This window comes from Nonomuraea mesophila (genome assembly GCF_004352805.1).
GTDB classification, from domain to species: domain Bacteria; phylum Actinomycetota; class Actinomycetes; order Streptosporangiales; family Streptosporangiaceae; genus Nonomuraea; species Nonomuraea longispora.
The window spans coordinates 1-49,013 of the sequence record NZ_SMLD01000061.1 but is presented as its reverse complement, the minus strand read 5'-3'; the positions used below and the strand labels follow the sequence as shown (position 1 = coordinate 49,013).

Sequence of the window (49,013 nt, the reverse complement as noted above, 5' to 3'; positions counted from 1 at the left end):
GAGCCAGGCCTCGCTGAGGTGCGCGGCCTGGGCGAGGATGTCCTGCTCCAGCCGCCGCAGCTCCGGGCCTGGGTCGACGCCGAGCTCCTCGGCCAGGTGGGCGCGGGCCCTGCGCAACGCGCCGAGCGCCTCACCCTGCCGCCCGCACCGGTAGAGGGCCCTGGCCAGCAGCGCCCACGCCCCCTCGCGCAGCGGGTGCTCCCCCGCCAGCCGCTCCAGGTCGGGTACGGCCGCCGCCGCACGGCCCAGCCGGATGACGGCGTCGGCGTGGCGCTCGACGGCGGACGACCGCAGCTCCTCCAGCCGCGCCGCCTCCGCGTCGGCCCAGTGGGCACCGGCGAACTCCTGGTAGGCGGGGCCCTGCCAGAGCGCGAGAGCCTCGGCGAGCCGCTCGTGGCCGGCCGCCGGGTCGCTCACGATGCTCTCGAACCTCCACGCGTCCACCGCCCCCGCCTCCAGGCGCAGCGCGTAACCGGGCGGCTGGGTGACGAGCACGCCGGCGGGCGCGCGCGGCGACCTGCCCGGCTCCAGGGCCCGGCGCAGGTTGGACACGTACGACTGGACGGCCGCGAGCGCCTTGGGCGGCACCTCGTGGGCGTAGAGGTCGTCGATGAGGCGGTCGACCGGCACCGCCCGGCCACCGGCGGCCAGCAGGCGGGCGAGCACGGAACGCTGGCGGGGCCTGCCCAGCGCGACCGGCTCGCCGTCGAGGTGTGCGGCGAGCGGGCCGAGCACGCGGAAGGTCAGCACGATGCTGACACGGTACGACAGCGCCGCGCACGATCGAACCGGCCATCGCCCGCCATTGCGGTCCGTAATTGGCCGCATTGCCCTCTACCGTGGGGCCATGCATCCCGTCCTCAGCCGCAGGGCGCTCAACCGGGCCACCCTGGACAGGCAGTACCTGCTGCGCCGTACCACCCGCTCCGTGACCGAGGTGGTGGAGCACCTGGGCGGCCTCCAGGCCCAGACGCCGCACACCTGGTACACCGGCCTGTGGAGCCGCATCGAGGGGTTCAAGCCCGACGACGCGGCCGGCCTGCTGTCCTCGCGCCGGCTGGTCCGCATCGCGTTGCAGCGCTCGACCATCCACCTCGTCACCGCCCGCGACTGCCTGTCCATGCGGCCCCTGCTGCAGGTCGTGGGCGAACGCAGCGCCCTCGGCGCGTTCGGCGGGCGGCTGCGGGGGGTGGACCTGGACGAGCTGGCGGGCGCGGGCCGGGCGCTGCTGGAGGCGCGGCCCATGACGTTCGCCGACCTGGGGCGGGCGCTGGCCGAACGGTGGCCGTCGCACGATCCCCACGCGCTGGGCCAGGCCGTGCGCTGGCTGCTGCCGCTGGTGCAGGTGCCGCCGCGCGGGCTCTGGGGCAGGAGCGGGCCCGCCGCCCACACGACCGCAGAGTCCTGGCTGGGCTTCGAGGCGCCGCCGATGACGCCCGCGGAGCTGGTGCTGCGCTATCTGGCGGCGTTCGGCCCCGCGTCGATGATGGACGTGCAGACCTGGTCGGGGCTGACCCGGCTCGGCGAGGTGGCCGAGTCGCTGGACCTGGCGCGCTTCACCGGCGAGAACGGCAGGACCCTGTACGACCTGCCCGGAGCTCCCCGCCCCGACGAGGACACCCCCGCGCCGGTCCGGCTGATGTACGACTTCGACAACCTGTTCCTGTCGCACGCCGACCGGTCCAGGGTCCTGACGGAACGCGCGTCCGCCACGCTGAAGAGCTTCATGGGCAAGAACGCCTCCCTCCCGCGCATCATCCTCGTGGACGGCCTCGCGGCCGGCGACTGGACGGTCACCCGGGCCAGAGGCACCTCCACGCTCACCCTGCACCGGTGGGAGCCGATCCCCGTCATGGACGAGGCAGAGGAGGAGGGCCGGCGGCTGCTGGAGTTCCTGGCCCCGGGCGACAAGCACACGATCGCCGTCGCGGACGGCCCCTCCCGCTCGTGAACGATTCTGCAGTGCAGAACGATGTGCTGCAAAAGCGGCCAGGGTCGGTATGGTGGCCCACGTGCCAGAACGTAACCAGTCCGCCTCGCTCAGACGTGCGCTGGCCGTGCTGGAGCACGTCCGCGAGCACTCCGGCCTGTCACTGACGGAGCTGGCCGAGGCGGCTGGACTGCCCAAGAGCACGGTGCTGCGGCTGACCACGCCGCTCATCGAGGCCAGGCTGCTCGACCGCGACCGCAGGACGGGCGCCTACCGGCTGGGCCACGGCACGCTGCGGCTCGGCCAGTCCTACCTGGCCACACTCGACCTGCGGGCGGTCGCGGCCGAGGAGTCGCACCGGCTGATGAACGACGTGCGCGAGACCGTCCACCTCGTCGTCTACGACCCGCCGCACGTCGTCTACATCGACAAGGTGGAGAACGACGCCAACGTCCGCATGGGCTCGCGCATCGGCAGCCGCGGCCCCGCCCACTCCACGGCGGTCGGCAAGGCCATCCTCGCCTGGCAGCCCGAGGACGCCCTCGCCGACCTGATCCTGGAGCCGAGGACCAAGCACACGATCGTCGACCCCGAACGCCTGCGCGCCGACCTGGCCCACACCAGGCGCCGCGGCTACGCGGTCGACGACCGCGAGAACGAGCCCGAGGTGCGCTGCGTCGCGGCGCCGATCTTCAACCACCACGACGCGGTCGCCGCCGCCATCTCCGTCTCCGGCCTGTCCTCGCGGATCACCGCCGCGCGCGTACGGGAGCTGGGGCCGCTGGTGGCCGGGGCGGCGGCGCGGATCTCGAGAAAGCTGGGTAGCCAGTGCCGATGACGGGGCCGACCACCGGGCCGACGACAGGGCCGACGACAGGGCCGACGACAGGGCCCACCACCGGGCCGAGCACATCGACGACAGATCTCGTCACCTTCGGCGAGACCATGGCGCTGTTCGCCGCCCGCCGCACCGGGCCGATGCGCTTCGCCCGCGACTTCGACCTGGGCCTGGGCGGCGCCGAGTCCAACGTCGCGATCGGCGTCGCCCGGCTCGGCCACCGCGCGGCCTGGGTCGGCAGGGTCGGGGCCGACGAGTTCGGCGACCTGATCCGCCAGACCCTGCTGGGCGAGGGCGTGGACGTGCGGGCCATCGCCGACCCCGACGCGCCCACCGGACTGATGATCAAGGGCAGGCGTACGGCCGACCTCATCGACGTGCGCTACTACCGCAAGGACAGCGCGGGCTCGCGGTTGTGCGCCGACGACCTCGACCCCGAGCTGATCAGGTCGGCCCGCGTGCTGCACGTCTCCGCGATCACGCCCGCGCTCTCCGGCACGGCCCGTGAGGCCGTACGCCACGCGATCGCCGAGGCGCGGGCCGCGGGCGTGCTCGTCTCGCTCGACGTCAACTACCGCAGGGCGCTGTGGACGCCCGGCGAGGCGGGGGCGTGGCTGCGCCGGACGGTCGGCGACGTGGACGTGCTGTTCGCGACCGAGGCCGAGGGCCGGCTGATCGCCGACGTCGAAGGCGCCACCGAGCTGGCCGGGGCGCTGGCGAAGCTGGGGCCGCGGCACGTGCTCATCAAGTTCGGGGCCGAGGGCGCCATGGAGCTGTCCGACGGCGTCGAGCTGCGGGCGGACCCCTACGACGTGACGGAGGTCGACCCCGTGGGGGCCGGCGACGCGTTCGCGGCCGGCTGGCTGGCCGACTGGCTGGCGGGGGCCGAGCCCGCGCAGCGGCTCAGCACGGCGTGCGCGGCGGGGGCGTTCGCCGTGACCTCGCAGGGCGACTGGGAGAGCCTGCCCCGGCGGTCCGACCTGAGCCTGCTGCGCCGGCCCACCGACGGCGTGAGCAGGTGATCACCACGTCGGGTCGGCGGTTGCCGCCCGGTTGACCCGTACGGCAGCCGTAGCATGGCGTCCATGAAGCGCCCGCTGGGAGAGCTCGAGTCCACGATCATGGACAGGATGTGGTCCTACCGCCGGCCCGCCTCCGTCCGTGACGTCCTCGAAGACCTCCGTCAGGAGCGTGAGATCGCCTACACCACGGTCATGACCGTGATGGACAAGCTGCACACCAAGGGCCTGCTCAAGCGCGAGCCGGTCGGCCGGGCCTACGTCTACGAGCCGATCTTCACCAAAGAGGCCTACACCGCCGAGCTGATGCGGCACGCCCTGGCCACCAGCGGCAACCAGGCCGCCACCCTGGTCCACTTCCTCGAGCGGCTCACGCCCGAGGAGGCCACCGCCATGGAGGCCGCGCTGCGGGTCTGTCCCCCCAGGGGCCACCACGCCTGACGGCGCGCCCGTCCTGGCCGGGCGCCGCATTTCAGGGCCATACCTTTTCCTGTTTCCGCTCCGGCCTTGGGGGCAGGCGGGGAGGACTCGTCCGGGGGAAGGAACGATGATGACTGATGTTTCCGGTATGGGTTCCGGGCCGAACGACGAGCGCGAGGTGCTCACCAACCGGCAGGGACACCCGGTCTACGACAACCAGAACCAGCGCACGATCGGCCCGCGCGGCCCGGCGACGCTGGAGAACTACCAGTTCCTGGAGAAGATCAGCCACTTCGACCGGGAGCGCATTCCCGAGCGCGTGGTGCACGCCAGGGGCACGACCAGCTACGGCTTCTTCGAGGCGTACGGCAAGCTCGGCGACGAGCCGATCAGCCGCTTCACCAGAGCCAAGCTCTTCCAGGAGGCGGGCAAGCGCACCGACGTGGCCCTGCGCTTCTCCACCGTGATCGGCGGCCGGGACTCCGCCGAGACCGCCCGCGACCCGCGCGGTTTCGCGGTCAAGTTCTACACCGAGGACGGCAACTGGGACCTGGTCGGCAACAACCTGGCGGTCTTCTTCATCAGGGACGCCATCAAGTTCCCCGACGTGATCCACTCGCTGAAGCCCGACCCGGTCACGTTCCGGCAGGATCCCAACCGCATCTTCGACTTCATGTCGCAGACGCCCGAGAGCCTGCACATGCTGGTCAACCTGTTCAGCCCGCGCGGCATCCCCGCCGACTACCGGCACATGCAGGGGTTCGGCGTGAACACCTACAAGTGGGTCAACCGGGAAGGCGAGTCGTTCCTGGTGAAGTACCACTGGATGCCCAAGCAGGGCGTGCGCAGCATGACCGAGGCCGACGCCGCGGCCGTCCAGGCGAACGACCTGGGGCACGCCACCAAGGACCTGCACGACGCCATCGAGCGTGGCGACTACCCGGAATGGGAGCTGCTGGTCCAGCTGATGAGCGACGACGAGCATCCCGAGCTCGACTTCGACCCGCTGGACGACACCAAGGTGTGGCCGGAGAACGAGTTCCCCGCCCTGCCGGTCGGGCGGCTGGTGCTCGACAGGAACGTGGAGAACCAGTTCGCCGAGAACGAGCAGGCCGCGTTCGGCACCGGTGTGCTCGTGGACGGGCTGGACTTCTCCGACGACAAGATGCTCATCGGCCGTACGTTCTCCTACAGCGACACGCAGCGCTACCGCGTCGGGCCCAACTACCTGCAGCTGCCGGTCAACCAGGCCAGGAACGCCGCCATCCGCACCAACCAGCGCGACGGGCTGATGACGTACTTCGTCGACACCGGGGGCGAGAGCCCGCACATCAATTACGAGCCGTCGCTGCGCGGCGGCCTGCGCGAGGCCGAGTACCCGCATCCCGACGAGGTCGGGCCGGAGGTCAGGGGACGGCTCACCCGCAAGCGCATCCCGCGTACCAACGACTACACCCAGGCCGGGCAGCGCTACCTGCTGATGGAGCAGTGGGAGCGCGACGACCTCGTGCACAACTTCGTCTCGGCGCTGCGCCAGTGCGACCGGCGCATCCAGGAGCGCATGGTCTGGCACTTCCTGCTCGCCGAGGACGATCTCGGGCTGCGCGTCGGCGAAGGGCTGGGCATCGGCCCGGACGACGTGGCGCAGCTGGAGCCGCTGAAGAGCCAGGACCTCACCGAGGAGGACCGCAACAGGCTGGCCAAGCTCGGCAGGAACGGCCCCCGCGACGTCGAGGGCCTGAAGATGACGCACTGCGTGCCGAACGAGCGCGCCGCGCACGCCGAGCGCTGACCTGCCACTTTACGTCGGGCCTGCCTGGGGGCAGGCTCGGAGGAGGGGGAGGTGCCCACGATGGACGACAAGCAGTGGAACGTGCAGATCTGGATCCATGAGGACGACGAGGACGCCGTGACCACGGCCACGGCGGTCCTGTTCACCTCGGACGGCAAGCGGCACGAGAGCGTGGGCCGGGCCCGGCGCAACCCCGCCGACCGGCCCGTGCCGGGGATCGGGGACGAGCTGGCCGTCGGGCGGGCGTTGTCCGACCTGTCGGCGAAGCTCATCCAGGACGGCGCGGAGGACGTCGCCCAGCTCGCCAGCCCAGTGTGACCAGCCCAGGGTGACCGGCCCGATGTGACCGGCCCAGCTCGACCGGCCCGGTACGAGCGACCCGTCCGGCCGGCCGGTCGGCCGGGGGGTCAGAGCAGGCCGGCGGCGGCCAGGAGCTTGCCGATCCTGCCGGTCTCGTCGGCGTTGAGCGGGACCTGCGGCAGCGCGGTGATCGGGCAGTCGATGATCCCGCGCAGGTGCAGCGCGGCCTTGAACGCTCCAAGGCCGGACGAGCTGCCGCCCATGCGCGAGCCGCCGACGTGGACGATCTGGAACAACCTGACCAGGCGCTCCTGCTCGGTCCTGGCCGCCTCCCAGTCGCCGCGGGAGGCGCAACGGTAGAGCTCGACGTAGCCGTGCGGGTCGACGTTGCCGAGGCCGGGCACCACGCCGTCGGCGCCCATCCACAGGGCCGAGTCCACGGTCACCTCCGACCCGGTCAGCACGCTGAACGGCGGCGTACGGCCCATGATGACCTCGCGCAGGCCGCCGTCGTCGCCGCTGGAGTCCTTGACCCCGGCCAGTACGCCCTCGGCGGCCAGTTCGAGCACCAGCGCGGCGCTCAGCTTGGTGTGCACCGACACCGGCAGGTCGTAGGCGTAGACCGGCAGCCCGCCCCGCGCGGCGATCGTACGGAAATGGGTGCGGATCTCGTCGGGGTGGGTGCGCGTGTAGAAGGGCGCGGTCGCCACCAGCCCGGACACCCCGGCCTCACGGGCGACGCGGGCGTGTTCGAGCACCCGCGGCGTCGTCATGTCGATCACCCCGGCCAGCACCGGCACCTGACCGGCCACGTGCCCGACGACCGTGTCCAGCACGACCCGCCGCTGCGCGTCCGTCAGGTACGCCACCTCCGACGACGATCCCAGCACGAACAGCGCGTCCACTCCCCCGGCCAGCAGATGGCCGACCAGCCGGGTGAGCGACGCGGTGTCCACCTGGTGGTCGGGGGTCAAGGGGGTGCACACCGGGGGGATCACACCGGTCAGCCTCATGGGCGCTCCTGGATCAGTTCGAGGTCGGTCGCTCCTGCCGCCACCGGGTGGTGGCAGTGGAACAGGTGGTCGTCGTCCGTCCGCGCCGCGGGCATCTCCGCCGCGCAGGCGTCGTTGGCCCGCCAGCACCGCGTGCGGAACGGGCAGCCGCTGGGCGGCCTGGTGGCCGAGGGCACGGCGCCGACGAGCGGGATCGGGTTGATCGGCGAGATCAGCCCGGGGGTGGCGGAGAACAGCGCCCGCGTGTACGGGTGCCGGGCGTTGTGCGGTACGGCGTGGGCGGGGGTCTGCTCGACGATCCGGCCCAGGTACATGGTGACGACGCGGTCGCTCATCCTGCGTACGGTCTGGATGTCGTGCGAGACGAACACCAGCGCGAGCCCGAGCCGTTCCTTCAGGTCGAGCAGCAGGTTGAGGATCTGGGCGCGGACGGACACGTCGAGCGCGCTGGTGGGCTCGTCGGCGACGACGAGCTCGGGTTCGAGCGCGAGCGCCCTGGCCACGGCGACGCGCTGGCGCTGGCCGCCGGACAGCTGGCTGGGCAGCGCCTCGGCGGCGCTGGACGGCAGCCCGACCAGGTCGATCAGCTCGCGTACGCGGGCGTCGCGCTGGGCGGGGGTGCCGCGGCGGTGCACGTTGAGCGGGTCGCGCAGCACCTGCCGTACGGGCAGGCGCCGGTTGAGCGCCGTGGACGGGTCCTGGAAGATCATGCCGACGCTCGACCCGATGAGGGCGCGCCGTTCGGACTCCTTGAGCGACCACAGGTCCTCGCCGCGGTAGGTCACGGTGCCGGAGGTGGGCCGTTGCAGGCCGACCAGCACCTTGGCCAGCGTCGACTTGCCGCAGCCCGACTCGCCGACGATGCCGACGGTCTCGCCGGCGGCGACGGTGAGGTCGGCGCCGGTCAGCGCGTGGACGCGGTCCCGCGTGAAGAGGCCGCCCGAGCGGGCCTTGTGCACGACGTGCACGTCGTCGAGCTCAAGCACGCTGCTCACTCCTCGTCTCGCGGTTCGTGCCGGTCGCGGCGACCGCCGGGTGGTGGCAGGCCACCGCGTGCGTGGCGTCGCCGTTCACGGGGCCGTCCAGGACGGGCGCGTCGGTACGGCACACGTCGGTGGCCATCGGGCACCGGTCGGCGAACCGGCAGCCGTCGGGGAAGTCGGCCGGCGCGGGCACGACGCCGCGGATCTGCGTGAGCCGCTCGGCCCCCGACTCCAGCGACAACACCGAGCCGAGCAGGCCGCGGGCGTAGTGGTGGGCGGGCGCGCCGACGAGGGAGTGGGTGGCGCCGGTCTCGACGATCTGGCCGCCGTACATGACGACCACGCGGTCGGTGACGTCGGCGACGAGCGCGAGGTCGTGCGAGACGAGGATCAGCGCGAAGCCGAGTTCCTCGCGCAGCTTCAGCAGCAGCTCGATGACCTGCGCCTGGACGGTCACGTCGAGCGCGGTGGTGGGCTCGTCGGCGACGATCAGCTTGGGGTCGCGCGAGAGCGCCATCGCGATGAGCACCCGCTGCCGCTGCCCGCCCGACAGTTCGTGCGGGTAGGAGGACAGGGTGCGGCGGGCGTCGAGGCCGACGAGTTCGAGCAGTTCGGCGGGGGTGCGCCGGCCGCCGCGGCGGGTGAGCTGCTTGAGCTGGGCCTTGATGGTCATGGCGGGGTTGAGCGAGGACAGCGCGTCCTGGTAGATCATCGCCATCTCGTGCCCGAGCAGCCGGCGGCGGGCGCGGCGCGGCAGCGAGAGCAGCTCGCGCTGGTCGAAGCGCACGTGGCCGCTGACGCGGGCGTCGCGCGGTTGCAGGCCCATGATGGTGAGCGCGGTCAGCGACTTGCCGCAGCCCGACTCGCCGACCAGGCCGAGCACCTCGCCGGGGCGCACCTCGAAGCCGATGCCGTCGACGATGTCGACGCCCTCGGTGAACCCGATGCGCAGCCGCTCCACCGTGAGGATGGGCGGCCCTTGGGGCAGCGGGCGGGCGCGTTCGGCGAGCCGCTGCGCGGCCTCGGCCAGTCCGGGCAGCTCGACGACCTCGCCGGAGCCGGGCCGGGCCCGCTCGAAGGCGTCCTCGTCCTTCGTGACCGGCGCCTTGCGGGCGGCGGGCGCCGCCCAGGCGTCGGAGATGCCTTCGGACAGGATGTTCAGGGCGAGCACGGTCAGCAGGATCAGCAGGCCGGGGAAGACCGTGCCCCACCAGCCGCCGAGCAGCACGAGGTTCTTGCCGTCGGCGATGACGCTGCCCCACGACGGGTCCGGCGGGCGTACGCCGGCGCCGATGAACGACAGCGACGCCTCGAACACGATCGCGTCGGCCACCATCACCGTGCAGAACACCAGCACGGGCGCCGCGCAGTTGATCGCGACGTGCTTGACGACGATGTGCGGGGTGCGGGCGCCGATGATGCGCTCGGCCGCGACGTAGTCCTCGCCGTACTGGGCGAGGACGTTCGCCCGTACGACCCTGGCCACGGACGGCATGTAGAGGAAGGCGATGGCCATGACGAGGACGGGGATGCTGCCGCCGAACACGGCGACGAGCACGGCGGCCAGCGCGATGCCGGGAAACGCCATGATCACGTCGAGCAGGCGCATGATGGTCTCGTCCACGGCCTTGCGCGAGGTGGCGGCGACGGCGCCGATGACCGCGCCGGCCACCAGGGCGAGCCCGGTCGCGCCGAGGCCGATCACGAGGGACCAGCGGGCGCCGTACAGGAGCCTGGACAGGATGTCGCGGTTGGCGCTGTCGAGTCCCATCCAGTGCTCGGCCGACGGGCCGCCGCCGGACGCCTCCTGGAAGAACGGCGAGTGCGGCGCGATGAGCGGCGCCAGCACCGCCGCCAGCACGACGGCGGCGATGAGGCCGAGCGAGATCCACGACAGCGGCTTCAGCCTGCGGAACGTCACGCCGGGGCGGGCCAGGCGGTCGGTGAGTCCACGTCTCATGAGGCGCTCCTGAGGCGGGGGTTGACCAGCAGGTAGAGGACGTCGACGACCAGGTTGACGATCATGAAGCCGACGGCGATGGTCAGCACGACGCCCTGGACGACGGCGGGGTCGCCGTCGCGCACGGCGTTGATCATGAGCTGTCCCATGCCGGGCAGGCCGTAGATCGTCTCGATGACCACGGTGCCGCCGATCAGGTAGCCGATGCGCAGGCCGAGCACGGTCAGCGGGTTGATGAGGGCGTTGCGCAGCACGTTCCTACCGACGACCACGATCGGCGGCAGGCCGCTGCCGTACGCGGTGCGCACGTAGTCGCGGTCCAGTTCCTCCACCACCGACGTGCGGATGATGCGGGTGAGCTGGGCGGCGATCGGCAACGACAACGACAGGGCGGGCAGCGTCATCGACCGCAGCCAGCCGGCGAACGAGTCGGCCGGGTTGATGTAGCCGCCGGTGGGGAACAGCCCCTCCCCGACCGCCAGCCACTGGATCATCAGCAGCGCCAGCCAGAACGACGGCGCGGCCACCCCGATCAGCGACACCAGGCGGACGAGCTGGTCGGGCCAGCGGTCGCGGTAGAGCGCCGCGACCACGCCGAGCACGAACGCCAGCACCAGCCCTACGACCAGGCCGAGGAACGTCAGCTGCAACGTCAGCGGCAGGGCCGTCGTCACCGACTCGATGACCGGCTTCTTGGTGAGCACGCTGGTGCCCATGTCGCCCTGCGCCAGATCCATGACGAAGCGGACGTAGCGCAGCGGGAGCGGGTCCAGCAGCCCGTTCTCGAGCTGGAACTGGTGGATCTGCTCGGGGGTCGGGTTCGCGCCCTGGAAGTAGGCGTACTCCGGCTTGCTGTTGGAGAAGCGCATCACGATGAACACGAACGCGACCACGCCGAGCACGAGCGGGACGAGGATGAGGAGCCGCCGCAGCAGCATCCGGGCGACGAGCGTCATGTCCTCTTGGCCTGCAGGAGGTTGATGCCGGGGTACGGCTGGGCCTCGATGCCGGACACCTTCTTGGCGTCCCAGGCGGTCATGAGCTCGGTGTGGACGACCGGGTAGAGCACGGCCTGCTCAGCGATCATGTCCAGATATTTGTGGACCGTGGCCTGCTTCTTCTCCTTGTCCGGTTCCTTGGTGGCCTCGTCCATCAGGGCGAACAGCGCCTTGGCGTCCTTGCTGCCGTCGTAGTGGGCGTACTTCATCCACAGGCCGCCCTCGACGAAGTTGTAGCGGCAGATCAGGTCGGCGTCCATGCCGAACTGGTTGGGGTTCGAGGCGGCGGCGACCACCTGGTAGTCCTGGAACTGGTCCATCTTGGTGAACAACGCCGCCGTGTCCTGCGGCTCCAGCGTGGTCGTGATGCCGACCGCCTCCCAGGAGGCGGCGATGGTCGGCAGGCAGTCGGCGATCCAGCTCACGTTGACGGCCATCAGGTTGACCGTCAGGTTGCTGACGCCCGCCTCCTTCAGCAGCGCCTTGGCCTTGTCGGGGTCGTAGTCGTAGACGACGGAGGCCCGCTTGTGGTCGGGGTGGCCCTCGTTGAGGAAGGAACTGGAGGCCGTGCCGTGGCCCTTGAGCGCCACGTCGATCATCTTCTGCTTGTCGATCGCGTAGTGCAGCGCCTGGCGCACCCGTACGTCGTCGAACGGCTTGGTGGCCGTGTTGAACATCAGGAACATGTGGTTCATGCCCTTGCCGCCCTCGACCGTCAGCCCCTGCTGCTTGAGCTGGTCGACGTTGGCGTAAGGGATGTTGTCGGCGATCTGCGCCTCGGCGGACGAGCCGGAGATCTTGGCCACGCGGGCGGCGGCGTCGACGATGGTCAGCCAGTTCATCTTCTTGACCGTGGCCGGGCGCGGGCCGTTGTAGCCGTCGTGCGCCTCGAAGGAGGTGTTCGACTTGGGGTTGTGCGCGACCAGCTTGTACGGCCCCGAACCCACGGCCTTGCCGCCCTTGGCCTGGTCCCAGGCGCCGGGCTGGCCGAACACGTGCTTGGGCATGATCTTGGCGATGGTCAGCCGGGGCGCGGCGTCGGCGAAGGGGAACTTGAAGACCAGCTCGACACTGCGGTCATCGACCTTCTTCACCTCTTCCAGCCAGGATCTGAAGAAGTTGCCGATCAGCACGTTCGCCTCGGGGTCGAGGACACGTTCGAAGGTGAAGACGACGTCGTCGGCGGTGACCGGCTTCCCGTCGTGCCACGTGGCGCCCTCGCGGAGGGTGAACGTCCATGAGGTCGCGTCCAGGTCGGACGGCAGCTCGGTGGCGAGCGCGGCGTACGGCTCGCGGGTGATCGGGTCGGTGTCGAGCAGTCCTTCGTAGACGTGGTTGATCGCCGCCATCGAGAAGGCGGACGCGGTCTGCGTGGGGTCCCAGCTCTGGTCGTTGCCGTACCCGATGACGGCGGTGATCAGGTCCTTGTTGGATCCGGCGCCGACCGAGCCGGTCGATGCCGGGCCTCCGGAACAGGCGGCGACGGTGGCCGCGATGAACGCCGCCGCACCCGTCGCTCCGCTGTAACGCAGGAAGTCGCGGCGGCTGAAGTCAGAGCTCACGGATGCCTCCTGGGGGGGTAGAACATGGGACGTCCCATGTCCTATCTTTTGCGTAAGTGGGACGCTAGATGGCAATGCGGCCCGGGGTCAACCAAAGATTTCCGTAATGTTACGTAAGTGGCTATGAGAAGGTGACTGTTCATGACGACTGTCCCGCGCCCGGTACGCCCGAGCAGGGCCGTGGAGGCCCAGGAGGGCGTGAAGGACCTCATCGTGAGGCGCGGGCTGGTGGCGGGCGACCCCCTGCCCACCGAGTCGGAGCTGATGGAGGAGCTGCAGGTCAGCCGCAACTCGATCAGGGAGGCGCTGAAGGCCCTGCAGGCCGTCGGCATCGTCGACATCCGGCACGGCTTCGGCATGTTCGTCGGGCGGATGTCGCTGGCGGGGCTCGTCAACGAACTGACCTTCCACAGCCGCATCACGCTGCAGAACGGCAAGAACCACCTGGCCAACCTCATCGAGATCCGCGAGATCCTGGAGAGCGGCCTCGTGGAACGCCTCATCGAGCTCGGCCCCGCCGCCGACCTGACGCCGGTGGCCGACGTCATCGTCAGGATGGAGGCCGAGGCGCAGGCCGGGCCCGTCTCCCCGGAGACCGACCGCCTCTTCCACGACCTCCTCTACCGGCCGCTCGGCAACCCGCTCGTCGGCCAGCTGCTCGGCGCGTTCTGGGACGTCTACTACCAGCTGCGCGACCAGCTCGGGGCGCCCGACGAGTCGCCCGACGACGTGGTCACGCGGCACCGCGACATCTACACCGCCGTGCTCGCGGGCGACCGGGCCGGCGCGGTGTCCGCCGTGCACGCCCACTTCAAGGGCGTACGCAACCGCGTGGGCCGGATCACCTCATGAGGCAGCGGGCAAGGCCGTCAGCGGGCGGGCCAGCGCTCCACGCGCCGCCAGTGCTCGCGCCACTGCGCGAACCACGTCGCGAACCACGGATGCACCCCCGCCAGCGGCAGGATGTAGGCGACCGTCTCGAAGTAGTAGCTGCGCTGGAAGCGCCACGGCATGCGCTGCAGTTCCTGCACGTTGCTGGCCCGGTCGGCCAGCTTCACCAGCACGGCCTGCGGCGGAGCCTTGACCAGGGCGGCCAGATAGTCGGCCTTCACGCCGCCGCGCGGTCTGCTCACCCAGCGCACCAGGGCGGCCACGCGGGGCCCGAACCGGTTGGCGATCTCCGCCTCCGTGCACGCCGTGTCCTCCAGCACGTCGTGCAGCACGATCGCCACGAGCACGTCCCGCTCGTCCACCCCGGCGCCGGCGACGGCCACCTCCAGCGCCTCCAGCAGGTGATCGAGGTAGGGGCGCCCCGTGGGCCGCTGCTGGGCCCCGTGCCAGCGCCGCGCGAAGGCCACCGCGTCGCGCAGGGCGCCCACGGTCTCCGGCGGGAGCAGCTTGCCGACAGGCCCTTCCGCCTGCTCCCAGGACGTCCAGCTCGTGAAGGTCTGCATGCTTTCCTCCCGCTATGGCCGGGCCCCATAGTTGTCCTACGCTGAACACTATGGCCGAGATCGCCGTCCCCGACGGGTTGTGGACATTCAACGGAGAAGTGCTGCGCATCGTGCCGGGCAGCGACAAGGACGTCCACGAGCTGCGCAGGACGTTGGGCGAGGTGGTGGTCCCGCTGGCGGCGATCGCGGGGATGACGTACGAACCGGGCCGCAAGGGCGGCCACGTACGGCTGCGCCTGCGCAAGGGCGCAGACGCGCTGTCCGACATCGTCGCCGGCCTGCTGGCGCCGCCCGCCGACCCCTACCGGCTGGCGGTCCCGAAGAACCGCGCGGGAGCGGGCGAATACTTCGCCGACGAGGTCCGTGACACCCTGCTCGTCTACCAGACGCCGAGCGGCCCCTGCGAGGACTACCTGTTGCCGCCCCCGCCGGTGCCCATCTCCGCCACCGCCGGCGACGGCACCGCCCTGTTCGACGGCGATCGCGTGCGCCTGGAGTGGACCGGCTTCGCGAGCACCGACAAGGAGAAGGCGGGTTCGCAGGAGTTCCCGCTGTCCGACATCGCCGGGGTGGAGTGGAAACCCCAGTCCGGCATGGCCTACGGCACGCTGCGCTTCCGCATCAAGGGCGAACGGCCCGTCCAGCAGCCGCCGCAGAAGGACACGCGCTGCGTGGCCTGGGGCATCCAGCGTTTCGGGGGCGCGACGGCCCTGGTCGCCGCCGCCGTGCTCGCCCGGCTGCCGCGCGACGTCCCCGAACTGCCGCCCGCGCCGGTGCCCGGCTCCGACGACGTGCACGACGCCGTGCTGCGCCGCCTGGCCGAACTGGGCGAGCTGCACCGCGCCGGAGTGCTGACCGACGAGGAGTTCACCGCGGCCAAGCAGGCCGTGATCCGCCGCCTGCAAGAGTCGTAGGCCAAGGCCTCAGCCAGGGAGATCCGATGACACCCGACGAAGACAAGCTCCTGCGCCGCGCCATCGCGCTGGCGGGCGAGGCCCGCGCGGGCGGCAACCCGCCGTTCGGCTCGCTGCTGGCCGGGCCCGACGGGACCGTCCTGGCCGAGGAGCGCAACTCCTCGCTCACCGACCGCGACATCACCGCCCATCCGGAGCTCAAGCTGGCACGCTGGGCCGGCCGCGAGCTCGACCCGGCGACCGCCGCCGCCACGACGATGTACACCAGCTGCCAGCCGTGCGGCATGTGCGCGGGCGCCATCGCGCGCTCGGGCCTCGGCCGGGTCGTCTACGCGCTGTCCGGCGAGCAGCTCGACGGGCTCAAGCCGCCCGGCACCGCCTTCACCGACCCGCCCAGCGAGGGTCCCGCCCTCTACGCCGAGGCCCGTGTGCCGGTCGAGGGCTACTACCGCTGACCGGCGCCGGCTCAGAGGCCCGGGAGCCGGGCCACGCCGTCACGGCGGGCCTGGTCGGCGACCGCGGCGGCGACGGCGGGCACGACGCGGGGGTCGAACGCCTCCGGGATGATCCGGTCGGCCGACAGTTCCTCCTCGACCACGGCGGCCAGGGCGTGAGCGGCGGCGATCTTCATGTTCTCGGTGATGGCCGAGGCGCGGGCCGACAGGGCGCCCCTGAAGACCGCGGGGAAGGCCAGCACGTTGTTGATCTGGTTGGGGAAGTCGCTGCGCCCGGTGGCCACGACGGCGGCGTGCTCCCGGGCGATCCCGGGGTGGATCTCGGGCTCGGGGTTGGACAGCGCGAAGACGATGGAGCCGGGCGCCATGGAGGCGATGGCCCGCTCTCTGACCGTCGAGCCCGACAGTCCGATGAAGACGTCCGCCCCGGCCAGGGCCTCCTCGGTCGTGCCGGTGTGCCCGGACTGGTTGGTGCAGCCCGCGATGAGCGCCTTGTGGGGGTTGAGGTCGTCGCGGCCGGTGTGGAGCACACCCTTGCTGTCGGAGACGGCGACCTCGCCGATGCCGGCGTTCAGCAGCATGCTCGCGACCGCGAGGCCCGAGGCGCCCGCGCCCGCCACGACGGCGCGCAGGTCCCACAGCCGCCGGCCGGTCACCCGCGCCGCGTTGCGCAGCGCGGCCAGCACCACGATGGCCGTGCCGTGCTGGTCGTCGTGGAAGACGGGGATGTCCAGCACTTCCCTGAGCCGGCGCTCCACCTCGAAGCAGCGCGGCGCGCTGATGTCCTCGAGGTTGATGCCGCCGAACGACGGGGCCATCCGGACGATCGTCTCCACCAGCTCGTCGACGTCCGTGCAGTCGAGGCAGATGGGCACGGAGTCCACGCCGCCGAACTGCTTGAACAGCAGCGCCTTGCCCTCCATGACCGGCATCGCCGCGGTGGGCCCGATGTCGCCGAGCCCGAGCACGGCGGTGCCGTCGGTGACGACCGCCACGACGTTGGAACGCCACGTGTAGTCGTCGGCCAGTTCAGGCCGCTCGGCGATGGCGGTGCAGACGCGGGCCACGCCCGGCGTGTAGGCGAGGGAGAGCTCGTGGAGGTCGCGCACCTGGACGGACGGGCGCGTCTCTAGCTTGCCGCCCTCGTGCAGGCGGAAGGCCGGGTCCTGGTCGAGCAGGGCGGCGAGGCCGATGGCCGGCGCGGTGATCTCGGTAGTCATGTCGGGCTCCTAGAACCGCAGCAGCCGGCCGGACGGAGTGCGCGTGTCCGGCGCCTCGAACTTGGGATTACGTGAGGTCTGCCGGGCTTTCTTGAGCTGTGTGCGTTTCATGATTTCCGCACCTTTCTGCGCCTGCCGTGACCGGCCGGCACGCTGAAAGAACAACACACGCTCGAGTGTCACACGGCGTTCATTTACCGGTCACCCCACGACCCCCCTACGTCCGAGGGCTCCCCTGCTAGAGGTACGAGGCGATAGGGGTTGTCCGCGATAGGGGTCACCCGCGACATTTCGAAGGACAGATTCCGGCGAAAGGACAACGATGACGGTCCTGACCGCTTTTCCCACGGAAGCAATACTTGATCCGAGGACTCCATCGGTGCGCTTCTCGCGACTCATGGATCCCGACTCGGCGGTGCCGATACACGGCGACGACGACAGCGGCGTGCAGGCCGTGCACGGGCTGATCGACGGCTCGCCCGTCATCGCCTACTGCACCGACGCGACGATCATGGGGGGCGCGCTCGGCTGGGCGGGCGCGAACCGGATCGTCGAGGCCATCCAGCTGGCCGTGCGCCGGCGTTGCCCGGTGATCGGGCTGTGGCACTCCGGCGGCGCCCGGCTGGCCGACGGCGTGGAGTCGATGGACGGCGTGGGGCGCATGTTCGCCGCCATGACGGCCGCCTCCGGCCTTGTCCCGCAGATCTCGGTCGTGCTCGGGCCGGCCGCGGGCGCGGCGGCGTACGGGCCCGCGCTGACCGACGTGATCATCATGTCGGACGCCGGCCGGGTCTTCATCACCGGGCCCGACGTCGTGCGTACCGTCACGGGCGAGAACATCGACATGGCCGGGCTCGGCGGCCCCGACGCGCACGGCCCCAAGTCGGGCGTCGCCCACGTCACGGTCGACTCGGAGGAGGCCGCGTACGACCGCGCCCGCCTGCTGACCGGGTTCTTCACCCGGCCGGGCCAACACGACTTCGCCGCGCTGAGCGAGCCGCGCGACCTGCGCGCGCTGCTGCCCGACATGCCGCGACGCGCCTACGACGTCCGGCCGCTGGTCCGCGCCGTGCTGGACCCCGACTTCCTGGAGCTGCAACCCCGCTGGGCCCCCAACATGGTGGTCGGGCTGGGGCGGCTCGGCGGCCGGGCGGTCGGCGTCATCGCCAACAACCCGCTGCGCAAGGGCGGCTGCCTGGACTCGCTGTCGGCGGAGAAGGCCTCGCGGTTCGTACGGATGTGCGACTCGCTCGGCGTGCCGCTCGTGGTCGTGGTCGACGTCCCCGGCTATCTGCCGGGCGTCCAGCAGGAGTGGGGCGGCGTCGTCAGGCGGGGGGCCAAGCTGCTGCACGCCTTCGCCGAGTCGGTCGTCCCCCGGGTGACGCTGATCACCCGCAAGTCGTACGGCGGCGCCTACATCGCCATGAACTCCAGGTCGCTGGGCGCGTCCGCGGTGTACGCCTGGCCCGACGCCGAGGTGGCGGTGATGGGGGCCGAGGCGGCGGTGGGCATCCTGCACCGCAAGAAGCTGGCCGCGGTGCCCGAGTCGGAGCGGGCCGGCCTGCACGCCCGCCTGGTGGAGGAGCACCAGCGTACGGCCGGCGGCGTCGACCGGGCCATGGCACTCGGCGTGGTGGACGAGGTGATCTCCCCCTTCGAGACCCGGCTCCGCCTGGCGGAAGCACTCGCACGGGCGCCGCAGACCCGCGGCGGCCACACCAACATCCCGCTCTGAAACGAGGTGACCCATGTCGTACGTCAAAGTCATGCTCATCGGGGGACCGAACCACCTGCCGAGCGAACGGCGGTTCTTGACCGTCGCGCCGGGCTGCGAGAAGATCAAACTGCCTTTCGGCAGTGGGTACGAGCACTTCCTCCACAGAGGTGAGCGAACGCGCGTGGACGGGCAGGAGCTTCCCGTCTACACCTGGATCATGCGGACGGCCATCGCGGAGTAGGAATGTCGGCGTTGCTCGCCATCAGCGATCTCCACGTGGGCTATGCGGACAACCGGGAGATCGTGGAGGCTCTACGGCCCCGGTCCGCCACCGACTGGTTGCTGATCGCGGGCGACGTCGCCGAGCTCATGGCCGATGTCGAATGGGCGCTGCGCCTGCTCAGCGGGCGCTTCGCCAAGGTCGTGTGGACGCCCGGCAACCATGAGCTGTGGACCCATCCGCGCGACCCCGTACGCCTGCGGGGGGCCGAGCGTTACGACCATCTGGTGCGGCTCTGCGGCGATCTGGGCGTCGTCACGCCCGAGGATCCCTACCCGGTCTGGGAGGACTCCCTCGTCGTGGCGCCGCTCTTCCTGTTGTACGACTACTCCTTCCGCGTCCCCGGCGTGCGCTCCCGGGCGGAGGCCCTGGCGCAGGCGTACGAACGTGGCGTGGTGTGCACGGACGAGATGTTGCTGCACCCCGACCCGTACCCGTCGAGGCAGGCCTGGTGCGCGGCCCGGGTCGAGCTGACCGAGCGGCGGCTGAGCGAGCTGCCCGCCGGTCTGCCGACCGTGCTGATGAACCACTATCCCCTCGTACGCCGGCCGACCGACGTCCTGCGCTATCCCGACTTCGCGCTGTGGTGCGGCACCGAGCGCACCGCCGACTGGCACACACGGTTCAACGCGCGCACCGTCGTCTACGGGCACCTGCACATTCCCCGCACCACCTGGCACAACGGCGTGCGGTTCGAGGAGGTCTCGCTGGGATATCCCCGCGAATGGCGTCCGAGGCCCACCGAACCGGGCCGCCTGCGGCAAATAAGCTGACCGGGGAATTCGCGTTCTTCCTAAGGGTGAGCTAGGGGTGGGAATCGACTCCCGGCCGCGCTTGAATACAAGCAACACGGTTTGAAGGTGTTTATCCCGCCGGCGAGGTGAGACATTGAGCTAGACGCCGTACCACTTTTGCGAGGACTTCCGCGAGAATCGGGGCCACCGCTCATGGAGCAAATGAGCGGTGGCTTTTCTCATGTCCGGTGAAGGGGGCCGGGAAACGCCGCAGCGGCCGCCCCGGAGGGCGGCCGCTGCCGTGCGCCTGTCGTGCGCCGGGCGTCAGCTGGCATTCGCGAGCCTGACCTCCGTCCGCCCGCTCCTCCTGGCGGCCGAGCCGACCGCCGTGAGGGCCGCGTCCACCACGTTGGTGGCGACGCCGACGCCCCAGACCGTCCGGCCGTCCACCTTGCACTCGGCGTAGACCGTCGTCTCCATGCTGGTGACCTGCTCGGCGCCGCCGGAGCGGTGCACCGCGCGCACGTCCACGCCCAGGGGCGCCAGCGTGGCGCCGATGGCCCGCACGGCCTGCTCGCGCTGTCCGTCCATGTGGAGGGTCGCGGTGATCCTGTCGCCGCCCGCGACCGGGGCGCCGGGCCGCTCGCCGCACGAGAGGTACTCCTCCTGGAACAGCTCCCAGACCTGGTCGGGCGAGAGTTCGCTGCCCCGCAGGTCGGCCCGCTCCTGCACGAGCCCGGCGAACTCCCGCTGCAGCTCGCGGGGCAGGTCCATGCCGTGCCAGGCGCTCATGACGTACGCGATCCCGCCCTTGCCCGACTGGCTGTTGATCCGCACGATCGCCTCGTACGTGCGCCCCACGTCCTTGGGGTCCACCGGCAGGTACGGCATGGTCCACGGGAGCTCGTCGACGTCGGCGCCGGACTCGGACGCCTGCCGCTCCAGGTCGTCGAACCCCTTCTTGATCGCGTCCTGGTGGGAGCCGGAGAAGGCGGTGTAGACCAGCTCGCCGCCGTACGGGTGCCTGGGGTGCACCGGGATCTCGTTGCAGTGCTCGACCGTGCCGCGGATGCGGTCGATGTCGGAGAAGTCGATCTCGGGGTCCACGCCGTGCGTGAACATGTTCATGCCGAGCGTCACCAGGCACACGTTGCCGGCCCGCTCACCGTTGCCGAACAGGCAGCCCTCGATCCGCTCGGCGCCGGCGAGCATCGCCAGCTCGGCCGCGGCAACCCCCGTGCCGCGGTCGTTGTGCGGATGGATGGACAGGCACACGTGCTCCCTGCGGGACAGGTTGCGGTCCAGCCACTCGATCTGGTCGGCGAACACCGACGGCAGGGAACGTTCCACGGTGGTGGGGAAGTTCAGGATGATCGGACGCCCAGGACCGGGTTTCCACACGTCCATGACCGCTTCGCAGACATCCAGGGCGAAGTCCGCCTCGGTCTCGTTGAACAGTTCCGGCGAGTACTGGTAGCGCAGGTCGCAATCGGCCAGATCACGCTCGGCGTATTTCATCATCATGCGCGTGCCCTGCACGGCCAGGTCCTTGCACTGCGCACGGTCCATGTTGAACACCACGCGCCGGAACAGCGGCGCGGTCGCGTTGTAAAGGTGGAATGTGGCGCGAGGGGCACCGGAAAGCGCGCTGACCGAACGCTCGATCAATTCGTCCCGCGCCGGCACCAGCACCGAGATCCACACGTCGTCGGGAATGCGGTTCTCCTCGATGAGCAGGCGCACGAAGTCGTAGTCGTCCTGGCTGGCCACCGGGAATCCGACTTCGATCTCCTTGTAGCCGATGTCGACGAGCAGCTCGAACATCTGCAGTTTCCTGGCCGGCGACATCGGGCTGGCCAGGGACTGGTTGCCGTCGCGCAGGTCCGTCGACAACCAGCGCGGCGCCGAGACGATCCTCTTGTCCGGCCACGTACGGTCGGGCAGGGCCAACGGAGTAAAGTCCGAATAGCGCTCCACGGGTCGGGTCGTGACCATGGTTAATCTCCTTCGGCTGAGTCATGGTCTGTTTGCAGGAGATCTCCGGTCACAACGTACAATCGGCCGGGTGCCCCCGAACAGGGCGGGGATCATGAGAGTGCCGGTCCTTACCCATAGATATCCGCCCGGGTATCGAGAGTGCGCACCCCGGTATCTTTAGGCGCACCCCCCTTCTCCACCCTCCGGTGGTCGAGCACAATCCGATCATGGCGACCATCGAAACCGTGGCGCTGCGGCGCGGCGGTCTGTGTCTGGCAGAGTCTCGCCCTTCCGTGCAAATGATCTTTTTGCTGCGTTTTCTGACCGGCACCGCATTGTGCGCGCAGGTCGCCGGCGCCGACGGGCATCTCGGCAGAACGGCCTGGGGCGCCCTGACATGGGTGCTGATGATTTTCTCGGTCTACCTCTTCAACGGCGTCATGGACGTGTCCGAGGACCGCCTGAACGGCTCGCGCAGGCCCATCTGCAGGGGCGACCTGCCTCCCGCCTTCGCGACCGCGGTGGCGCTCGGCGCCGCCGTGGTGAGCCTGCTCAGCGGTTTCGCGCTCGACCCGGTGATGGGTCTGCTGCTCACGGTCGTGCTGGTGCTCGGCTACCTGTACTCCGGCCCGCCGTTCCCGCTCAAGCGCAGCTCAGGCGGCACGGTCCTGACCGGAGGTGCCGCCACCGTGCTCACCTACGGCGCGGGCGCGCTCGCCTACGCCAACGAGTTCAGGGTGTCGCTCATGCTGCTCGTGTTCGTGCCGGCGGCCTCGCTCTGGACCGCGCTGGTGGGGTCGACGACCAAGGACCTGCCCGACATCGAGGGCGACGCGCAGGCCGGCCGTACGACCTTCGCGGTCACGCACGGGGAGCGCACCCTGCGGTGGACGATCTGCGCCGTCGCCATCGGCCTGGCGCTCGCCTTCACGGCCGCCGTGCTGCTTCTGGAGCTGCCGCTGTGGCCCAGCGCCATCGCCATGGTCGCGGGCGCGCTCGCCATCACGGTCCTGTGTCTCAAGGGGTGCCGCCGTGAGCCGTACGGCGCCTTCATGGCCACCCAGTACGCCCTGCACGGCCTGGTGATCCTGGCCCTCCTCTGAACCCCCGCAGCATCCCCGCCCCGGCCTGGGTCAACCGGGCAGGGGCGCTCCGGTGGCGGCGCCGTACGGGAAGGCCGCCTCCAGCCGGCGGCACGTCGCGTCGGTCAGCAGCAGCCTGACGGAACCCGCGTTCATTTCCAGGTGGACCGGGTCGCGGGTGCTGGGCACCGGGACGACGTCGGGCCCCCTGGCCAGCAGCCAGGCCAGCGCCAGCCGGCCGGTGCTGACGTCCATGGTCGCCGCCTCGGCCTCCAGCTTCCTGAGCCGGGCGATGTTGCCCGGCAGGTTGGCCGGGTCGAACCGGGCGTCGGCGCGGCGGGCGTCTCCAGGATCGAGCTCGCGGGCGGAGCCGCCGCGCCCGGCCAGGAAGCCGCGGCCGAGCGGCCGTCCCGCGACCAGGCCGACGCCCAGCTCGCGGGCCACAGGGAGCTGGTCGAGCTCGGGGTCGCGGTGCCACAGGGAGTACTCCAGGCCGAGGGCGGTGATCGGGTGGACCGCGTGCGCCCGGCGCAGCTCGTCCCCTGTCACGTCCGACAGGCCCGCGTGGCGTACCTTGCCCGCCGTCACCAGTTCGCCGAGCCGGCCCGCGATCTCCTCGACGGGCGCGCCGCCCTGGGCCCTGCCGACGATGTAGAGGTCGATGTGGTCGACGCCGAGCCGCTTCAGTGAGGCCTCGCACGCCTTCCGCAGGCTCGTGCCGCCGGAGGGGCGCTGGAGGGTGCGCGTCGAGAGGAGGACGTCGTCGCGCCAGGGCCTGACGGCCTCGCCGACGAGCCGTTCGACCTCACCGCCGGCGTGGTCGTCGGACATGTCGAGCAATGTCACACCGGTGTCGAGCACGTTGTGGAGCAACGCCAGCGATTCCGCGCGGGCCACTTCGCCGTACACGCCGGAGAGAGCCAGACACCCGAAGCCCAGACACGAGGTGATCGGCCCCGTGTCACCCAGTCTTCTGCTGTCCACAACACTTCCCTCCAATTGACCCTCACCGTCCGTACATACGATCTGTGGGGCCCGTTCTCCCGACAACCCCTATCCGCCGGGGACAACGAACGAATATGGAAACTTCTTGGCGTTTTAGCCACCCTTGACACTGCATGCAACTCTTCGTTATACACATTGTTAATGTCGCTGCCCACCGCGCGGGGTCCGCACGGTGGGCAGTTCGGGGAGCTCGACAGGTCAGCGCATGGTGGGGCTGAGCTCCAGGTTGGGAGGGAGATCGGAACGCTGAGTGATTCCGAGCTTGCGGTAGATGCGGGTCAGGTGCTGCTCGACCGTGCTCACCGTGATGAACAGCTTGGCGGCGATCTCACGGTTGGTGTAACCGACCGCGGCCAGGCCGGCGACGCGCCGCTCCGCGTCGCTGAGGATGGCCACCACCTTGCTGATCTCGGAGCCCTGCCCCTCGGCGGCGGCCGCGCCGTCGCCGTCCAGCGCCTGGCTCAGCGGCTGGGCGCCGCACTCCTGGGCGAGGATGCGCGTACGGCTGGCGATGATGCCGGCCCTGCGGAACTCACCGACGCTGTGGAAGGCCTCGGTGAGGTCGAACAACGACCGGACCAGCTCGTAGCGGTCACCACAGGCCTGCAGGCGGTCCGTCGACTGCCGCAGCAGCATGGGCCGGTGCCGCAGCTCGCTCGTGGCGGCCAGCAGGCGCAGCGCGATCCCGTGCGTACGGGAGGCCGTCGGGCCGCAGCGGGACAGCTGCTCCTCGATCAGGGCACGGGCCTCGGCCTGCTCGCCCATCCTGATGAGCGCCTCCGCCGCGTCGGTACGCCAGGCGATGAACCCCGGCGTGTCCATCTCCCACTCGGCCATGAGCTCGCCGCAGAACCGGAAGTCGCGCAGCGCCGCCGCCGGGTGGTCGACCGCGAGGTGGTAGCGCCCGCGTGCGTGCAGGTAGTGCAGCCCGAAGCGGGTCTGCAACATGGCGTCCGGCACCGGGGTGTTGACCTGGGCCAGCGCCTTGTCGTACTGCCCCATGGCCGTGCTGGCGAGCATCAGGTTGGCCAGCGGACCGCCCACGGTGACACCCCAGCTGGCCGGCGGGATGAGCTCCAGGGCCTGCCTGGCGCACGACGCCGCGGTCTCCAGGTCGCCGCGGCGCATGGCGATCTCGGCGCGGATCGCGGTGAGCCGGGCACGCCGGGCGGGCGCGCTGCGCGACTGCGCCTCCTCGATGAAGGCGTCGCACCACGGCGCGGCCTTGTCCGGCCAGCCTCCGTAGGTGAGCGCGAGCAGGGAGCTCTCGACGGTGTCCATGGACATCTCGTCCAGGCGGGAGCTGTGCAGGATGCGCTCGACCGTGCCGAGGATGCGCTCGCGCGGCCCTCGGGTGAGTACGGAGGTCAGCGCGTTGATCGACTCCAGGCGCCGGCTCACGCGTACGGGGAGCACGGCCTCCCTGGCCTGCTCGCTGGTCGACCGGTTGACGTGGGCCAGCAGCGGCGGCGCGGAGCAGCGCAACCACAGCCGCGTGCCGATGAGCTCGGCCACGGTCTGCGGCTCGGTGTCGCCGCTCTCCTTGAGGTGTTCGAGCACCTGGCAGGCGTCGTCGACCTTGCCGTGCCACAGCAGCGCCCTGGCCAGCACGACCGCGTCGCTGCCGCGCAGGGTGCCGTTGTGCAGGGCGTCGGTGAGTTCGGCGAGGTGCTCGGAGGGCGAGCTGGGGTTGATGCGCCATTCCGCGCGCATCAGCACCGTGGCGATGGTGGTGCGCCGTCGCTCGTCGGTGCAGCCGCGCCAGGCCAGCTTCAGGAGGTCGACGGCCGCGGTGACGGCTCCGTCGTCCAGCCGGTGCAGCGCCGCCGTCTCCAGCACGGGCACGGCCCAGGGCAGGTCGGTCGCGTCCGCGCCGAGCAGGTGCTCGGCGATCACGACGTCGTCGGCGCCCTCCTCGTGCAGCAGTTCGGCGGCCCGCCGGTGCACGCTGCGGCGCACCTCGTCGCTCAGCTCGGCCAGCACCGTCCGCCTGGCGATCTCGGCCCTGAAGCGGCCCGACTCCAGCAGTCCGGCGGTCTCCAGCCAGTGCATGGCGTCCGACACCGACGCGGTTTCGGAGCCGAGCAGACGCTCGAGGAGCGCCGGGTCGTCCAGCACCGCGAGCCAGCCGGCGATCTGCATGAGCCCGGGATCGGCCCGGTGCAGGCACGACAGCACGGCCTCGCCGTAGCGTTCGGCGGGAGCGCTCCCGCCGGCCTCGTGGTCCTCGATCAGGCCGCGCAGCAGGAGCGGGTTGCCGCCGCTCAGCGCGTGCCACTCCGGCGCCAGTTCCTTGGCCACCGCCTCGCCCAGGCGCTCGGCCGTCATGCCGAGCGCGGCGTCGTACGACAGCGGCGCCAGCCTGACCGCGGTGCAGTGGGGCTGGCGGAGCATCTCCGTGGCGAAGAATCCGTGCATGTGCCGGCGGTACTCGGCCTGGCTGAAGACCGTCACGAGCGGCGCGTACCTGGACCTGCGGACGAGGTACGACAGGCACAGCAGCGAGGCCCGGTCGGCGAGGTGCACGTCGTCGACGACGATCGCCAGCGGATGGCGTTCGGCCAGCGAGAGCAGGACCGCGCAGAGCGAGTGCACGATCTGCACGTCCACCTGCTCCACGCGGTCGCCCTTCGCGGGCGAGGCCATCTCCGCGCCTTCTCGCAGCAGGTCGGCCGCGACCGCGCGCACGTCCTCGCGCAGCGGCGCGTTCTGGAAGAGCTGGCCGAGCACTCCCAGCGGAATATCGCTCTCCGCCTGAGTGGCGGAGGCCACGAGCGGCAGCGCGCCCCGTTCGAGTGCCTGTTCGGCGAAGGCATGCAGAAGCTCACTCTTGCCCGTCGCGACGACCCCCGTCACCATCACGACCCTGCCCTTGCCGCCAACGGCCTCGGCGAGGAGGCCGTGCATGGAGGTCATGGCCGCATCTCTCTCGAACAGCCCCATGATTGGACACCCCTTTTAGAAAGGCAATTCACGACCGGATGGAGTTCTGAGGTCCAGCGAGCTTTTCCGCTCTTTTCTCGGCTTCGATGTCTTGGTCCGTCGAACCTGCCGCACGACCTCAACCCCTTCCGCACCCGTTACTGGGTTGACGCTCATCACGTTAGGTGCGGCTCTGGGGGCTCACAATACGACTTATCCTTAATAACGCGGGTCGCTCCGTATGGACCATCCGGTCTTCACCTTTCGGACCAGACGCAGGTCCGAGTCATCGCGGGCCCGCGCCGGGTGGCGCACCCCCGCGGGTCGCGCAAGGGCTCCCGGCCCCCGCGGCCGGCGTACGCGGGAGGGGGTGGAGGGCGGCCCAAACCTTACTGACGAGTATCGTTATGACTTATTAATGTGAATCGCGCTAATACGAGTGATGCTCACGTCGGCCGCCGTCTCGCCGGGCACTCCGGACGAGCCGGTGCACCGACCCCGGCCCGGCACGCGTTGTTCACGGAATATTGACATTTGCATGTCGCACCCTGTTTCAGCAGGTCACAGGGCCGAAAGAGGCTGCTCGGGCACCACTCCGCGTATGCCCGTCATCGGCATACAGTTGCCTACTCACCAGTGTTGACCCAAGATGTAAGCATTCGTGCACTCTCCAAGGGGACACGGTGGGAGAAATTGCGCATACGGGTGAGCAAGACGCTACGGGGCCGGCGAGCCTTATCGAGGAGTGCCGAGCGGACATACTGAGCAAGTACGAGCAGGGACTTGCGGCCATCGGTAGCGTGTTGATCAATGATCAGGTTACGAAAACCCAGGTCATGACGAACGCAGGCCAGATCCTGACGGAGATGGCGGGGGCACTGCGTGCGGGACGCCTGCAGGACGACGACGAGACGTCCCGTTTCCTGGCCTGGGACATAGGCGTGGCGAGGGCGTCGGCGGGCGTCCATCCGAGGGAGTCCTTGATGGCGGCCTCGGTGTTCTTCCGCGCGGCGTTCACCACGCTGAGCCAGCGGCTCCAGCACGACACCCATGCCGCTCACATGCTCAGGCTCGTGGTGACGGCGCTGGAACAGAGCATCTCCCTGCGCATCAGGGAGGCCGCCAACAGTTACACCGGCATCCTGCTCAACAAGGTGACCGAGGCCCAGATGGCCGAGCGCCGGCGGATCGCCAGGGAGCTGCACGACCGCATCGGCCACAGCCTCAGCGTGGCCCAGCGCCAGTTGGAGCTGTCGAACATGTACCGCCCAGGGGAGCCGGCGAAGGCACTGGCCAAGCTGGAGATGGCGCAGCAGGCCATCCAGGAGACGATGTACAGCCTGCGCCAGGTCACCTCCGACCTCCATCCCCCGGGGGGCAGCACCTTGGAGAAGGGGCTGCTCAACTATCTGGACGTCATCGGGACGGACGACGTGCAGATCGAGCTGATCGTCAACGGCGACCAGACCTGGGCGCCCGCGACCGTCAGCGAGGAGTGCCTGCTGATCCTGCGTGAGGCGGCCCGCAACGCGCTCACCCACGGGGAGCCGTCGGCCATCCTCATCAGGATCGACGTCGCGCCGCACGAGCTGGTCGCAAGTGTGATCGACAACGGGTGCGGTTTCGACCCCGACGGGCAAGCGCCGAAGGGCAGCCTCGGGCTGTCGTCCATCAGGGAGCGCACCCAGTTACTCGGCGGCACGGTGACGATCGCCAGCAAACCTGGCATGGGCGCCAGAGTCGACCTCGCCGTGCCCATCCAGAGGCGCCCCGATGATCAGGAGTGACCCGCCCACCACGATCGCCATCGTGGACGACCACGCCCTGTTCCGCGAGGGACTCCGGGAGATCCTGGACGCCCAGGACGGCCTCGTCGTGGTCGGCGAGGCGGGCACCTCCGACGACGCGCTCCGCCTGGTCGCCGACAAGAAGCCGGACATCCTCCTGCTCGACGTGGAGATCCCCGGCGACTCGGCCACCGACACCGTGACACGGCTGCGCAGCGAGGTCCCGAACACGCAGATCATCATCCTCAGCATGTACGACGGCCCGCAGCTGCTGCGCAGGCTCCTCGCCGCCGGCATCCGCGGTTATCTGCTCAAGAGCGTGCACTGGCACGAGCTGGTGTCGGCGATCCGGAGCGTGCACGACGAACCGGACCGTATCGTGCTGGCCGTCTCGCGTGAGAGTCTTGCCCAGATGGAGAGCGCTCCCACCGAGGTGCTGACGAGCAAGGAACGCGAGGTCCTCGAACTGGCGGCGCAGGCGCTCAGCAACCGGCAGATCGCCGCCCGCATCAACACCACCGAGGCCACGGTGAAGCGCCACCTGCGCAACATCTTCGTGAAGCTGGGGGCCGCGTCGCGCATCGACGCCGTCAACCGGGCGATCGAAGCCTCCCTGATCACGCCGTCGCGGGCACGATCCGACAACTAACCATAAATAGGGACATTTCGGTCAGTCGTACCCCCTTCCAGGGGCGGGTTCACCCCGCAACCGGCTCCGGACAGCCCGAGAAGACCTGGGCAAACGTTCTCTCCCGGCGAGGCCGAACCTAGCTTGGAATGGTGAACACCAATGCTTTGATCGGGAGCATCCTCCCCCCGTGGGTGGTGGCCGTCGACACCTTCGACGACCACGACGCGATGCTCTTCCCCGCTGAAGAAGAGGTGATCAGCCGATCGGTGGAGACCCGGCGCAAGGAGTTCGTCACGGCACGCATGTGCGCCAGGCAGGCCATGGGCCTGCTCGGCCTGCCGCCGCAGCCGCTCCTGCCCGGCCTGCGCGGCGAACCACAGTGGCCCAAGGGCTTCGTGGGCAGCATCACGCACTGCGCGGGATACCGCGGCGCCGTCGTCAGCCCCGGCAGCGACACCATCACGATCGGCATCGACGCCGAACCCAACGAGCCGCTGTCGAACGGCGTCCTCGAGGCCGTCTCGCTGGCCGAGGAGCGCAAAGCCCTGCGCGCGCTGTCCGTCGACCACCCCGAGGTCTCCTGGGACCGCCTGCTGTTCTCCGCCAAGGAGTCGGTCTACAAGGCCTGGTTCCCGCTGGCCAAGCGGTGGCTGGACTTCGAGGACGCGATCCTGACCTTCAACCCCGTCCTGGGCGCGTTCTCCGCCCGGCTCCTGGTCACCGGCCCGCACGTGAGCGGCCAGCAGCTGACGGGATTCACCGGCAAGTACATGGCCCGTGACGGGCTCATCCTCACCGCCATCGTCATGGCCGCCAGCACGGCCTCGCGCCGCCACCGCCCGGTGCTCAGGCGACCCGTGCCGCAGCCGGTCAGGGCCTGACGCGGCCGCACGCGGCCACGGCCAGGCCCCGGCCCGGCCCCATCGGCTTCGCCCGGCCTTGGCCCGGCCCGGCCCGGCGCTTCCGGCACGCGCACGTCCCAGCGCCCCGGCGCCTCGACCCTTTGGCGCTTTTCACCGCGCCCCACGGCCTATGGTGACGCCCCGGCCCCTTCGGCGCTCCTCACCGCGCCAGCAACCCATGGTGACGTCCCGGGCCTTCCAGCCGCCCGGCCCTCCGCTCTACGCCGCGAGCCCAGGGTGACGCCCGGCCCCCGCGCTCCACAGTGCGTCACGCGAGCCCAGCGAGCCCCCGGCCCTTGCCGGCCTCCACGGTGGTCTGGTCTTCCCTGCGGTGTGGTCCCATCCTGGTGGCGGGTGCACCGGGTGCCCCGGGCATGAGGATGACGGTGGCGTCCTGAAGGCCCGCCACCGTCACCGTGATCTGTGCGTACGCCGTGCTCCCCTCCTTCCGGGATACAAGTCCTGCGCAAGCTTCTCCCCGCCGGTCAGCTGTCCTTGGCGGTCCAGCGGAACGTCTTCATGCACAGCACCAGCCCGCCGACGCACCAGGCGGCGAGCACGAGGGCGATCATGGGGAGCTGCCACGACCCGGCCGGTTCGAGCGCCGCCGCGTGCTCGGGCAGGAACACCGAGCGCATGCCCTGGGTCATCCACTTGAGCGGGAACAGGGACGCGATGAACTGCAGGAAGGCCGGCACGTCGGAGAAGGGCATGTAGACGCCGGAGATGAACTGCACAATGAGGAAGGGCAGCGTGATGATGGCGTTCGCGCCGCGCGCCGACTTCGGCAGGCTGCCGACCGCGATGCCGAGCAGGGTGCAGGCCACGCCGCCGAGGGCGAGGACCCAGGCGAGGGTCAGCCATCGGTCGAGCGTGCTGGGCACGGCGACGTCGAACAGCACCACCCCGACCACGACGAGCAGGGCCACCTCGGCGACCATGCACACGAGGACCTGGATGACCTTGCCGCCGAAGTAGGCGATCCGCGGCATCGGCATGCCGTACAGGCGCTTCAGCGTCCCGTCGTGTCGCTCCAGGGCGACGTTGATGCCGAGGTTCTGGAAGGTGGTGCCCATGATGCCGGCGCCGATCATGCCGGCGGTGAGGATCTGGGCGCCGGTGACGCCGTTGAAGTCCGGCTTGCCCGACTGCATCGCGCCGAGCAGCATCAGCATGATCGCGGGAAGTGAGAAGATGACGATGAACTGACCCTTGGTGCGGAAGAAGCTCTTGAGCTCCAGCGCACCGCGCTTGAGTGCCAGCCGGCCGGCGCTGGGCAGGGGCGCGGCTGTCGCGCCGGCCATCCGTGTCGGTGGTCTTGACAACGTGGTGGTCACGAGTGATCTCCGATTAGGCCGAGGTAGACGTCTTCGAGAGACGGACGTGTCACGGTCAGCTCGGGGATCTCCCCGTCGAACTGGCCGCTGAGCTCGGCGACGACCTGCGTGGGCGTCGACGTCTTCACGCTGTGGTCGCCGTCGGCGGTGGTCCAGCTGACGGTCGCCATGGCCTGCGAGCGTCCCGCCAGCGTGGACGGCTCGCCGAGCGCCACGACCTTGCCCTGCACGATGACGCCGACCCGGTTGGCCAGCGCTTCGACCTCGTCCAGGTAGTGGGTGGTCAGCAGGATGGTGGTGCCCTCGTCGGCCAGCCGGGAGATCAGGCTCCAGAACTGGCGGCGGGCCTCGGGGTCGAAACCGGTGGTCGGCTCGTCCAGGAACAGCAGCTCGGGGTTGCCCAGCACGCCCAGCGCCACGTCGACCCTGCGCCGCTGGCCTCCGGAGAGGTTGCGCGTGCGGGCGTCCGCCTTGCCGGTGAGCCCGACGAGTTCGATCACGTGCTCGGGGTCGCGGGGCTTCGGGTAGTAGTGGGCGTAGTGGTGGACCATCTCGCGTACGGTCATCTCGGCCGCGTCGGTGGCCGACTGCAGCACCATCCCGAGGCGGGAGCGCCAGGCGCGGCCGGCCACACCGGGGTCCTCCCCCAGCACGCTGACCTCGCCGGCGTCTCGCCGGCGATGGCCTTCCAGGATCTCAACAGTGGTCGTCTTGCCTGCGCCGTTGGGGCCGAGGAGCGCGAACACCTCGCCACGGGCGATATCCAGGTCAACGCCGTCGATGGCGACCACGTCGCCGTATCGCTTGCGCAGCTCACGCACGCGCACCGCTGTATCGCTCATGCATTCAGAGTTGGGGATCAGCGGCGCGTACGACACCCCTAATCAGCGTTTCACCTGGTCGGAAGGCTAATTCGCAGGTCGGACCCGGAATCGGGCGGCTGACCCCCTATCAACCGTTCGGGGGATGTCGCATACGGCGGATCCCGATGATTCTTTAAACATGACAGTCATCGAAATCGAGGGCATGAGTAAAAGCTACAAAAGCCGCCGCGTTCTGACGGATGTATCCCTGCAGGTCGAGCAGGGCGAGATCTTCGGCATCGCCGGCCCCAACGGCGCCGGCAAGACCACCACCGTGGAGTGCATGTCGGGCCTGCGCGAGCGGGACGGCGGCGTCCTGCGGGTGCTGGGCCTCGACCCGCAGCGTGACCGCCGCGAGCTGCTCCCCCGCATCGGCGTGCAGCTGCAGGAGGCCGCGCTGCCCGACGCGCTCAAGGTGGGCGAGGCGCTGAGGATGTACGCGTCCTTCTACGACAAGCCCGCCGACTGGCGCAAGCTGATGGACGACTGGGGACTGACCGACCGGCAGCGTTCCAGCTTCGCGAGCCTGTCGGGCGGCTGGAAGCAGCGCCTGTTCATCGCGCTGGCCCTGGTCGGCAACCCGGAGGTCGTCTTCCTCGACGAGCTGACCACCGGGCTCGACCCGTCCGCCCGCCGCATGACGTGGGGCCTGGTCCGCGAGGTGCGCGACCGCGGTGTGACCGTCGTGCTGGTCACCCACTTCATGGACGAGGCCCAGGCGCTGTGCGACCGCATGGCGATCATCGACCAGGGCCGCGTCATCACCCACGGCACCCCGGGCGAGCTGATCACCCAGGGCCGTACCGAATCGCTCGAGGACGCGTACTTCGCGCTGACGGGAGGGCAGGCGGCATGAAAGGCATCACGCAGGTCATCGCGGTCGAGCTCAAGCTGATCATCAGGGACCCCATGTCGGCGTTCTTCGCGCTGGCCTTCCCCACGATCATGATCTGGGTCAAGCTGCGCAGCGGCAAGCCCCTTCCCGGCGGGCTGCCGTCGGTCGACGCCAACGTGCCGATGCTGAGCATCTTCGTCATCGGCCTGGCCACGCTGGTCATCCTGCCGGCCACGCTGGCGCAGTACCGTGAGCGCCGGGTGCTGAAGCGGCTGCTCGCCACCCCCGCCTCCCCCGGCATGCTGTTCGGCGCGCAGTGGATCGCCCACATGCTGATGGCCCTTCTCGGCACGGCGCTGCTCATCGCGATCGGCGCCATCGGCTACGACCTGTCCGCCCCGGCCAACCCGGGCATCGTGGTCCTGGCGTGGGTGCTCGGCGCGCTGAGCCTCAGCGGCATCGGCTTCCTGCTCGGCGCCGTCGTCCCTTCCGGCCGCACCGCGACCGTGCTCGGGCTGAGCGTGTTCTTCCCGATGGTGTTCATCTCCGGCGCCGTGATCCCCCGCGAGTCGATGAGCGGCTCGATGCGGGCCATCGGCGACATGCTGCCCATGGCGCCTGCCGTGCAGACGATCCGCAACGGCTGGGAGGGCCACGCCGCCTCTCCCGTGGCGATGCTGGTCATGGTGGGCATCTGCCTGGTCACCGCCGGTGTCGCGGTCAAGGCGTTCCGGTGGTAAGCAGCGCCCGCCGTGAAGGGTCGGGATCGGTGGTCACCTCCACCGGACCCGGCCTTTCGCGTTGGGACCGGGTGTGGCCCGCGCTGCCCTACCTGTTCATCCTGCTGCCCGCCGGTTTCTCGCTCGCGCAGAACTGGCGGCTGGAGACGCTGGTGCTGGCGTCGTTCGCGATGGCCTGGCACTGGTTCCTGATCGGCGTGCATCCCGAATGGGCCAGGCACCCGGTGGTGGCGGTCGTCTACTTCGTCATCCTGCTGGCCGCCATCGGGGCGCTGGTCAGCATCGACTCGGTGTTCACGGTGACCGGCCCGGCGGCGTTCATCCAGTCGTTCAGGCTGCTGCCCCGGTGGTGGGCCTACGGAGGGGTGGCCGCGACGGCCGGCGTGCTGGTGTCCATGCGGCCGGAGGCCGGGCGCAGTCCCGGCGAGATGTTGTTCTCCTTCCTGATCGCGGCGTTGATCGCCTCCGCGATCGGACTGGTCATCCAGACCATCTCCGACCAGAACGAGAGCCGCAAGGTGATGATCGAGCAGTTGCGGGAGACCAGCGCCAAGCTGGCCGCGCTCGCGGAGGAGAACGCGGGCCTGCAGGCCCGGCTGCTGACGCAGGCCCGCGAGGCGGGGGTGCTGGGCGAGCGGCAGCGCATGGCCAGGGAGATCCACGACACGATCGCGCAGGGGCTGACCGCCATCGTCACGCAGATCGAGGCCGCCGAGGAGGCGATCGACGACACGCCGGCCGCGCTCGCCCGCCTCGACACCGTACGCACGCTGGCCAGGGAGAACCTCAACGAGGCCCGCAGATCCGTGCAGGCGTTGCGCCCGGCGCCGCTGGCCGGCTCCCAGTTGCCCGCCGCCGTGCGGGACGTCGCCGACCGGTGGTCGGAGACGACCGGCGTGACCGCCTCCCTGTCGGTCAACGGCGACGCCCGGCCGCTGCACGCCGAGGTGGAGATCACGTTGCTGCGGGTGGCGCAGGAGGCGCTGGCCAACGTCGCCAAGCACGCTTCGGCCGGACGAGTTGCTCTCACCCTGTCGTACATGGAAGATGTCGTGGTGCTGGATGTACGCGACGACGGAGCCGGATTCGTCCCCGGGCCGCCCGACATCTCCTCCCACGCGCCCGCCTCCGAGGCGGGTGGTTTCGGGCTGATCGCGATGCGCCAGCGCGTGACCAGGCTGGCCGGCGACTTCGAGATCGAGTCGGCGCCCGGTGAGGGCACCGGCATCTCCGCGACCGTGCCGGCCATCCCCGCCGACGCCGTGTCCGGTCCGTCCGACCAGCTCAGAGACGCCGGGTGACACATGCCGATTCGCCTGATCATCGTGGACGACCACCCGGTCGTCCGCGACGGACTGCGGGGGATCTTCACCGACGACGAGTTCGAGGTCGTCGGCGAGGCGGGCGACGGCTTCGAGGCGCTGGCGGTGGTCCAGCGCACCAACCCCGACGTCGTGCTCACCGACCTGCGCATGCCGAAGATGAACGGCGCCGAGCTGATCCGCCGGCTGCGTGAGCAGTCGCCCGGCGTCCGCGTGCTCGTGCTGACCACGTTCGACAACGATGTCGACGTGCTGCCGGCCATCGAGGAGGGCGCGACCGGCTACCTGCTCAAGGACACCCCGCGCGCCGAGCTGCGCAGCGCGGTGCAGGCCGCCGCGCGCGGCGAGACGGTGTTGTCGCCGTCGGTGGCGGGCGTGCTGACGCAGAAGATCCGCGCGCCGCAGCAGCAGATGCTCAGCCGCCGCGAGCTCGAGGTGCTCTCGCTCATCTCCCGTGGCGCGACCAACCGCGACGTCGCCAGGAAGTTGTTCATCACCGAGGCCACCGTGAAGACGCACCTGCTGCACATCTTCGCCAAGCTCGAGGTGAACGACCGCGCCGCCGCCGTCGCGGTGGCCTATGAGACCGGCCTGCTCAGGCCCGGTGCCGACGGCTGATTAAGGGCGCCTAGGGGTGGGCCGCCCACCGGTGGATTTCGTACCGTTGAAGAGGCGGCCGTTCCCTCTTTTCCTTTTTTCTCAGCGATGAGTCAGGTAATGGGTCAGAGGTTTTCCTTCTCCTGACTTGTGTCTTCGGCCTGCCGCCGAATCGGAATGGAGATCGCGTATGAACACGCTTGCCCTGGCTGATCCGAGGGCCGAACTCGACATCGTCGGCGGAAAAGGCGAATCGCTGGCCCGCCTGGCCAGGGCGGGCCTGCCAGTACCGGCGGGCTTCCACGTCACCACCGGCGCCTACCGCGCGTTCGTGGCCGGCCACGGCCTGCGCGACGCCGTGCTCACCGGTGACGCCGAGCAGATCCAGGCGCTGTTCGCGGCTCGCGAGCTGCCGCCGGAGATCGCCGGCGACATCCTGGCCGCGTACGCGGAGCTGGGTGACGAGCCGGCGGTCGCGGTGCGGTCGTCGGCGACCGCGGAGGACCTGCCGGGCATGTCGTTCGCCGGCCAGCAGGACAGCTTTCTCAACGTCCGCGGCCCCGCGCAGCTGCTCGACGCGGTCAGGCGTTGCTGGGCCTCGCTGTGGACCGACCGGGCCATCGCCTACCGCGACCGCCACGGCATCGCGCGCGACGAGGTGGCCATCGCCGTCGTCGTGCAGGAGCTCGTACCGGCCGACGCCGCGGGGGTGCTGTTCACCGAGGACCGCGACCGGCTGACCATCAACGCCGCGTGGGGCCTGGGCGAGGCGGTCGTCGGCGGCCTGGTCACGCCCGACACGATCACGCTCGACCGGGCCGGGCGCACGGTCGTCGACGAGACGATCGCCTCCAAGACCGTCATGACCGTGCGCACGTCCGAGGGCACCCGCGAGGACCCCGTCCCCCCGGGGCTGCGCGACGAGCCCGTGCTCACCTGGGCGCAGGCCGAGCAGCTGGCCGAGCTGGGGATGACGATCGAGGAGCTGTACGACCGCCCGATGGACGTCGAATGGGCGCTGTACGACGGACGCCCCCACATCCTCCAGGCGCGGCCGATCACCGGCAGGCGCGAGGAGTGGAACGACTCGCTCAAGGGCGACTACCTGTGGAGCAACGGCAACCTGGGCGAGGCCATCCCCAGCGTCATGACGCCGTGCACCTGGTCGCTCGTGCGGGCGTTCATCGCCGAGATCATGGTCACCGGCGACCTCGGCGGCCACCCGATGTGCGGCAACATCGGCGGCCGCGTCTACATGAACATGAGCGTGAACGCCTCGCTCGGCAAGGCGCTCGGCATCACCAAGAAGATCGAGGCCACCCAGGAGCCGATCTACGGCAGGCTGCCGGAAGGCGTCGAGACGCCGCTGCTGCCGATGACGCGCTGGCAGACCCTCAGGGCGGCCAGGCCCATGCTGGGCGGCCGCCGCGAGATCCAGAAGCTCGTGGAGCACATCCCGGCCTACATCGCGGACGCGGAGCGGCGTACGGAGGAGATCCGCGCCGCGATCGCCGTCAGCGACGACCTGGCCGCGCTGTGGGAGAGCGACGTCGAGCCGAGGTTCAGCCAGTGCAACCGCATGCTGGCCGCCGCGGCCCGCCAGGACGCCGGCTCGCTCATCTACCTCGGCGCCCAGCTGGCCGAGCTGGTCGGGGAGGCCGACGCCACCGTGCTGATGTCCGGCATCCAGTCGGGAGAGGGCCGGTTGGAGAGCCTCGGTCCGCTGCTCGGCCTGGCCCGGCTCAAGCGGGGTGAGATCACCCGTGCGGAGTACGTCCGCGCGTACGGCCACCGTTGCCCCGACGAGTTCGAGATCTCGGTGGCCCGGCCCGTGGAGGACCCGGCCTGGCTCGACGACCAGCTCGCCGGGCTCACCGTCGACCCGGCAGAGCTGCTCGACCGACAGATCGAGGCGAGCGAGGCGGCCTGGCGGCGCTTCCGCGAACGCCATCCGAGGAAGGCCGAGAAGTTCCGGCGCAGGATCATCCGCTGGGAGGCCATCGTGCGCTCCCGCGAGGAGACCCGGTCGGAGATGATGCGGGGCTTCTGGATGGTGCGCGACTTCGTGGTGCGGGCCGGTGAGGTGACCGGGCACGGCGACGACCTGTTCTTCCTGACCATGGACGAGATCATCGACGTGCTGCGCGGCTCCGGCCGGCCGCTGACGCGGGTGGCGGGGCGGCGGGCGGCGTACGAGCTGTACCGGTCGCTGCCGCCGTACCCCGGCATCATCCGCGGCCGGTTCGACCCGGAGCGGTGGGCCGCCGATCCGGGCCGCCGCGGCGACGTGTTCGACGCCGCCGCCACGGTGGTGCCCCCGTCGCAGACCATCAGCGGGTTCCCCGGCGCGTCGGGCGTGGTCGAGGGCACCGCCCGGGTGCTCGGTTCCGTGGCGGACGGCGACCGGCTGGGCGAGGGCGAGATCCTCGTGACGACCGTGACGAACGTGGGCTGGACGCTGCTGTTCCCGCGTGCCGCCGCGGTGGTCACGGACGTCGGGGCGCCGCTGTCGCACGCCGCGATCGTCGCGCGCGAGCTGGGCATCCCCGCCGTCGTCGGCACCAGGAACGCCACCATGCTGCTGCGGGACGGCGACCGGATCCGCGTCGACGGGAGCGCCGGCACCGTCGAGGTGATCCGGGAGCGGGCCGGTGAGCTCGTGATGAGCTGAACGTCGGGGGACGTGCCAAGGCGCCGGGCTCAACGGGGAGCCCGGCGCCTTTCGCACGTTTCGTCGTGGCGGTTCTCAGCGGGTCGCGGTGAGCATCCGCATCCCGAGCGGCAGGTCGATCAGCCGGCCCGGGGTGAGGTCCGCGTCCTCCAGCAGCGCGCGGTACTCCTCCTCGGTGCGCTCCCGCCCTCCCGTCATCACCATCATGTGCAGGTCGAAGGCGAGCGGCACGTACGAGCCGCGGCCGACGACGCGCTCGATGATCAGCAGCTCGGCGCCGGGCTCCATCGCCTTGGCGCAGTTGCCCAGCAGGGCGGCGCAGCGTTCGTCGTCCCAGTCGTGCAGGATGCGCGAGAGCACGTAGACGTCGCCTCCCACGGGGACGCACGCGAACAGGTCGCCCCCGGTCAGCTCGCACCTGTCCAGCACGCCCATCCGCGCCAGGTGCTCGGGCGCGGCGGCGACCACCTCGGGCAGGTCGAACAGCACGCCCGTGGCCTCGGGGTTGCTCCGCAGCACCGTGCCCAGCAGCGCGCCCGTGCCGCCGGCGAGGTCGACCACGCGGCGCGGACCGGAGAAGTCGTAGGCCGCGGGCACCCCGCGGAAGAAGGACGCGCCCGCCGCCATGCCCGCGTTGAACACCGACGCCTTGCCGGGATCGGCGGCCAGGTGCGCGAAGATGGGCTCGCCGTGGACGTGCTCGAACGCCGACTCGCCGGTGCGTACCGCCTGCTCCAGGCCGTTCCACGCGGCGGCGAAGGAGTCCTCGCCGTAGAGGGCGGCGAGCGGGCCGAGGTCGTCGCGGCGCAGCCGCGCCCCCATCGGGGTCAGCGCGTACGCGCCGTCGTCGCCGCCGTCGGCCAGCCCCACCCCTTCCAGCAGGCGGAGCAGGCGGTGCATCGCCCCGGGATGCGCGCCGACCTCGTCGGCGACCTCGGCGGGGGTCAGGCGGCGCCCGTCGAGCGCGTCCACGACCCCGAGCCGGACGGCGACGAAGGTCGCCTGCGCCACCCATCCTCCGGTGAGGATGCGCATCAGCTCTTGGTCCATCTTGTCCTTCCTAGGGGGTCAGGGACGCCCAGGCCGTCGTGACGGCGCGCGACAGCTCCGCGATCACGTCGTCCTGGCGTGGCACGAGGTAGAAGTGGTCGCCGTCGAGCACGCGGACGGCGCAGCCGGCCCTGGTCAGCTCGCCCCACCGCGCCGCCTGCTCGGGGGTGACCTCGGGGTCGTCGCCGCCGAGCAGGGCGGTGACGGGGCAGGCGAGCGCGCCTCCGGGGCGGTGCCGGTAGGTCTCGTCGAGCCGGTAGTCGTTGCGGACGGCGGGCAACGCCAGCTCGCGGATGTCGGGGTCGGCCATCACCTCGGGCGCGACGCCGCCGAGGCCGACGATCTCGTCGATCAGCTCGTCGTCGGAGCGCGCGTGCGTGTCGCTGTGGCCCTGCTCGTGGGGGGCGTGCCGGCCGGAGGCGTACAGGTGTGTCACTCCGCGGCCCCTGGCCTCCAGCGTGCGCGCCACCTCGTACGCGATCAGCGCTCCCATGCTGTGCCCGAACAGCGCGACCGGCCGGTCGAGCAGCGGGGCCATCGCGTCGGCCACGAGCTCGGCCAGGTGGTGGGCGTCGTCGACGAACGGGTCGGCGCGGCGCTCGCCCCGCCCCGGGTACTGCACGGCGCGCACCTCGACGGAGTGCGGCGCCGCCGCGTGCCAGCCTCGGTAGAAGCTCGCCGAGCCGCCGGCGTGGGGGAAGCAGAACAGCCGTAACGACGCGTACGGCCTGGGTTGGTAGCAGTGGAACCAGTTCATGCGAACTCCGTCGCGGACAGGGGGCGGGGGGCCGTCTGGACCAGCAGCTCGGGCCGGCCGATCGCCGCGGTGGCGTCCTGCCACAGGCGGCTGAGCATCAGGTGGTACTGGCCCTGGCGCAGCGGGTCGCGGCCGTCCTCGGCGGCCTCGCGCAGCCCGGTCAGCGCCCGGCGCACGCCGTCGGGCCAGAGCCTGGTGACGATGTCGGCGAACGTCGGCGCCTGCGCCGGCCCGATGGTGGTGGCGCTCGGCAGGCTCAGGTGCTCGGCGCCGGTGTCGAAGCGGTCGTCGGCGTCGCGCGCGACGTACATCCGCGGGGTCCACACGACCGGGCCGTGCGTGTTGACCAGGGTCAGGTTGCCGCCCTCGGTGCCCACCGTGATGCGGTGCAGCAGGTGGAGGTGGGCGTCGGGGTCGTTGGGCGCGATCTGGTTCTGCACCCGGAGGGTGAGGGGCACTCCTCCGACCGTACCCGTGACGCACGTGAAGGGTGTGCCGGGGGCCGTGGCGGTGAACGTCCAGGGGCGCAGACCGCCCAGGGCCTGGCCGAGGATGTCGAACAGGGCGTAGGCCACGTGCACGCTGCAGGCGGCGTCGACGTAGAGCGGCTGCTGGAGCTCGCGCAGGCGGCGGGCGGCGTCGATGAAGCGGCGCACGGGGTCGAGGTGCACGTACAGGGTGTTGACGTGGTGCACCGCGGACGCGGCTCTGGCGGTGCGCAGGGTGCGGGCCAGCTCGTCGGCGTGGACCGGGTGTTCCTGCAGCACGTGCACGCCCCGGGACAGCAGCGCCGCGGCCAGCTCGCTGCCTTCGCCGCCGACGACGCCCGACCGTACGACCACGCAGGCCAGGTCCGCGAGCTCCGGCACCCGGTCGGGGTCGGTGACCAGGGGGACGCCGTGCTCCCTGGCGTACGCGGCGGACCTGGCGCTGCCGCGGGCCAGGATGCCGGTGAGCTCGAAGGGGCCGTCGCGCATGGCCGTCAGGTAGATCTGGCCGAACTTCGTCCCGCACACCACGACTCGTTTCACAGCGCGCCCTCCTCGAACGCCGGCGCGGCCAGGTCGATGGGGGCGACCGCGTCCGTGATCTCCGCCGTCGCCACGCCCTCCAGGTCCGCCAGCACCCTGGCCGGGTCGAGCACGGCGTCGGCGTGGTGCAGCCCGGCCGGTACGTCGCCCGCCAGCACCGCCCGCGCGGCGTGCGCGGTGACGGCGGCGGTCAGCGCGTACGAGTCGGCTGTGCGTACGACAAGGGTGCTCGTGCCGTGCGCCCCGGTCAACTGAAAAAGCAGCACATAGTACGGCGTGCGCCCCGCCAGTTCCAGCTCGGCGACCCTGGCCACCTCGGCGGCCGACGTCGCGGTGCTCGCGGTGGCGAGGACCCGGTCGCCGGTGATGACGTTGTACCAGCGGGCCTCGGCCAGTCCCAGCTCGGCGGCGACCCGTTCCGCCTCGGCGCTCAGGTAGGGGTAGGCGGTGACGGGTCCGGGGAAGTAGGGCAGCTCGACGTCGTGGGCGGGGGCGAGGGCCCGCGCGACCTTGCCTCCGCCGCGCCACCCGGCCAGCGACGCGCCCTGCTCCTCCTGACCGGCGAGCAGGAAGTCCCCTGCCGCCGCCGGGGTGAGCCGGTCCAGGCCACCAGTGTAGACGTCGAGCCTTTCCACCGGGGCGCCGGCTGCTCCGGCGAGGTGGCGGGGCAGCAGGCCGGTGAGGCCGGGGAGCATCCCGGCGGAGATCACCCCGGTACGGCCTTCCGTGGCCTCCGTGGCCTCCGTGGCCGCCAGCGCCGCGGCGTCGCCGGCGGCGTCCACGTAGTCGGCCCCCGCGGCGAAGGCGGCCCGTGCCACCCGGTCGCGCAGCAGGTACGACGGTCCCGCGCAGTTGACGACGATCCGGCAGCCCCGGCAGAACCGGGCGAGCCGGTCCGGGTCGAAGGCGTCCACCTCCCACGCCTCGCCGTCGCCGTCCAGCGCGTCGGCGACGAACGTGCACGCCGCGGCACCGTCGCGCCCGCCTATCCGCATGCTCCCGCCGCGGCCGGCGAGGAGGAGTGCGGTGGTGGCGCCGACCGCGCCGTAGCCGCCGAGCACGCCGATCACGGCGTCCTCCCGGTGATCAGTTCGGCGACTCCGGCGGCGTGGCCCTGGTCGAGGCAGGTGAAGTGGTCGCCCCCGACGTCGCGCACGGAGAGCCGGCCGAGGCAGAGGTCCTGCCAGAACTCCGTCATGTCGTCCTGGAGGGTCGGTACGAGGTTGGTGACGCCGCTCTGGCGCAGGAACGTGATGTCGCCCGCGTACGGCTCCGGGTCGTAGTGGGTGACGGCGGTGAAGCTCTGCCTGAAGACCCGGTAGGCGAGGTCGACGCGCTCGGGCGGGTGGTCGAGGCCGCGGGCGACGGCGGCGAGGCGGTCGGCGGGCGGGGTGGCGGACAGCGCGGCGAAGCGGCCGCCGATCGCGGCGAGGCCAGGGTCGGCGGAGGAGGCGAGCGCCGCAAGGGCGCCCTCGCCGACGTGTCCCGGCGAGGTGTCCAGCACGGCCCGCAGGGCGCGGGCCAGGTCCTCCCCGGGGTAGCCGAGCGTGGCGGGGTCGAGCCCGCACGCCTGGGCGAAGCCGTACTCGAGCATGAGCCGGTCGCTGATCCGGTAGGGGAAGCGGGAGCTGCTGATGACGGTGAGCTCGTCGACGGTGGCGCCGGCCTCGGTGAGCCGCCGGGCGACCTCGGTGGCGATCAGCCCGCCCATGCAGTAGCCGATGATGTGGTAGGCGGGCGCGTCCTCCTGGAGCAGCACCTGCGCGTACGATCCGGCCAGCGACTCCACGGCCGCGGCGGGGTCGAGCTCCAGGTAGTGTCCGGCGTCGTTGATCACGAGGCCGAGCAGGGGCCCGCCGGACAGCTCGGGGGTGAGCGCCCGGTAGGGGGTGAGGGTGCCGGTGCCGTCGTGGAGCAGCACCCGCACCGGGCCCTGCCCGCCGGACAGGCGTACGAGCGGGCTGACCTGCGTCCTCGACAGGCCGCGGTCGCGGTCGTCGCGGGCCTGACGCAGGTGGGCGGCGAGCGCGGCGACGGTGGGCTGGTTGACGAGCTGGCGGACGAGGCTGTCCCAGTAGAAGTTGTGCGCTTCCGGCAGTTCCTCGCGTACGCGGCCGGCCAGCCGGGTGACCAGCAGGGAGTCGCCGCCGAGCGCGAAGAAGTCCTGGTCCCTGCCGACCTGCTGGAGGCCGAGGAGTTCGGCCCAGAGCGCGGCGAGCCGCCGTTCGAGGTCGTCGCGCGGCTCCTCGCCCTCGGGTGTGCTCCGGCCGGCCGTACGGGGCAGCAGGGAACGCAGCCCCGCCCGGTCGATCTTGCCGTTGTCCGTGAGCGGCAGCTCGTCGACCACCTGGACGTGGGACGGGATCATGTAGTCGGGCAGCCGTTCGCCGAGGAACGCCCGCAGGTCCGCGAGGTCGATGTGCTCCCGGTCGGCGGGGAAGCGGGCGGCGAACACGCACTGTCCCAGCGACGCGAGCGGGTCGCCGGGGCCCGGCAGGCAGGACATGGTGGTGGCGCCGGCGGCGGCGAGCAGGTCGAGCCACTCCTCGCGGGTGACGAACGTGCGGTCGCGGCCCTGGCGTACGTCGGCGTAGTCGTGCGGGTTCATCAGGAACTCCATCGAGCTCATGATCTGCACGTGCTCGCGGGTGGTCTCGATGAACACCAGCCATCCGCCGGGCGCCAGCAGCTCGCGGAACCTGGCGAGCACGGCGGCGGCGTCGTGCGAGTTGTGCAGCACGTTGGCGCAGAGGATGACGTCGAAGGAGTTGGGCTCGTACCCCTGGGCGCGGTAGCCGGCGTTGATGTCGAACAGGCCGTAGCGCACCCACGGGTGCTCGGCGAAGCGTTCCGCGGCCTGGCCGAGGAAGAACCGCGACAGGTCGGTGAAGAGGTATTCGACGTGGTGCCCGGCGAGCTCGGGGATGAGTTCGGCGCTGGTGCCGCCGACGCCCGCCCCGGCTTCGAGGACGCGCAGCGGCCCGCCCGTGTGCCGCTCGGCGACGCGGCCGATGACGGCGCGCACGATGCGGTTGACGTACCTGCTGAGCACGTTGTCCTTGTAGGCGCCCTCGGCGGTCTCCATCTCGCCCTCGGGGAACAGCAGTTCGCGGGCGTCGAGCTCACCGCGCAGCAGCTCGGGCAGGTGCGTGGTGCTGACGCGCAGGAACCCGATGAGCTCGGCGCCGTAGTCGAGCCCTTCCGTGAGGGTTTCGACGCGGCGCCAGAGCGGTTCGAGCGCGGTGGGGTCGCGCAGGTCGTGGTAGCGCCCGGCGTCGTCGCGGCGGACCCGGCCGCGCTCGTGCAGCGCGGCGAGCCAGCGCCGGACCAGCCGGTGGTGGTCGGGCGCGACCCGGGCGCTCTCCAGGATCTCCGCCAGGTCGTGTCCGGCGTCGCCGGCGAACAGCCCGGCCGTGCGCAGCGCCGCCGCCATCGAGGTGAGCGCGATCTCGTCGAGCGTCTCGGCGACCGCCACCACGCGCTCCAGGTCGACGCCGTCGAGCGCGGCGCGGGCCGCCGCTTCGGCCGCGGCGGCGACGCCGGGCTCGTCGCCGCCGTCCTCCTCCTTCCGTACGGCCTGCGCGAAGCCGACGAGGCGGCGTTCGAGCGCGCGGTCGCCGTCGACGATCACGGTGCCGGCGGCGACGGCCGGGTGCGCCTGCAGCGCGGTCTCCACCTCGGCCAGCTCGATGCGGTGGCCGCGGATCTTGACCTGGGAGTCCTCTCTGCCGAGGAACTCGATGGTGCCGTCGGGCCGGTAGCGGCCCAGGTCGCCGGTGCGGTAGAGGCGTTCGCCCGCGTGCCGGACGAACCGTTCGGCGGTCTTGGCCTCGTCGCCGAGGTAGCCGAGGGCCACGCCCGCGCCGCCGATGTACAGCTCTCCCGGCACCCAGTCGGGGCTGGGCCGCATGCGGGAGTCGAGCACGTGGAAACTCTGGTTGGCCAGCGGCCTGCCGTACGGGACGCTCACCCAGCCGGGCAGCGGGTCGCCGATGGGGTGGTGGATGGACCAGATGGCGGCCTCGGTGGCGCCGCCCAGGCTGATCACGTCGAGGCCGGGCAGGCGGCGGCGGATCTGGCCGGGCAGCGCGACGGGCACCCAGTCGCCGGACACCATGGCCAGCCGCAGCGCGGGCAGCCCGGCCGCTGGTTCGGCGTCCAGGTAGTGCTGGAGCATCTGGAGCTGCGCGGGCACGGAGTTCCACAGGGTGACCTCGTGCCGGGCGGCGAGTTCGGCCCAGTGCGCGGGGTCTCCTCTGCGCGCCGGGTCGGGCAGCACCAGCGCGCCGCCGGTGGCGAGCGGCCCGAAGACGTCGTAGACGGACAGGTCGAAGCCGAGGTTGGCGAGGCCGAGCACGCGGTCGTCCTGGCCGACGCCGAAGCGGGCGTTGATGTCGTCGATGGTGTTGCGGGCGGCCTGGTGGCTGATCATCACGCCTTTGGGCACGCCGGTGCTGCCGGAGGTGTAGATGACGTACGCGAGGTCGCCGGACCGCCGCACGACCTCGGGAGGCGCTGTGGTTTCGGCGGGCAGGGTGTCGACGGCGATCCAGCCGTCCTGCGCGTGCCTCGACTGGGTGAGCACGAGGCGGGCGGAGGCGTCGGCGAGGATGCGGTCGCGCCGGGCGGGCGGCTGGCCGGTGTCGACGGGCAGGTAGGCGCCGCCGGCCATGAGGATGCCGAGCACGGCCACGACCTGCTCGGCGCCCTTGTCCATGACGACGGCGACGATCTGCCCGGGTTCGTGGCCGGCCGCGCGGAGCGTGCGGGCCACGGCCGTCGCGCGGGCGAGCAGTTCGCCGTACGTGAGCGAGCCGCGCGGGGTGACGACGGCGGTGCGGCCGGGTGTGCGGCGGGCCTGGGCCACGACCTCGTCGTGCAGCAGCCCGTCGGGGAGCGGCGCGGCGGTGGCGTTGGCCAGGGCGCGGCAGCGGGCCTGGGCGTCGGGCAGGCCGACGGGCGACGTGGAGGCCCACGTGTCCTCCGCCGACAGGTCGTCGAGGAGCGCGGTGAAGGCGGCGAACATGTCGTCCACGAGCCCGTCGGGGAAGACGCCCGCGCGCACGTCCCAGTTGACGAGCAGCGCGCCGCGGTGCTCCTTGACCTGGCAGTCGATCCACACCTGGGGCGTCTGGCTGATGCCGTACTCGGGGCTGCCGTGCTCGGCCTCGTCCTGGCCGAGGCCGATGGCGCTGGTGAAGACCACCGGCATCAGCGCGGCGTCGCGGCCCCGCCTCCTGGCCAGCTCGCGCATGACCTCGATGCCGCCGCAGCGGCGGTGCTCCATGTCGGCGAAGAGCTGCTCGCCGACGGCGCGGGCACGGTCGGCGAACGGCCGGTCGGGCGTGGTGTCGACGGCGAGCAGGTTGAGCGTCGTGAAGTCGCCCACCACCTGGTCGATCGACGGGTGCAGGGGCGGGCGGTCGAGCAGCGTCAGGTTGAGCGTGAAGGCGGGCCTGCGGCTCCACCGCCCGATGACCTCGGCGTAGGCGGCCAGCACGGCCTGCGAGGGCGTGGTGCCCGCCGCCGACGCCCTGGCGCGCAGCCCGGCCCACCGGTCCGGCTCCACCCGGCTCTCCCAGCGCTGGAACCGCGCCTCCGCCTGCTGGTCGAGCGCGGGCAGCTCGGGCGCCGGAGGCAGGTCGTCGACGCGGGCCCACCAGTAGGCGCGGTCGCGGTCGTACCGGCCGCTCTCGCGCTGGGCGCGCAGGGCCAGCACGCAGTCGCGGAAGCCGACGGGGACGGGCGGCAGGTCGGCGCCCGGGTCCTCGTGCAGGCGGTGCAGCTCGGCCAGCAGCAGCTGGATGCTGACGTAGTCGGCGATGAGCAGGTCGATCGAGGCGTGCAGGAGGGCGCCGCGGTCGGTGAGCGAGATCCGCAACTCGAACAGGGGCCAGCTGCCCGCCGGGTAGAGGGTGTTGGCCATCTCGTCGCGGATGGCGGCCAGCCGTTCCTCCGGGTCGGTGCCCCGCAGGTCACTCACCCGCACCTCGTAGGCGGGCACCTCGGCCAGCACCTGCTGGTGCCCGTCGGGGTGGATGACGGCGCGGAGCATGTCGTGCCGTTCGATCAGCGTGCGCCAGGCCGCCTGGACCCGCCCGGGGTCGAGTTCGGGGAAGGCCACCTCGACGTAGCCGTGGCAGGCGACGCCGCCGTAGCCGAAGGCGTCGTTGCGGCCGAGCAGGTACGCCTGCTGCACGTCGGTGAGGGGGAAGGGGTCGAGGCGGTGTCCCGGGTCGGGGCGCACGGTCTCGGCCTCGGCCTCGCGGCGCAGGTGGGCGAGGATCTGGGGCTTGGCGCCGAGCAGCGCCGCGCGGCGCTCCTCGGTCAGCGCTCCCTTGGGGGCGCGGAAGCGCAGGCCGCCGCCGTCCTCCCACAACCGGATTCCCGCCGCTTCCATGTCGGCGATCAGGTCTCGTACGGTCGGCTCTGGTGCGAGCGGTGCCTGGGTCACAGCACGCCCTCCTCTTCGGTGTCGTCCGTCGTCAGGCCGATCGCCTCGGCGCAGTCCGCGATGGTGGGAGTGGTGAAGAAGCGGCGCAGGGACAGCTCGGCACCGAGCCTGCGGCGCACGGTCTCGGCGAAGCGGGTGGCGAGCAGCGAGTCGCCGCCGAGGGCGAAGAAGCTCTGGCCGCGGCCTGGGGTCGGGATCTCCAGCAGTTCGGCCCACAGGTCGGCGAGCTGCTGCTCCACGCCTGGGCGTGGGGGGTCGTCGCCGTCCTGTGGTGGCTCGGGTTCTGTGGCGAGCGCGGATCTGTCGATCTTGCCGTTGGCGGTCAGGGGCAGCTCGTCCAGCGTGGTGATCGACGGGGGGATGGCGTACGCCGGTAGCCGGTCGGCCAGGAACGAGCGCAACCCGGTCTGGTCCACGTCACCAGGGGTGACGAACGCGGCCAGCCGGCGTTGCCGCCGGTCCCCCACCGCGACCGCCACCGCCCGTCCCACACCGGGGAACGCCTCCAGCGCGGCCTCCACCTCGCCCAGCTCGATGCGGTGCCCACGGATCTTCACCTGATGGTCGGCCCGCCCCAGGAACTCCAACGTCCCGTCCGGCCAGTACCGGCCCAGATCCCCTGTCCGGTACCAGCGCCCACCCGAGTCCTGCACGAACTTGGCCGCCGTGGTCTCCGGATCACCCCGGTAACCGACCGCGACCCCGGCGCCGCCGATCCACAACTCCCCCGCCACCCAGTCCGGACAGTCACGGCCCCGGCCGTCCACCACCCGGTAACACTGGTTACGCAGCGGGAACCCGTACGGGATCGACGTCCAGTGCGCCGGCACCCGATCCACCACCAGCGCGTTCGACCAGATCGCCGCCTCCGTCGCACCCCCCAGCGCCACCAACCGGCACCGCCCACCACTCTGCGCCGCCAATCGCGCCTGAAGATCCAGTCCCACCCAGTCACCCGACACCAGCGCCAGCCGGAGGCGGGAAGGCGTCTTCTCGACCGTCGTGAGCAACATGTCGAGCAGGGTCGGCACCGTGTTCCACACGGTCACGCCGTGCCTCTCGCACAGCCGGGCCCACGCCTGCGCGTCGCGCCGTTCGTCCTCTTCCGGCAGGACGAGGGCGCCGCCGGCCGACAGCAGACCGAAGATGTCGTACACCGACAGGTCGAAGTCCAGCGCCGACACCGCCAGCACCCGATCACCCGCACCGACCCCGAACCGCTCATTCACCTCCACGACCGTGTTCAACGCCGCCCGATGCGAGACCTCCACACCCTTCGGCTCACCCGTCGACCCCGACGTGAAAATCACATACGCCGACATATCCGGATCCACCACCACCGGACCCGAAAGCCGCTCCCCCACCGGCACCTCACTCAGCACATGACCCACACCAGCCCGCGCCACAATCCGCTCCCGCCGCGCCACCGGCTGATCCACCCCCCCCCCGTCTCTTATACAC

General features: G+C 71.2%; 40 protein-coding genes. 21 read left to right on the top strand and 19 right to left on the bottom strand.

What is annotated here, in order from left to right:
- Positions 1–750: AfsR/SARP family transcriptional regulator (locus E1295_RS23140; RefSeq protein WP_246080254.1), on the bottom strand; the 750-nt coding region annotated here is incomplete at its 3' end.
- Between the two features lie 97 nt (positions 751–847).
- Here E1295_RS23140 and E1295_RS23135 point away from each other — a divergent pair.
- From E1295_RS23135 to E1295_RS23110, 6 genes are all read left to right on the top strand, one after another.
- Positions 848–1,951, top strand: a complete 1,104-nt coding sequence (locus E1295_RS23135) for a winged helix DNA-binding domain-containing protein (RefSeq protein ID WP_132632536.1) — start codon at positions 848–850, stop codon at positions 1,949–1,951.
- A gap of 49 nt (positions 1,952–2,000) precedes the next feature.
- A complete protein-coding gene (locus tag E1295_RS23130) occupies positions 2,001–2,768 on the top strand; it encodes an IclR family transcriptional regulator (protein ID WP_132632534.1) in 768 nt (255 codons plus the stop codon).
- Positions 2,765–3,790, top strand: coding sequence for a sugar kinase (locus E1295_RS23125; protein WP_132632532.1), 1,026 nt, complete (start codon positions 2,765–2,767; stop codon positions 3,788–3,790). The genes E1295_RS23130 and E1295_RS23125 overlap by 4 nt, the downstream gene beginning before the upstream one ends.
- Before the next feature lie 63 nt (positions 3,791–3,853).
- Entirely contained in the window at positions 3,854–4,228 is a 375-nt protein-coding gene (locus E1295_RS23120; protein WP_132632530.1) for a BlaI/MecI/CopY family transcriptional regulator, read from the top strand.
- Between the two features lie 109 nt (positions 4,229–4,337).
- Entirely contained in the window at positions 4,338–5,999 is a 1,662-nt protein-coding gene (locus tag E1295_RS23115; RefSeq protein ID WP_132632542.1) for a catalase, read from the top strand.
- A 60-nt stretch (positions 6,000–6,059) separates the two neighbouring features.
- Positions 6,060–6,317: a DUF1876 domain-containing protein gene (locus E1295_RS23110; RefSeq protein WP_132340521.1), complete on the top strand. Its 258-nt coding sequence runs from the start codon at positions 6,060–6,062 to the stop codon at positions 6,315–6,317.
- Between the two features lie 89 nt (positions 6,318–6,406).
- On the opposite strand, the gene E1295_RS23105 is transcribed toward E1295_RS23110, so the two are convergent.
- Genes E1295_RS23105 through E1295_RS23085 form a run of 5 tightly spaced genes read right to left on the bottom strand, consistent with a single transcriptional unit; the run spans position 6,407 to position 12,815 of the window.
- The gene (locus E1295_RS23105; protein ID WP_132632528.1) at positions 6,407–7,312 is read right to left on the bottom strand and encodes a dihydrodipicolinate synthase family protein; all 906 of its coding nucleotides are present in this window, start codon (positions 7,310–7,312) and stop codon (positions 6,407–6,409) included.
- On the bottom strand, positions 7,309–8,298 hold the full coding sequence (locus tag E1295_RS23100) for an oligopeptide/dipeptide ABC transporter ATP-binding protein (RefSeq protein ID WP_246080252.1): 990 nt from the start codon (positions 8,296–8,298) through the stop codon (positions 7,309–7,311). The genes E1295_RS23105 and E1295_RS23100 overlap by 4 nt, the downstream gene beginning before the upstream one ends.
- On the bottom strand, positions 8,291–10,255 hold the full coding sequence (locus tag E1295_RS23095; RefSeq protein ID WP_132632524.1) for a dipeptide/oligopeptide/nickel ABC transporter permease/ATP-binding protein: 1,965 nt from the start codon (positions 10,253–10,255) through the stop codon (positions 8,291–8,293). Before E1295_RS23095 ends, E1295_RS23100 begins: the two co-directional genes overlap by 8 nt.
- Positions 10,252–11,211, bottom strand: coding sequence for an ABC transporter permease (locus E1295_RS23090; RefSeq protein WP_132632522.1), 960 nt, complete (start codon positions 11,209–11,211; stop codon positions 10,252–10,254). Before E1295_RS23090 ends, E1295_RS23095 begins: the two co-directional genes overlap by 4 nt.
- Positions 11,208–12,815 carry an ABC transporter substrate-binding protein gene (locus E1295_RS23085; protein WP_132632520.1) on the bottom strand — a complete coding sequence of 536 codons (1,608 nt, stop codon included), beginning with the start codon at positions 12,813–12,815 and terminating at the stop codon, positions 11,208–11,210. Before E1295_RS23085 ends, E1295_RS23090 begins: the two co-directional genes overlap by 4 nt.
- Before the next feature lie 141 nt (positions 12,816–12,956).
- Between E1295_RS23085 and E1295_RS23080 the strand changes: the two genes are divergently transcribed.
- Complete coding sequence (locus tag E1295_RS23080; RefSeq protein WP_132632518.1) at positions 12,957–13,667, top strand: FadR/GntR family transcriptional regulator; 711 nt, start codon at positions 12,957–12,959, stop codon at positions 13,665–13,667.
- A gap of 17 nt (positions 13,668–13,684) precedes the next feature.
- On the opposite strand, the gene E1295_RS23075 is transcribed toward E1295_RS23080, so the two are convergent.
- A complete protein-coding gene (locus tag E1295_RS23075; protein WP_132632516.1) occupies positions 13,685–14,269 on the bottom strand; it encodes an HD domain-containing protein in 585 nt (194 codons plus the stop codon).
- 50 nt (positions 14,270–14,319) lie between these two features.
- Here E1295_RS23075 and E1295_RS23070 point away from each other — a divergent pair, with 50 nt between their 5' ends.
- Positions 14,320–15,183 carry a DUF4429 domain-containing protein gene (locus tag E1295_RS23070; protein ID WP_132632514.1) on the top strand — a complete coding sequence of 288 codons (864 nt, stop codon included), beginning with the start codon at positions 14,320–14,322 and terminating at the stop codon, positions 15,181–15,183.
- Positions 15,184–15,209: 26 nt separating this feature from the next.
- The gene (locus E1295_RS23065) at positions 15,210–15,638 is read left to right on the top strand and encodes a nucleoside deaminase (RefSeq protein ID WP_132632512.1); all 429 of its coding nucleotides are present in this window, start codon (positions 15,210–15,212) and stop codon (positions 15,636–15,638) included.
- An 11-nt stretch (positions 15,639–15,649) separates the two neighbouring features.
- Here the strand turns inward: E1295_RS23065 and E1295_RS23060 are convergent, their stop codons facing one another.
- The gene (locus E1295_RS23060; protein ID WP_132632510.1) at positions 15,650–16,858 is read right to left on the bottom strand and encodes an NAD(P)-dependent malic enzyme; all 1,209 of its coding nucleotides are present in this window, start codon (positions 16,856–16,858) and stop codon (positions 15,650–15,652) included.
- A gap of 322 nt (positions 16,859–17,180) precedes the next feature.
- Here E1295_RS23060 and E1295_RS23055 point away from each other — a divergent pair, with 322 nt between their 5' ends.
- The 3 genes from E1295_RS23055 to E1295_RS23045 are packed head-to-tail and all read left to right on the top strand — an operon-like array spanning position 17,181 to position 19,628.
- Positions 17,181–18,593: an acyl-CoA carboxylase subunit beta gene (locus E1295_RS23055; RefSeq protein ID WP_132632508.1), complete on the top strand. Its 1,413-nt coding sequence runs from the start codon at positions 17,181–17,183 to the stop codon at positions 18,591–18,593.
- Positions 18,594–18,606: 13 nt separating this feature from the next.
- On the top strand, positions 18,607–18,816 hold the full coding sequence (locus E1295_RS23050) for a DUF5988 family protein (RefSeq protein WP_132632506.1): 210 nt from the start codon (positions 18,607–18,609) through the stop codon (positions 18,814–18,816).
- Between the two features lie 2 nt (positions 18,817–18,818).
- Positions 18,819–19,628: a metallophosphoesterase family protein gene (locus tag E1295_RS23045; RefSeq protein ID WP_132632504.1), complete on the top strand. Its 810-nt coding sequence runs from the start codon at positions 18,819–18,821 to the stop codon at positions 19,626–19,628.
- Positions 19,629–19,913: 285 nt separating this feature from the next.
- Here E1295_RS23045 and leuA read toward each other — a convergent pair whose 3' ends face one another.
- Entirely contained in the window at positions 19,914–21,584 is a 1,671-nt protein-coding gene (gene leuA, locus E1295_RS23040) for a 2-isopropylmalate synthase (RefSeq protein WP_132632502.1), read from the bottom strand.
- Between the two features lie 209 nt (positions 21,585–21,793).
- On the opposite strand from leuA, the gene E1295_RS23035 reads away from it, so the two are divergent.
- Positions 21,794–22,669, top strand: a complete 876-nt coding sequence (locus tag E1295_RS23035; RefSeq protein ID WP_132632500.1) for a UbiA family prenyltransferase — start codon at positions 21,794–21,796, stop codon at positions 22,667–22,669.
- A 30-nt stretch (positions 22,670–22,699) separates the two neighbouring features.
- Here E1295_RS23035 and E1295_RS23030 read toward each other — a convergent pair whose 3' ends face one another.
- Both E1295_RS23030 and E1295_RS23025 read right to left on the bottom strand, forming a co-directional pair.
- The gene (locus tag E1295_RS23030) at positions 22,700–23,632 is read right to left on the bottom strand and encodes an aldo/keto reductase (RefSeq protein ID WP_166427367.1); all 933 of its coding nucleotides are present in this window, start codon (positions 23,630–23,632) and stop codon (positions 22,700–22,702) included.
- Between the two features lie 219 nt (positions 23,633–23,851).
- Entirely contained in the window at positions 23,852–26,596 is a 2,745-nt protein-coding gene (locus tag E1295_RS23025) for a helix-turn-helix transcriptional regulator (RefSeq protein ID WP_132632496.1), read from the bottom strand.
- Between the two features lie 815 nt (positions 26,597–27,411).
- Between E1295_RS23025 and E1295_RS23020 the strand changes: the two genes are divergently transcribed.
- The 3 genes from E1295_RS23020 (at position 27,412) to E1295_RS23010 (ending at position 29,874) form a co-directional block, all read left to right on the top strand.
- Positions 27,412–28,362 carry a sensor histidine kinase gene (locus tag E1295_RS23020; RefSeq protein ID WP_132632494.1) on the top strand — a complete coding sequence of 317 codons (951 nt, stop codon included), beginning with the start codon at positions 27,412–27,414 and terminating at the stop codon, positions 28,360–28,362.
- Positions 28,349–29,011, top strand: coding sequence for a response regulator transcription factor (locus E1295_RS23015; protein WP_132632492.1), 663 nt, complete (start codon positions 28,349–28,351; stop codon positions 29,009–29,011). The genes E1295_RS23020 and E1295_RS23015 overlap by 14 nt, the downstream gene beginning before the upstream one ends.
- A gap of 146 nt (positions 29,012–29,157) precedes the next feature.
- Entirely contained in the window at positions 29,158–29,874 is a 717-nt protein-coding gene (locus E1295_RS23010; protein WP_132632490.1) for a 4'-phosphopantetheinyl transferase family protein, read from the top strand.
- Between the two features lie 506 nt (positions 29,875–30,380).
- Here E1295_RS23010 and E1295_RS23005 read toward each other — a convergent pair.
- On the bottom strand, positions 30,381–31,199 hold the full coding sequence (locus E1295_RS23005) for an ABC transporter permease (RefSeq protein ID WP_132632488.1): 819 nt from the start codon (positions 31,197–31,199) through the stop codon (positions 30,381–30,383).
- Between the two features lie 29 nt (positions 31,200–31,228).
- Positions 31,229–32,074, bottom strand: a complete 846-nt coding sequence (locus E1295_RS23000; RefSeq protein WP_132632486.1) for an ABC transporter ATP-binding protein — start codon at positions 32,072–32,074, stop codon at positions 31,229–31,231.
- A gap of 160 nt (positions 32,075–32,234) precedes the next feature.
- Here E1295_RS23000 and E1295_RS22995 point away from each other — a divergent pair, with 160 nt between their 5' ends.
- From E1295_RS22995 to E1295_RS22975, 5 genes are all read left to right on the top strand, one after another.
- Positions 32,235–32,951 (top strand): ABC transporter ATP-binding protein, encoded by a 717-nt coding sequence (locus E1295_RS22995; protein WP_132632484.1) that lies wholly within the window; start codon positions 32,235–32,237, stop codon positions 32,949–32,951.
- Positions 32,948–33,670, top strand: coding sequence for an ABC transporter permease (locus E1295_RS22990; RefSeq protein ID WP_132632482.1), 723 nt, complete (start codon positions 32,948–32,950; stop codon positions 33,668–33,670). Before E1295_RS22995 ends, E1295_RS22990 begins: the two co-directional genes overlap by 4 nt.
- Positions 33,671–33,699: 29 nt before the next feature.
- Positions 33,700–34,971: a sensor histidine kinase gene (locus tag E1295_RS22985; protein WP_246080250.1), complete on the top strand. Its 1,272-nt coding sequence runs from the start codon at positions 33,700–33,702 to the stop codon at positions 34,969–34,971.
- Positions 34,972–34,974: 3 nt separating this feature from the next.
- Positions 34,975–35,610, top strand: coding sequence for a response regulator (locus E1295_RS22980; protein ID WP_132604903.1), 636 nt, complete (start codon positions 34,975–34,977; stop codon positions 35,608–35,610).
- A 169-nt stretch (positions 35,611–35,779) separates the two neighbouring features.
- Positions 35,780–38,260, top strand: a complete 2,481-nt coding sequence (locus E1295_RS22975; protein WP_132632480.1) for a PEP/pyruvate-binding domain-containing protein — start codon at positions 35,780–35,782, stop codon at positions 38,258–38,260.
- A 75-nt stretch (positions 38,261–38,335) separates the two neighbouring features.
- Here E1295_RS22975 and E1295_RS22970 read toward each other — a convergent pair whose 3' ends face one another.
- Genes E1295_RS22970 through E1295_RS22945 form a run of 6 tightly spaced genes read right to left on the bottom strand, consistent with a single transcriptional unit; the run spans position 38,336 to position 48,886 of the window.
- The gene (locus E1295_RS22970) at positions 38,336–39,310 is read right to left on the bottom strand and encodes a methyltransferase (protein WP_132632478.1); all 975 of its coding nucleotides are present in this window, start codon (positions 39,308–39,310) and stop codon (positions 38,336–38,338) included.
- A gap of 10 nt (positions 39,311–39,320) precedes the next feature.
- Positions 39,321–40,067, bottom strand: coding sequence for a thioesterase II family protein (locus E1295_RS22965; RefSeq protein ID WP_132632476.1), 747 nt, complete (start codon positions 40,065–40,067; stop codon positions 39,321–39,323).
- Complete coding sequence (locus E1295_RS22960; protein WP_132632474.1) at positions 40,064–41,098, bottom strand: Gfo/Idh/MocA family oxidoreductase; 1,035 nt, start codon at positions 41,096–41,098, stop codon at positions 40,064–40,066. The genes E1295_RS22965 and E1295_RS22960 overlap by 4 nt, the downstream gene beginning before the upstream one ends.
- On the bottom strand, positions 41,095–42,168 hold the full coding sequence (locus E1295_RS22955) for a saccharopine dehydrogenase NADP-binding domain-containing protein (RefSeq protein ID WP_132632472.1): 1,074 nt from the start codon (positions 42,166–42,168) through the stop codon (positions 41,095–41,097). Before E1295_RS22955 ends, E1295_RS22960 begins: the two co-directional genes overlap by 4 nt.
- The gene (locus tag E1295_RS22950; RefSeq protein WP_246080248.1) at positions 42,165–47,552 is read right to left on the bottom strand and encodes a non-ribosomal peptide synthetase; all 5,388 of its coding nucleotides are present in this window, start codon (positions 47,550–47,552) and stop codon (positions 42,165–42,167) included. The genes E1295_RS22955 and E1295_RS22950 overlap by 4 nt, the downstream gene beginning before the upstream one ends.
- On the bottom strand, positions 47,549–48,886 hold the full coding sequence (locus E1295_RS22945; RefSeq protein ID WP_425465361.1) for a non-ribosomal peptide synthetase: 1,338 nt from the start codon (positions 48,884–48,886) through the stop codon (positions 47,549–47,551). Before E1295_RS22945 ends, E1295_RS22950 begins: the two co-directional genes overlap by 4 nt.
- Between the last annotated feature and the right edge of the window lie 127 nt (positions 48,887–49,013).

Excerpts from the sequence above, each read along its gene's own strand:
- E1295_RS23135 (WP_132632536.1), top strand. The coding sequence starts at position 848 with ATGCATCCCGTCCTCAGCCGCAGGGCGCTCAACCGGGCCACCCTGGAC.
- E1295_RS23130 (WP_132632534.1), top strand. The coding sequence starts at position 2,001 with ATGGTGGCCCACGTGCCAGAACGTAACCAGTCCGCCTCGCTCAGACGT.
- E1295_RS23125 (WP_132632532.1), top strand. The coding sequence starts at position 2,765 with ATGACGGGGCCGACCACCGGGCCGACGACAGGGCCGACGACAGGGCCG.
- E1295_RS23120 (WP_132632530.1), top strand. The coding sequence starts at position 3,854 with ATGAAGCGCCCGCTGGGAGAGCTCGAGTCCACGATCATGGACAGGATG.
- E1295_RS23115 (WP_132632542.1), top strand. The coding sequence starts at position 4,338 with ATGACTGATGTTTCCGGTATGGGTTCCGGGCCGAACGACGAGCGCGAG.
- E1295_RS23110 (WP_132340521.1), top strand. The coding sequence starts at position 6,060 with ATGGACGACAAGCAGTGGAACGTGCAGATCTGGATCCATGAGGACGAC.
- E1295_RS23105 (WP_132632528.1), bottom strand. The coding sequence starts at position 7,312 with ATGAGGCTGACCGGTGTGATCCCCCCGGTGTGCACCCCCTTGACCCCC.
- E1295_RS23095 (WP_132632524.1), bottom strand. The coding sequence starts at position 10,255 with ATGAGACGTGGACTCACCGACCGCCTGGCCCGCCCCGGCGTGACGTTC.
- E1295_RS23090 (WP_132632522.1), bottom strand. The coding sequence starts at position 11,211 with ATGACGCTCGTCGCCCGGATGCTGCTGCGGCGGCTCCTCATCCTCGTC.
- E1295_RS23080 (WP_132632518.1), top strand. The coding sequence starts at position 12,957 with ATGACGACTGTCCCGCGCCCGGTACGCCCGAGCAGGGCCGTGGAGGCC.
- E1295_RS23075 (WP_132632516.1), bottom strand. The coding sequence starts at position 14,269 with ATGCAGACCTTCACGAGCTGGACGTCCTGGGAGCAGGCGGAAGGGCCT.
- E1295_RS23070 (WP_132632514.1), top strand. The coding sequence starts at position 14,320 with ATGGCCGAGATCGCCGTCCCCGACGGGTTGTGGACATTCAACGGAGAA.
- E1295_RS23065 (WP_132632512.1), top strand. The coding sequence starts at position 15,210 with ATGACACCCGACGAAGACAAGCTCCTGCGCCGCGCCATCGCGCTGGCG.
- E1295_RS23060 (WP_132632510.1), bottom strand. The coding sequence starts at position 16,858 with ATGACTACCGAGATCACCGCGCCGGCCATCGGCCTCGCCGCCCTGCTC.
- E1295_RS23055 (WP_132632508.1), top strand. The coding sequence starts at position 17,181 with ATGACGGTCCTGACCGCTTTTCCCACGGAAGCAATACTTGATCCGAGG.
- E1295_RS23050 (WP_132632506.1), top strand. The coding sequence starts at position 18,607 with ATGTCGTACGTCAAAGTCATGCTCATCGGGGGACCGAACCACCTGCCG.
- E1295_RS23045 (WP_132632504.1), top strand. The coding sequence starts at position 18,819 with ATGTCGGCGTTGCTCGCCATCAGCGATCTCCACGTGGGCTATGCGGAC.
- leuA (WP_132632502.1), bottom strand. The coding sequence starts at position 21,584 with ATGGTCACGACCCGACCCGTGGAGCGCTATTCGGACTTTACTCCGTTG.
- E1295_RS23035 (WP_132632500.1), top strand. The coding sequence starts at position 21,794 with ATGGCGACCATCGAAACCGTGGCGCTGCGGCGCGGCGGTCTGTGTCTG.
- E1295_RS23025 (WP_132632496.1), bottom strand. The coding sequence starts at position 26,596 with ATGGGGCTGTTCGAGAGAGATGCGGCCATGACCTCCATGCACGGCCTC.
- E1295_RS23020 (WP_132632494.1), top strand. The coding sequence starts at position 27,412 with ATGACGAACGCAGGCCAGATCCTGACGGAGATGGCGGGGGCACTGCGT.
- E1295_RS23015 (WP_132632492.1), top strand. The coding sequence starts at position 28,349 with ATGATCAGGAGTGACCCGCCCACCACGATCGCCATCGTGGACGACCAC.
- E1295_RS23005 (WP_132632488.1), bottom strand. The coding sequence starts at position 31,199 with ATGGCCGGCGCGACAGCCGCGCCCCTGCCCAGCGCCGGCCGGCTGGCA.
- E1295_RS23000 (WP_132632486.1), bottom strand. The coding sequence starts at position 32,074 with ATGAGCGATACAGCGGTGCGCGTGCGTGAGCTGCGCAAGCGATACGGC.
- E1295_RS22995 (WP_132632484.1), top strand. The coding sequence starts at position 32,235 with ATGACAGTCATCGAAATCGAGGGCATGAGTAAAAGCTACAAAAGCCGC.
- E1295_RS22990 (WP_132632482.1), top strand. The coding sequence starts at position 32,948 with ATGAAAGGCATCACGCAGGTCATCGCGGTCGAGCTCAAGCTGATCATC.
- E1295_RS22980 (WP_132604903.1), top strand. The coding sequence starts at position 34,975 with ATGCCGATTCGCCTGATCATCGTGGACGACCACCCGGTCGTCCGCGAC.
- E1295_RS22975 (WP_132632480.1), top strand. The coding sequence starts at position 35,780 with ATGAACACGCTTGCCCTGGCTGATCCGAGGGCCGAACTCGACATCGTC.
- E1295_RS22970 (WP_132632478.1), bottom strand. The coding sequence starts at position 39,310 with ATGGACCAAGAGCTGATGCGCATCCTCACCGGAGGATGGGTGGCGCAG.
- E1295_RS22965 (WP_132632476.1), bottom strand. The coding sequence starts at position 40,067 with ATGAACTGGTTCCACTGCTACCAACCCAGGCCGTACGCGTCGTTACGG.